General features: G+C 58.3%; 55 protein-coding genes (2 of these 55 cut by a window edge). 6 read left to right on the top strand and 49 right to left on the bottom strand.

Annotated features, from left to right (window positions below):
- Window positions 1–379, top strand: the 3' portion of a protein-coding gene (mnmA, locus tag ABEV74_RS03325) for a tRNA 2-thiouridine(34) synthase MnmA (protein ID WP_430143422.1). Its footprint begins 773 nt before the window's first position; the window shows 379 of its 1,152 coding nt (coding positions 774–1,152); its start codon lies off the left edge, out of view; the stop codon is at window positions 377–379.
- A gap of 87 nt (window positions 380–466) precedes the next feature.
- Here the strand turns inward: mnmA and ABEV74_RS03330 are convergent, their stop codons facing one another.
- On the bottom strand, window positions 467–1,789 hold the full coding sequence (locus ABEV74_RS03330) for a hemolysin family protein (protein WP_062491988.1): 1,323 nt from the start codon (window positions 1,787–1,789) through the stop codon (window positions 467–469).
- Here ABEV74_RS03330 and ABEV74_RS03335 point away from each other — a divergent pair.
- Window positions 1,752–1,907 carry a hypothetical protein gene (locus ABEV74_RS03335; protein WP_430143487.1) on the top strand — a complete coding sequence of 52 codons (156 nt, stop codon included), beginning with the start codon at window positions 1,752–1,754 and terminating at the stop codon, window positions 1,905–1,907. The genes ABEV74_RS03330 and ABEV74_RS03335 overlap by 38 nt on opposite strands.
- Before the next feature lie 172 nt (window positions 1,908–2,079).
- On the opposite strand, the gene ABEV74_RS03340 is transcribed toward ABEV74_RS03335, so the two are convergent.
- Window positions 2,080–3,393 carry a replication-associated recombination protein A gene (locus ABEV74_RS03340; protein ID WP_430143483.1) on the bottom strand — a complete coding sequence of 438 codons (1,314 nt, stop codon included), beginning with the start codon at window positions 3,391–3,393 and terminating at the stop codon, window positions 2,080–2,082.
- Window positions 3,394–3,846: 453 nt separating this feature from the next.
- Here ABEV74_RS03340 and ABEV74_RS03345 point away from each other — a divergent pair, with 453 nt between their 5' ends.
- Window positions 3,847–4,050: a hypothetical protein gene (locus tag ABEV74_RS03345; RefSeq protein WP_430143423.1), complete on the top strand. Its 204-nt coding sequence runs from the start codon at window positions 3,847–3,849 to the stop codon at window positions 4,048–4,050.
- Between the two features lie 199 nt (window positions 4,051–4,249).
- Here ABEV74_RS03345 and ABEV74_RS03350 read toward each other — a convergent pair whose 3' ends face one another.
- The 13 genes from ABEV74_RS03350 to ABEV74_RS03410 form a co-directional block, all read right to left on the bottom strand.
- Window positions 4,250–5,005, bottom strand: coding sequence for a tRNA threonylcarbamoyladenosine dehydratase (locus ABEV74_RS03350; RefSeq protein WP_430143425.1), 756 nt, complete (start codon window positions 5,003–5,005; stop codon window positions 4,250–4,252).
- Between the two features lie 36 nt (window positions 5,006–5,041).
- The gene (gene aspS / locus ABEV74_RS03355) at window positions 5,042–6,874 is read right to left on the bottom strand and encodes an aspartate--tRNA ligase (RefSeq protein WP_430143426.1); all 1,833 of its coding nucleotides are present in this window, start codon (window positions 6,872–6,874) and stop codon (window positions 5,042–5,044) included.
- A 20-nt stretch (window positions 6,875–6,894) separates the two neighbouring features.
- The gene (hisS, locus tag ABEV74_RS03360) at window positions 6,895–8,148 is read right to left on the bottom strand and encodes a histidine--tRNA ligase (protein WP_430143427.1); all 1,254 of its coding nucleotides are present in this window, start codon (window positions 8,146–8,148) and stop codon (window positions 6,895–6,897) included.
- An 819-nt stretch (window positions 8,149–8,967) separates the two neighbouring features.
- Complete coding sequence (locus tag ABEV74_RS03365; protein WP_430143429.1) at window positions 8,968–10,482, bottom strand: coproporphyrinogen III oxidase; 1,515 nt, start codon at window positions 10,480–10,482, stop codon at window positions 8,968–8,970.
- 13 nt (window positions 10,483–10,495) lie between these two features.
- On the bottom strand, window positions 10,496–10,666 hold the full coding sequence (locus tag ABEV74_RS03370) for a hypothetical protein (protein WP_213528973.1): 171 nt from the start codon (window positions 10,664–10,666) through the stop codon (window positions 10,496–10,498).
- Window positions 10,667–10,773: 107 nt separating this feature from the next.
- On the bottom strand, window positions 10,774–11,217 hold the full coding sequence (gene dtd, locus ABEV74_RS03375) for a D-aminoacyl-tRNA deacylase (protein ID WP_430143431.1): 444 nt from the start codon (window positions 11,215–11,217) through the stop codon (window positions 10,774–10,776).
- Between the two features lie 24 nt (window positions 11,218–11,241).
- Entirely contained in the window at window positions 11,242–13,425 is a 2,184-nt protein-coding gene (locus ABEV74_RS03380) for a RelA/SpoT family protein (RefSeq protein ID WP_213528975.1), read from the bottom strand.
- Between the two features lie 257 nt (window positions 13,426–13,682).
- Window positions 13,683–14,195: an adenine phosphoribosyltransferase gene (locus ABEV74_RS03385; RefSeq protein WP_062491973.1), complete on the bottom strand. Its 513-nt coding sequence runs from the start codon at window positions 14,193–14,195 to the stop codon at window positions 13,683–13,685.
- Between the two features lie 3 nt (window positions 14,196–14,198).
- On the bottom strand, window positions 14,199–16,652 hold the full coding sequence (gene recJ, locus ABEV74_RS03390) for a single-stranded-DNA-specific exonuclease RecJ (RefSeq protein WP_430143433.1): 2,454 nt from the start codon (window positions 16,650–16,652) through the stop codon (window positions 14,199–14,201).
- A 40-nt stretch (window positions 16,653–16,692) separates the two neighbouring features.
- Window positions 16,693–17,595, bottom strand: coding sequence for a cation diffusion facilitator family transporter (locus ABEV74_RS03395; RefSeq protein WP_062491971.1), 903 nt, complete (start codon window positions 17,593–17,595; stop codon window positions 16,693–16,695).
- A 51-nt stretch (window positions 17,596–17,646) separates the two neighbouring features.
- Window positions 17,647–18,585, bottom strand: coding sequence for a protein translocase subunit SecF (gene secF / locus ABEV74_RS03400; RefSeq protein ID WP_430143434.1), 939 nt, complete (start codon window positions 18,583–18,585; stop codon window positions 17,647–17,649).
- Complete coding sequence (secD, locus tag ABEV74_RS03405) at window positions 18,575–19,807, bottom strand: protein translocase subunit SecD (protein WP_082655136.1); 1,233 nt, start codon at window positions 19,805–19,807, stop codon at window positions 18,575–18,577. Before secD ends, secF begins: the two co-directional genes overlap by 11 nt.
- Before the next feature lie 82 nt (window positions 19,808–19,889).
- Window positions 19,890–20,129: a post-transcriptional regulator gene (locus ABEV74_RS03410; protein ID WP_062496641.1), complete on the bottom strand. Its 240-nt coding sequence runs from the start codon at window positions 20,127–20,129 to the stop codon at window positions 19,890–19,892.
- Between the two features lie 260 nt (window positions 20,130–20,389).
- On the opposite strand from ABEV74_RS03410, the gene spoVB reads away from it, so the two are divergent.
- Window positions 20,390–21,946: a stage V sporulation protein B gene (gene spoVB / locus ABEV74_RS03415; protein ID WP_430143436.1), complete on the top strand. Its 1,557-nt coding sequence runs from the start codon at window positions 20,390–20,392 to the stop codon at window positions 21,944–21,946.
- Here spoVB and ABEV74_RS03420 read toward each other — a convergent pair.
- A complete protein-coding gene (locus ABEV74_RS03420) occupies window positions 21,943–22,695 on the bottom strand; it encodes a YetF domain-containing protein (RefSeq protein ID WP_430143438.1) in 753 nt (250 codons plus the stop codon). The two genes, spoVB and ABEV74_RS03420, sit on opposite strands and share 4 nt — an antisense overlap.
- A 238-nt stretch (window positions 22,696–22,933) precedes the next feature.
- Here ABEV74_RS03420 and ABEV74_RS03425 point away from each other — a divergent pair, with 238 nt between their 5' ends.
- The gene (locus tag ABEV74_RS03425) at window positions 22,934–23,320 is read left to right on the top strand and encodes a TIGR04086 family membrane protein (protein WP_430143439.1); all 387 of its coding nucleotides are present in this window, start codon (window positions 22,934–22,936) and stop codon (window positions 23,318–23,320) included.
- Between the two features lie 113 nt (window positions 23,321–23,433).
- A complete protein-coding gene (locus ABEV74_RS03430) occupies window positions 23,434–24,285 on the top strand; it encodes a phosphatase PAP2 family protein (RefSeq protein WP_430143441.1) in 852 nt (283 codons plus the stop codon).
- A gap of 200 nt (window positions 24,286–24,485) precedes the next feature.
- Here the strand turns inward: ABEV74_RS03430 and yajC are convergent, their stop codons facing one another.
- The 33 genes from yajC to mreD all read right to left on the bottom strand — a co-directional run.
- Window positions 24,486–24,800, bottom strand: coding sequence for a preprotein translocase subunit YajC (gene yajC, locus ABEV74_RS03435; protein ID WP_062491960.1), 315 nt, complete (start codon window positions 24,798–24,800; stop codon window positions 24,486–24,488).
- Window positions 24,801–24,813: 13 nt separating this feature from the next.
- The gene (gene tgt, locus ABEV74_RS03440; protein ID WP_062491958.1) at window positions 24,814–25,947 is read right to left on the bottom strand and encodes a tRNA guanosine(34) transglycosylase Tgt; all 1,134 of its coding nucleotides are present in this window, start codon (window positions 25,945–25,947) and stop codon (window positions 24,814–24,816) included.
- A gap of 30 nt (window positions 25,948–25,977) precedes the next feature.
- Window positions 25,978–27,021: a tRNA preQ1(34) S-adenosylmethionine ribosyltransferase-isomerase QueA gene (gene queA, locus ABEV74_RS03445; protein WP_430143442.1), complete on the bottom strand. Its 1,044-nt coding sequence runs from the start codon at window positions 27,019–27,021 to the stop codon at window positions 25,978–25,980.
- Window positions 27,022–27,034: 13 nt separating this feature from the next.
- Window positions 27,035–29,128: a SpoIID/LytB domain-containing protein gene (locus tag ABEV74_RS03450; protein ID WP_430143444.1), complete on the bottom strand. Its 2,094-nt coding sequence runs from the start codon at window positions 29,126–29,128 to the stop codon at window positions 27,035–27,037.
- A 150-nt stretch (window positions 29,129–29,278) separates the two neighbouring features.
- Window positions 29,279–30,307 (bottom strand): Holliday junction branch migration DNA helicase RuvB, encoded by a 1,029-nt coding sequence (gene ruvB / locus ABEV74_RS03455; protein ID WP_062491955.1) that lies wholly within the window; start codon window positions 30,305–30,307, stop codon window positions 29,279–29,281.
- 19 nt (window positions 30,308–30,326) lie between these two features.
- The gene (gene ruvA, locus ABEV74_RS03460) at window positions 30,327–30,950 is read right to left on the bottom strand and encodes a Holliday junction branch migration protein RuvA (protein WP_062491954.1); all 624 of its coding nucleotides are present in this window, start codon (window positions 30,948–30,950) and stop codon (window positions 30,327–30,329) included.
- Window positions 30,947–31,450, bottom strand: a complete 504-nt coding sequence (gene ruvC / locus ABEV74_RS03465) for a crossover junction endodeoxyribonuclease RuvC (protein WP_062491953.1) — start codon at window positions 31,448–31,450, stop codon at window positions 30,947–30,949. Before ruvC ends, ruvA begins: the two co-directional genes overlap by 4 nt.
- 190 nt (window positions 31,451–31,640) lie before the next feature.
- Window positions 31,641–32,279: a BofC C-terminal domain-containing protein gene (locus ABEV74_RS03470; RefSeq protein WP_430143446.1), complete on the bottom strand. Its 639-nt coding sequence runs from the start codon at window positions 32,277–32,279 to the stop codon at window positions 31,641–31,643.
- Window positions 32,280–32,425: 146 nt separating this feature from the next.
- On the bottom strand, window positions 32,426–34,243 hold the full coding sequence (locus ABEV74_RS03475) for a LysM peptidoglycan-binding domain-containing protein (protein WP_430143448.1): 1,818 nt from the start codon (window positions 34,241–34,243) through the stop codon (window positions 32,426–32,428).
- 158 nt (window positions 34,244–34,401) lie between these two features.
- Window positions 34,402–35,280 (bottom strand): branched-chain-amino-acid transaminase, encoded by an 879-nt coding sequence (gene ilvE / locus ABEV74_RS03480; protein WP_062491945.1) that lies wholly within the window; start codon window positions 35,278–35,280, stop codon window positions 34,402–34,404.
- Between the two features lie 57 nt (window positions 35,281–35,337).
- The gene (pheA, locus tag ABEV74_RS03485; RefSeq protein ID WP_430143449.1) at window positions 35,338–36,204 is read right to left on the bottom strand and encodes a prephenate dehydratase; all 867 of its coding nucleotides are present in this window, start codon (window positions 36,202–36,204) and stop codon (window positions 35,338–35,340) included.
- Window positions 36,201–37,175: a homoserine kinase gene (thrB, locus tag ABEV74_RS03490; RefSeq protein WP_430143451.1), complete on the bottom strand. Its 975-nt coding sequence runs from the start codon at window positions 37,173–37,175 to the stop codon at window positions 36,201–36,203. The genes pheA and thrB overlap by 4 nt, the downstream gene beginning before the upstream one ends.
- Window positions 37,175–38,242: a threonine synthase gene (gene thrC / locus ABEV74_RS03495; RefSeq protein WP_062496639.1), complete on the bottom strand. Its 1,068-nt coding sequence runs from the start codon at window positions 38,240–38,242 to the stop codon at window positions 37,175–37,177. The genes thrB and thrC overlap by 1 nt, the downstream gene beginning before the upstream one ends.
- Window positions 38,243–38,302: 60 nt before the next feature.
- The gene (locus tag ABEV74_RS03500; protein WP_430143453.1) at window positions 38,303–39,589 is read right to left on the bottom strand and encodes a homoserine dehydrogenase; all 1,287 of its coding nucleotides are present in this window, start codon (window positions 39,587–39,589) and stop codon (window positions 38,303–38,305) included.
- 25 nt (window positions 39,590–39,614) lie between these two features.
- Window positions 39,615–40,052 carry an ACT domain-containing protein gene (locus ABEV74_RS03505; RefSeq protein WP_430143454.1) on the bottom strand — a complete coding sequence of 146 codons (438 nt, stop codon included), beginning with the start codon at window positions 40,050–40,052 and terminating at the stop codon, window positions 39,615–39,617.
- A gap of 171 nt (window positions 40,053–40,223) precedes the next feature.
- Complete coding sequence (obgE, locus tag ABEV74_RS03510; RefSeq protein ID WP_430143455.1) at window positions 40,224–41,552, bottom strand: GTPase ObgE; 1,329 nt, start codon at window positions 41,550–41,552, stop codon at window positions 40,224–40,226.
- Between the two features lie 44 nt (window positions 41,553–41,596).
- A complete protein-coding gene (locus ABEV74_RS03515; protein ID WP_430143456.1) occupies window positions 41,597–42,334 on the bottom strand; it encodes a Spo0B domain-containing protein in 738 nt (245 codons plus the stop codon).
- A gap of 189 nt (window positions 42,335–42,523) precedes the next feature.
- A complete protein-coding gene (gene rpmA, locus ABEV74_RS03520; protein ID WP_062491935.1) occupies window positions 42,524–42,835 on the bottom strand; it encodes a 50S ribosomal protein L27 in 312 nt (103 codons plus the stop codon).
- A 15-nt stretch (window positions 42,836–42,850) separates the two neighbouring features.
- The gene (locus ABEV74_RS03525) at window positions 42,851–43,189 is read right to left on the bottom strand and encodes a ribosomal-processing cysteine protease Prp (RefSeq protein WP_430143458.1); all 339 of its coding nucleotides are present in this window, start codon (window positions 43,187–43,189) and stop codon (window positions 42,851–42,853) included.
- 10 nt (window positions 43,190–43,199) lie between these two features.
- A complete protein-coding gene (gene rplU / locus ABEV74_RS03530; RefSeq protein ID WP_062491932.1) occupies window positions 43,200–43,511 on the bottom strand; it encodes a 50S ribosomal protein L21 in 312 nt (103 codons plus the stop codon).
- 213 nt (window positions 43,512–43,724) lie between these two features.
- Entirely contained in the window at window positions 43,725–44,777 is a 1,053-nt protein-coding gene (locus ABEV74_RS03535) for an NAD(P)/FAD-dependent oxidoreductase (protein ID WP_430143459.1), read from the bottom strand.
- A 39-nt stretch (window positions 44,778–44,816) separates the two neighbouring features.
- The gene (locus ABEV74_RS03540; RefSeq protein WP_430143460.1) at window positions 44,817–45,809 is read right to left on the bottom strand and encodes an iron-hydroxamate ABC transporter substrate-binding protein; all 993 of its coding nucleotides are present in this window, start codon (window positions 45,807–45,809) and stop codon (window positions 44,817–44,819) included.
- Window positions 45,810–46,502: 693 nt separating this feature from the next.
- Window positions 46,503–47,378, bottom strand: a complete 876-nt coding sequence (hflC, locus tag ABEV74_RS03545; protein ID WP_062491926.1) for a protease modulator HflC — start codon at window positions 47,376–47,378, stop codon at window positions 46,503–46,505.
- Complete coding sequence (hflK, locus tag ABEV74_RS03550; RefSeq protein WP_430143462.1) at window positions 47,375–48,409, bottom strand: FtsH protease activity modulator HflK; 1,035 nt, start codon at window positions 48,407–48,409, stop codon at window positions 47,375–47,377. The genes hflC and hflK overlap by 4 nt, the downstream gene beginning before the upstream one ends.
- Window positions 48,410–48,726: 317 nt before the next feature.
- On the bottom strand, window positions 48,727–49,977 hold the full coding sequence (locus ABEV74_RS03555; protein WP_062491924.1) for an Rne/Rng family ribonuclease: 1,251 nt from the start codon (window positions 49,975–49,977) through the stop codon (window positions 48,727–48,729).
- A gap of 351 nt (window positions 49,978–50,328) precedes the next feature.
- The gene (locus ABEV74_RS03560; protein WP_430143464.1) at window positions 50,329–51,252 is read right to left on the bottom strand and encodes a nucleoside hydrolase; all 924 of its coding nucleotides are present in this window, start codon (window positions 51,250–51,252) and stop codon (window positions 50,329–50,331) included.
- Window positions 51,253–51,540: 288 nt separating this feature from the next.
- Entirely contained in the window at window positions 51,541–52,437 is an 897-nt protein-coding gene (locus tag ABEV74_RS03565; RefSeq protein WP_213529213.1) for a site-2 protease family protein, read from the bottom strand.
- Window positions 52,430–53,398 (bottom strand): peptidoglycan DD-metalloendopeptidase family protein, encoded by a 969-nt coding sequence (locus ABEV74_RS03570; RefSeq protein ID WP_430143466.1) that lies wholly within the window; start codon window positions 53,396–53,398, stop codon window positions 52,430–52,432. The genes ABEV74_RS03565 and ABEV74_RS03570 overlap by 8 nt, the downstream gene beginning before the upstream one ends.
- Before the next feature lie 205 nt (window positions 53,399–53,603).
- Window positions 53,604–54,560: a D-2-hydroxyacid dehydrogenase gene (locus ABEV74_RS03575; protein ID WP_213529211.1), complete on the bottom strand. Its 957-nt coding sequence runs from the start codon at window positions 54,558–54,560 to the stop codon at window positions 53,604–53,606.
- A gap of 92 nt (window positions 54,561–54,652) precedes the next feature.
- Window positions 54,653–55,801 (bottom strand): FtsW/RodA/SpoVE family cell cycle protein, encoded by a 1,149-nt coding sequence (locus ABEV74_RS03580; protein ID WP_430143468.1) that lies wholly within the window; start codon window positions 55,799–55,801, stop codon window positions 54,653–54,655.
- A 7-nt stretch (window positions 55,802–55,808) separates the two neighbouring features.
- Entirely contained in the window at window positions 55,809–56,600 is a 792-nt protein-coding gene (minD, locus tag ABEV74_RS03585) for a septum site-determining protein MinD (protein WP_062491913.1), read from the bottom strand.
- Window positions 56,601–56,603: 3 nt separating this feature from the next.
- Entirely contained in the window at window positions 56,604–57,263 is a 660-nt protein-coding gene (gene minC / locus ABEV74_RS03590; RefSeq protein WP_062491911.1) for a septum site-determining protein MinC, read from the bottom strand.
- 63 nt (window positions 57,264–57,326) lie between these two features.
- Window positions 57,327–57,671: the 3' portion of a rod shape-determining protein MreD gene (gene mreD, locus ABEV74_RS03595; RefSeq protein ID WP_062491908.1), read on the bottom strand. The gene runs 180 nt beyond the window's last position; 345 of the gene's 525 nt are visible here — the last part of the coding sequence; the start codon falls outside the window, past its right edge; the stop codon is at window positions 57,327–57,329.

Genomic DNA, 57,671 nt, shown 5'->3' on the forward strand with positions numbered 1-57,671 from the left:
GGGAACCGGCGAGCCATGGTTCGTCGCCGACAAAGATCTGGAGCGCAACATTCTGTACGTGGTGCAAGGCGACCGTCATCCCCGCCTTTATTCGGACGGGTTGACCGCTTCCGGCGTCAACTGGATTTCGCCGGCGCGGCCGGACAAGCCGCTGACATGCACGGCCAAGTTCCGCTACCGCCAGCCTGACCAGAAGGTCACCGTCACGCTGCGCGAGGACGGCACGGCCGATGTCGAATTTGCCGAGCCGCAAAAAGCCGTCACGCCCGGCCAGGCTGTCGTCTTCTACGACGGCGACGTCTGTCTCGGCGGCGGCACGATCGAGCGCGTACGGCATACCGATCCCGCCGCTTTCGAAGCGGCCCTGGCCGGCCGCTGATTGCCGGCGCCGATCGGCAAGCGAAAGGGCAGGGGCCCGGTGCATGTGCGCCGGGTCCCCGCCCTTTTTCAAGCCTTGAGACAAGGGCTAGCCGAGCCCCGTCTGTGCGACGCCGTCCTCCTCCTGCCGTTCCGTCAAACGGCGGACCATAATGCGCGAGATGCGCAGATGATCCGTTTCTTCGATCGTGAATTCGAAGCCGCCGTCGATCGAAATTTTCTGATCTTTCCTTGGCGGAATTTCGATCTGCGAATAGATCCATCCGCCGATCGTATCGTAATCGTCGGTATCGATATCGAGTCCGAAAAAGCTGTTGACCTCCTCGATCAACATGAGGCCGCTGATCGAATAGGTATGTTCGTCCTTGCGTTCGATATCCGGACGTTCCTCATCGAATTCGTCCTGAATCTCCCCGACGATCTCCTCCATAATATCTTCCAGCGTCACAAGGCCGGAGGTGCCGCCGTATTCGTCGATCAGAATGGCAATCTGCGTCTTCTTCTTCTGCATCAGCTTGAGCAGCGTGCTGATCTGCATCGATTCCGGCACCGTCGTAATGGGCCGGATAATCTGTCGGATATCGGTAATCGATTCCGCACCCTCCTGAAGCAAATCTTTAATATGGACGAACCCGATCATATTGTCCTTGTCGCCTTCGCAGACAGGATAGCGGGTCCGCATTTCCCGCAGCGCCGTCAATCTGTTTTCCGCATAAGGCAAATTCGCATCGAGGCAAATAATATCGGTCCGGGGAATCATAATTTCCCTGGCGCTCGTTTCCGTAAACTCGAAAATGTTGTCGACCAGTGTCAATTCGGTGTTGTCGATCAAGCCGCTTTTGTGGCTCTCCTTCATCATTGTGCGAATTTCTTCTTCCGTATGCGCCGAACCGGCTCTCGATGCGGAATCGAAGCCGAGCAGCTTCACGATTCGTCCGGCGCACAGGTGAAGCAGCCAGACGAACGGATAGACGATGCAGCGGAATGCCATGACCGGCACTGCCGCCAGCAGGGCGACAGACTCCGGCTTGCGGCTCGCCAATGTTTTGGGCGCCACATTCCCGATAATGATATGAAGCAGCGCAACGAGCGCGAAGGCGATGACCAAAGCGATCGCCGCGACGGCCTCGCCGCTGAGCTGCAGCCGCTCGAGCCAAGGAGACAACATGCTGGATATGGCTGGCGCGCCGAACAGCCCGAGCCCGAGCGAAGCGAGCGTAATGCCGAGCTGGCAAGCCAGCAAATATGCATCCAGATTGTTCGTCAGATGAGTCGCAAAGCGGGCTTTCATCTTTCCTTCGGACGTCAGCGAGCCTATTCGGCTGCCTCTGATCTTCCCCATCGCAAGCTCAGCCGCAACGAAGAAGCCGTTCATGAATACCAGCGCGAGTATGATCGCCAGGTTCGTCATGATCGCGGGTAGCGGTAAAGGGTCGCTCAATCTTTTTTCCCTGCAGCCGCAGCCGTTCGTAACGGGCGAATGCGGCGGCAGGCGCACCTCCTTTATGGCCGATATTTTATATTATTAAGGGTAGATGATCCCAAGCCTGCCCGTCAAACCTGCAAAACGCCGCATTCGGCGTTATGGAGACGATAGTAATTTTTATTCGCTACAGGTTGGAAGATATACACCTTTTACTTTCGTAATCTTCCGTTTTAGCCTGCGGGAGCCTCCGCGCGGGGTAAGGAAACGATCGGCGGCTACGAGTCGGCCTTTCGTCTCCGCTGCTGATTTTGCCTGATCCGCTCTTCCGTCCCCTGTTCCGTCGCCTCGTAGAACGTCCGCTCTCCGCTCGCGTCGGGCAAATATTGCTGCTTGACATAATGTCCCGGATAATCGTGCGGATATTTGTATCCGACATGTCCGAGCTGTTCCGCACCGCGGTAATGCGTATCGCGCAGATGAAGCGGCACTTCGGCGGCGCCCAGCCTTTCGATCTCGTCCGCGACGCGCCCGATGGCCGTCGCAACGGCATTCGACTTGGGACTTTCCACCGCAAACAGGATCGCCTGCGCGATGTTGTATTTCGCTTCCGGCCACCCGATCTTGTGGTAAGCGTCCATCGCCGTTACCGCCTGCACCATTGCCTGCGGGTTGGCCAGCCCGATATCTTCGCTGCAGGCGACGATCAGGCGGCGGATAAAGACCATCGGGTCCATGCCGAGCTTCTCCACCGCGTACAGAAACCAGAACAGCGCAGCATCGCTGGAACCGCGCACGCTCTTGTGAAACGCCGACAGCACGTCGTACTGGGTCGATTCGTCGGCCTTGACCGTCGGCATGCGGATCGATTCCTGGGCCACCTCCAGCGTAATATGAACCGAGCCGTCGGGCCGGGACGGCGTCGTCACGGCGGCGAGCTCCAGCGCGTTGAGCGCGCGGCGGATGTCTCCGCCGGCCATCGAAGCGATATGGTCAAGCGCTTCCTCGTCCACCTGAAGATTCATAAAGCCGAGCCCTCTATCCTTGTCCGCCAGCGCCCGGCGCATCGCTTCCAGCGCATGACGCTTCGTCAGCTTGTGCAGTTGAAACAGCGTAGATCGCGACAGCAGCGCACCGTTCACATAGTGGAAAGGGTTCTCCGTCGTAGCGCCGATAAAAACGATCAAGCCCTGCTCCACCGCAGGCAAAAGCGCGTCCTGGCGGGACGAGTTGAAGCGGTGCACCTCGTCGAGAAAGAGCGTCGTCTTGCGGCCGTACATCGACTTGTTCATGCGGGCCTGCTCGATCACTTCCCGAACGTCCTTGACCGACGCGTCCACCGCATTCAGCTTGACGAACTCCCCTGCCGTCCGCTTCGATATAATATGCGCCAGCGTCGTCTTGCCGCAGCCCGGCGGCCCGTACAGCACGATCGACGACACCTGGTCGCCTTCGATCGCCCGCCGCAGCAACTTGCCCGGACCGACGATATGCTCCTGTCCGATATATTCGTCCAGCGTCTCGGGACGCATCCGGTCAGCCAGCAGCGTTCGCTGCGGCGTATCGAATTCCCGGTACGTAAACAGGTCCATGGCCAGTTTCAACCCCATCTTCATGCTATGTTGCTTCTATTTTAACACATACGCACAGACGTTCTCCAGCGGGACAGCCGGGCGGAAGCATTCAAGCCCAAAAAGCTGCAAATGTGCAGTTTTTTGGGCTTGAATGCGGTGGTTTTGATAAAATTCCTGCAATTGTGCAGGAATGAATCCCCTTACCTAGCCTGTACGCCCTTTTCCGCCCGAAAATGTTGTACTTTTGCAGGAATTTGGCTTGCAAAGCTGGATTGGGGTCGGAAAAGATGCATTTTTGCAGAATTTTAATTTTCAGCATGACCGCGCGGTGCTCCCCGGGCGATTTTTCGCCCAGGCCACACGCTCGCGGCAGCCTGTTGGCGCGCTGCGCGAATGGATATGCGCAGCACACGCCGGACGGACGTGAAGGACGGAACTGGCGCAACACGCCGAACGGCATTAGAGACGAAATTGGCACATCGTGTCGAACGGACGTTAGAGACGAAATTGACATCGCGCCGAACGGACGTAAAGGACGGCCGCATCGCCCCGTTCCGCATGGAACGGCCGGCGACCGGCCAATCCGACGAGGCCGGCCCGTCCAACGAGGCCGCCCATCCGTCCGGCAAACGGCCATCCTTGCGGCCGACGGCCGCATCGCCCCGTTCCGCATGAAGCGGCCAGCGACCGGCCAATCCGACGAGGCCGGCCCGTCCGACGAGGCCGGCCTTCCGGCCGGCAAACGACCATCCTTGCGGCCGACGGCCGCATCGCCCCGTTCCGCATGAAGCGGCCGGCGACCGGCCAATCCGACGAGGCCGGCCCGTCCGACGAGGCCGGCCTTCCGGCCGCCAGCCCGGCCGCGACGCTTCGATTATGCGTCGATGCCGGCTTTTTTCAGCAGGTCGCGCACGACGACGCTGACCATAATGAGCCCCGCCACCGGAGGCACGAAGGCGTTGCTGGCCGGCGGCTGCTGCGCCTTGCGGATTTCCGGCGCGTTCTCCGGCACGATCCGCTGCGTGACGTCTTCACGCGGCTTGATCGGCTCCTCCGGGGAGAACACTACCTTCACGCCTTTGTGAATCCCGTCCTTGCGCAGCTTCTGGCGGATGACGCGGGCGATCGGATCGGTGTGCGTCTTGGAAATATCGGTCACCCGGAACTGCGTCGGGTCCATCTTGTTGGCCGCGCCCATGCTGGAAATGATCGGAATATTCCGCTTCAGGCATTGCTTGATCAGATGGATTTTATACGAAATCGTATCCGAAGCGTCAATGACGTAGTCGAGCGGATATTCGAACAACTTCTCGTACGTTTCCTCGGTATAGAACATCCGCAACGCCACCGCGTCGCATTCCGGAAATATAAGCTTGATCCGGTCCCGCATCAGTTCCGCTTTCGGCTGGCCGACCGTCGTCGTAAGCGCGTGAATCTGGCGGTTCACATTGGTGATGTCCACGACATCCTTGTCGATCATCACAATGCGTCCGACGCCGGTACGGGCCAGCGCTTCCGCCGCAATCGAGCCGACGCCGCCGATGCCGAGCACCGCGACGGTGCTTCTCTTCATTACGTCCAGCCCTTCGGGGCCGATTGCAAGTTCGGTTCGGGAAAATTGGTGAAGCATACTACGCCGACCTCTCCTTACTGTACAAATATCTTGTCAAGCGCCGTTCGCCGAGCCGGCCGCCGCGGCCGCCTGTCCGCCGGCATTCGGTCCCGGTTTGGCCCCCGGCTTCGGCAGCGTGCGGATGTGCAGTTGCTGCAGCTGTGCCGGATCGACGGCCGACGGGGCGTCCATCAGCAGATCCGTTGCGCTCGCCGTCTTCGGGAAGGCGATCGTCTCGCGCAGGTTGGAACGGCCGGCAAGCAGCATGACGAGCCGGTCGAAACCGAAGGCGATTCCGCCGTGCGGCGGCGTGCCGTACTCGAACGCTTCAAGCAGGAAGCCGAATTTCTCGTACGCTTCCTCCATCGTAAAGCCGAGCGCCTTGAACATTTTCTCCTGTACGTCACGTCTGTAAATCCGCATCGAACCGCCGCCGACTTCGTAGCCGTTCAGCACGAGATCGTACGCTTGCGCGAGAATCCGGCCGGGTTCGGTGTCGAACAGATGCAAATCCTCGTCGCGCGGACGGGTGAACGGATGGTGCAGCGCCACGTACCGCTTCGCTTCCTCGTCCCACTCGAGCAGCGGGAAGTCGACGACCCAGGCGAATTTGAACTTGGAATCGTCGATCAGCCCGAGCTCCCGTCCGACTTTCAGCCGCAGGTTGCCGAGCACGTCGGCGACGACTTGCGGTTTGTCGGCGGAGAAAGTCAGCAGGTCGCCGTCCTCCACGCCGAGACGCTCGGTCAACGCCGCGATTTCTTCCGGCTTCAGGAACTTGACGATCGGACCGCGCCATTCGCCGTCCTTGACCGTAATCCAGGCCAACCCTTTGCCGCCGTAACGAGCGGCGAACGGCTGCAGGTCGTCCAGCTCCTTGCGGCTCCAGTTGGCGCAGCCTTTGGCATTAAGCGCCCTGACGACGCCTCCGCTCGCCGCGACGCTGGCGAATACTTTCACATCGCTGCCAGCGGCGATGTCCGTAATATCTTCGATCTCCAGACCGAACCGCAGGTCCGGCTTGTCGGAGCCGTACTTGCTCATCGCGTCGGCATAAGTGATGCGCTGGAACGGCAGTTCCACCTCGACGCCGACCGTTTCGCGGAGCAGCTTCGCGACGAGACGCTCCATCATCTCCAGCAGTTGGTCGCGGGAGAGGAACGACGTCTCGATGTCCACCTGCGTAAACTCCGGCTGGCGGTCCGCACGCAGATCCTCGTCGCGGAAGCAGCGGGCGATCTGATAGTAGCGCTCGAGACCGGACACCATCAGCAGCTGCTTGTAAATTTGCGGCGATTGCGGGAGCGCGAAAAATTCTCCCGGATGGACGCGGCTCGGCACGAGATAATCGCGCGCCCCTTCCGGCGTGCTTTTCGTCAAAATCGGCGTTTCCACCTCGATAAACCCTTCGCCGTCGAGAAAATCGCGGAACACCTTGGCCGCCTTCGAACGGAGCAGCAGCGTATTATACATCTCCGGACGGCGCAGGTCGAGATAACGGTACTTCAGCCGGATGGCCTCGTCGACCTCCACGCCGTCCTCGATCGGAAACGGCGGCGTTTTCGCACCGTTCATCACTTCGATTTCGGTAATGCGGACCTCGATTTCGCCGGTCGCGATGTTCGGATTGAACGTCTCCGGATCGCGCTCGACGACCGTGCCGCGCACGGCCAGCACATATTCGTTGCGGACGCGGTCGGCGATCGCATGGGCTTCGCCCGAAAAGGCCGGGTTAAAGACGATCTGGACGATGCCTGTCCGGTCGCGCAAATCGATGAACAGCACCCCGCCGAGATCGCGTCTGCGCTGCACCCAGCCGTTGAGCGTAACCGTTTGTCCGACTTCGGCCTTGCTTAAGGTGCCGCACGAATGAGTTTTCAACAACATTATGGTTCCATCTCCTTCAGTTATGATTCGATTCCTTTAATTTCCGCAGCAAGCCGCTCCAGCTTGACGAAGCGCTGCTCGCCGGTCGCCATCGTTTTGAGCGCAATCTCGCCCCGCGCCAGCTCGTCGTCGCCGAGAATCGCCGTATACGACGCCCGAAGACGGTCGGCCGATTTCATTTGCGCCTTCAGCTTTCGTCCCTGATAGTCGCGGTCGGCAGACAGCCCGGCTTCGCGCAGCGCATGCAGCAGCTTCACCGTCTCCCGCTCGGCCGCTTCGCCGAGACCGACGAGGTAGACGTCAAGGCCGGGGCCGTCTCCTTCCGCCCTTTGCTGCTCGAGCAGCAGCACGGTCCGCTCCAGTCCGATCGCGAGACCGACGCCCGGACGGTCCTCGGCGCTGATGGAGGACACGAGGCCGTTGTACCGTCCTCCGCCGCCAATCGTATCGATCGCGCCGATGCCTTCGGCCTTATATTCAAACGCGGTGTTCGTATAATAATCGAGCCCGCGGACGAGCCGGTGATTGATTTCGAACGGGATGCCCATGTCGGCGAGATGGCCCTTCACCCGTTCGAAATGCCCGGCGCACGCCTCGTCCAGACTGTCCAAAATCGACGGCGCGTCGGCAAAATGCCGCTGATCGACTTTGCAGTCGAGCACCCGGAGCGGGTTCCGCCCCATTCGCGATTGACAATCTTTGCACAGCAGTTCGCGCTTCGGCTCCAGATAGGCGAGCAGCTTGCCGCGGAACGCCTCGCGAATCGCCGGCGTGCCGACGGAATTCAGCTCGACGCGCACTCCCTTCAGCCCGACCTCCTGGTAAAAGGCGTAGCCAAGCGCGATTACCTCCGCGTCCAGCGCCGGATCGTCCGAGCCGATCGCTTCGACGCCGAACTGGTGAAACTGGCGGTACCGGCCGGCCTGCTGGCGCTCGTAGCGGAACATCGGACCGATATAATAAAGCTTCGACAGATCGGGGTCCCCGTACAGCTTGTTCTCCACATACGCCCGCACGACTCCGGCCGTCCCTTCCGGCCGGAGCGTAATGCTTCTGCCGCCGCGGTCGGTGAAGGTGTACATCTCTTTCTCAACAATGTCGGTCGTTTCGCCGACGCCGCGCTGGAACAGCTCGGTCATCTCAAACATCGGCGTACGAATTTCTTTGAAATTAAAGCGGCGGCAAATATCGCGGGCGACCTGTTCGACATACTGCCACCGCTCGACGGAACCGGGCAATATATCCTGCACGCCCGGCGGCTTCTGGATTGCCATTGCCATAACCTCCTATTTAAAATAAAAAAGCTCCCGCCCCCGGCATTACAAGCCAGGGACGAGAGCTGTTCGCGCTCCCGTGGTGCCACCCATCTTCCGGACCGGCAACATTAACGGTCCGCTCTCATGCGGTTAACGCCCGCCTGCGCATGACGACTACTGATCCGCGCCCGGCCATTCCGGCATATGCCGAAATCAGCCGCTGCGTCGTTCGCCGCCCGTTCTCCGGGATGTCGTTCATCCGTCCACCATAAGGACGCTTGCAGCCGTGGCGCCCCTCTCTGGATACGTGCGAAGGATTACTTCTTCCCCTCATCGAATTTTAAATATGGCATCGTATTTTTAGATTTTACCCGCGCCCGCAGGCAAAGTCAAGCGTCACATCACATCCGGAGGCCCATTGACGCACATTCTTGCCGTGATTGACGACCGGCAGTCTCCCTTTCGGTAGCGCTTGTTCCGTCTCTCCCCCGCTCGTTCTCAGCCTCGCGGCCCATAGCACACCTGCGGGGGGCCTATTCGCTCGTGCCGTCCCCGGGTCCCGCTGCCCATAGCGTACCTGCAGGGCCTTATTCGCTCGCGCAAACTAAGTTCGACTATCAGACCCCTTTCGAGGCGTTGTCAATCTCGTACAGGCTGATGCGCCTTACGCGACCGGGTGCACAAAAACAGAAAAAAACCTGCTATCGCCAGCAGGTTTAAAAATATTATTTAAAAAAGGGGGTCATAACGTATTATAGGCAAGCCATATTAAAGAAACATGTTATTCATGTTACAATTTGATTACAGAAAATAAAACGTTTCCTGTGCGACAGCCTTCTAGTTTCCCGCGAACAACGTTTCAAGCGCCTTGATTTTCGCCTCCGTCGATGTCTGGTAGGCATCGATATACGCCTTCGGCTCCTTCGGGTTGGCCAGCCGCGTAATGTCTCCCGTTTCCGGATGGACGAACTTGCTGGTCGCGCCGCAGCCGAGACCGACGATGGTCTGCATCTCTTCAATGATGAGGATGTTGTACAAGCTTTCGGCGCCCGGCTTCGCATAACCGACATTTTCCAGATTGCCGAGTATATTTTTTTGGCGGTACAAATAGTAAGGCAGATAACCGAACTCGTTCGTCCATTCGACAGCCCGTTCCATCATCCGGTTGATTTCCTCGCGATCCGCCACCTTGTATTTTGCTTCACCCCTGTGCCGCGTCATCTCCGACGCCCGCTTGAACGACAGCGTATGCACCGTGAGCGATTCCGGCAGCAGCTTGGCCGTCTCGGCCAGCGTATGCTCGAATTCGGGCAGCCCTTCGCCGGGGAGGCCGATAATCAGATCCATATTGATATTGTCCATTCCGGCGTGGCGGGCCATCTCGAATTTGTCGATCGTTTCGCGCACCGTATGATGCCGTCCGATCAGATCGAGCGTCTCCTGAATATACGATTGCGGGTTGATGCTGATTCGGTCGATGCCCCATTTTTGCAGAACGGCCAGCTTTTCCGGCGTAATCGTGTCGGGTCTTCCGGCTTCGACCGTCACCTCGCGGACGCGGTCCATACCCGGAAAATATTCGTACATCGCAGCGTACATCGCGTCCATCTCTTCCGCCGTGATGCTGGTAGGCGTACCGCCGCCGTAATAGACCGTCGTGATGCCGACATTGTGGCGCCGGAGCCACTGCCCGATTTCTCGCATTTCATAATGAAGGCCATCCAAAAAACCGTTGACCGACCCTTGGCGGCCGTTGATGTCATAGGCGGGAAACGTGCAGTAGGCGCATTTCGTCGGACAGAACGGCACCCCGATATAAATGCTCACCTCGCGGCGCAAATTGTACAGATCCGGCAACGCCGTCAGCTGGCGTTCGACGATCTGCTCCATCAGCCCGATTTTTCGTTCGCTGATCAAGTAATCCTCGGCCAGCTCGCGGCGGGCCTGCTCCATCGGCACTCCTCTGCGCACCCGTTCGTGCAGCAGCTTCGTCGGCCGCACGCCGGTCAATATTCCCCACGGCTGAATGATGCCGGTATGGCGCTGCAGCACGTCAAGCAGCGCGTGGCTCATCGCCTGCTTCAGCTGGCGGCGGCGAAATTCTTCGCTTGCGCCGGCCGGTACGGGACGCTCATTGCGCGAAGAAAGCCGGCTTCCGTCCCGCCGGTCCGTAAGCTCGGCCGCGGCGGCGGCGCCGGATTCCCGCTCCTCTGCAGACAGCAGTACGAGAAGGTCGGCGCCGTCGTCCGGCCCGGCCGAAAACGTCGTCTTCGCATCTTCGAAAAACAGCGCCACGATATGGCTGAGCGACCGTTCGAACGACGTTTCCGACGCCTGTATATGAACTTGCATTTCTCATTTCCCCTCATGAATGGTCAGGCTGTTCCCGCCGGTGGGCCGGTCCCGGGGACGCCCATTCGGCGGCAGCCTCCATATCGTCTTCCGTATCCGCAAGCGCGAACGCTTCGCGCCGGTCGGCGTGAAGAAGCTGGCCGGCCGCTTTGCGGATTCTCGTTTCCTTCTTCGATTGCCGCATCTGCAAGTGACCTCCGGTTTCGGGCGTTCGCCGCGGCGAACGCCCTTTTACCTTCTAGTGTATCCTTGCGGATGCGCTTTAACCGTCGCCGCGGCCGGCGACGGCCGTCATGCCTTGCTGTCCAGGAGCAGCGTGACCGGTCCGCTATTGACGAGCGAGACGTTCATCATCGCCCCGAACCGCCCGGTTTCAACGGCCAGTCCCAGCCCGCGCAGCCGCTCGTTGAACGCCTCGTACAACCGTTCGGCCTGCTCGGGTCTGGCCGCCGCCATAAAATTCGGCCTGCGCCCTTTGCGGCAGTCGCCGTAAAGCGTAAACTGGGAAACCGACAAAATGCTGCCGCCGACTTCCGATACGGACAAATTCATTTTCCCTTCGGCATCCTCGAAAACGCGCAGGCCCGCCACTTTATCGGCCATCCACCTGACGTCTTCCTCCGTATCGTCATGCGTAAACCCGACAAGCAGCGTCAGGCCGCTCTCAATGCTTCCCACAATATCTCCGTTAATTTCGACCGATGCCGCGCCGCTGCGCTGCACGACCACTCTCATCTGCCGACACCGCCATTCCTGCCTTTATTGCATAATCCGCTGTACGGAATAAACGTCCTTGACCCGCTTGATCTTCTCGACGACCGCCTGCAGATGGTCGACGTTGCGGATCAGAATCGTCATATGAATCATCGCCATCTTGTTTTTGACGGAGCGGCCGGTGACCGCCGAAATGTTCGTTTTGCTCTCGGATACGGCCTGCAGCACCTCGTTCAGCAGTCCGCGCCGGTCATGGCCGGTAATTTCGATATCGACGCTGTAGTTCGCTTCGACCGATTCTTCCCATTCCACTTCGATGACCCGTTCCGCTTCCTCCCCTTCCGCGCCGAGCGGAAGATTCGGGCAGTTGGCACGATGAATGGAAACGCCCCGGCCGCGCGTAATATATCCGATAATGTCGTCGCCGGGCACCGGATTGCAGCAGCGGGAAAATCGGACGAGCAAATTGTCGACGCCTTTCACCTTTACGCCGTGGGTCGGCCGGTTTTTGCGGGAGGAGGCAGGCGCTTTCACTTCCTTCACTTCGCCCGTCAGCTCGATCTGGCTCGCTTCCTCGGCTTCCTTGCGCAGCTTCTCCGTCAGCCGGGTGCAAACCTGGGCGGCGGTAATGCCGCCGAAGCCGATAGCCGACATCATATCTTCGATGTCGTTGAAAGTGAACTTCGCCGCCACTTCCTGCAGCTTGTCTTCCGTCATCCAGGCGGACGGCTCCAGACCGAGCCGCTTCAACTCGCGTTCCAGCAGCTCGCGGCCTTTCGCCACGTTCTCCTCCCGCTTTTCCTTCTTGAACCACTGCTTGATTTTGCTGCGGGCATGCGACGACTGCGCGATTTTGATCCAGTCCTGGCTCGGTCCGTACGAATGCTTCGACGTCAATATTTCGACAATGTCGCCGGTTTTCAACTTATGGTCGAGCGGCACGATGCGGCCGTTCACCTTGGCCCCGATCGTGCGGTTGCCGACCTCGGTATGAATGCGATAAGCGAAGTCGAGCGGCACCGCTCCCGCAGGCAGGTCAAATACTTCCCCTTTCGGCGTAAAGACGAATACGCGGTCGGAGAAAAAGTCCATTTTGAGCGATTCCATAAATTCGGACGCATCCCGCGCTTCGTGCTGGAGCTCCAGAATTTCACGGAACCAGGTCATTTTATCCTCGAAACTGCCGCCGGGCACGAACGCCCCTTCTTTATAAGCCCAGTGAGCCGCGACGCCGTACTCGCTCGTCCGGTGCATGTCCCACGTCCGGATCTGCACTTCCGTCGGCTCTCCGTTCGGTCCGATCACCGTCGTGTGCAGCGACTGGTACATATTCGCCTTCGGCATCGCGATATAGTCCTTGAACCGGCCGGGCATCGGCTTCCATAACGTATGAATAATGCCGAGCGTCGCATAGCAGTCTTTAATGTTGTCGACGATAATGCGAATCGCCAGCAGATCGTATATTTCGTTAAACTGCTTGTTTTTCTCGGTCATCTTCTTGTAGATGCTGTAAATATGCTTCGGCCGGCCCGAAATGTCGCCGTTGATGCCCATCTCCGCCAGCTTCTCGCCGATCCGTTCGATAACACTGGCGATATATTGCTCCCGCTCGGCCCTCTTCTTCTTCATCAGATTGGCGATCCGGTAATACTGCTGGGGATTCAAATAACGGAGGGCGATATCTTCCATTTCCCATTTGATCGCCGATATCCCGAGCCGGTGGGCGATCGGACAGTAGATTTCCAGCGTCTCGTAGGCGATGCGGCGCTGCGCCTCTTCGGACTGGAATTTGAGGGTCCGCATATTGTGCAGCCGGTCGGCCAGCTTGATCAATATTACGCGCAAATCTTGCGCCATCGCGACGAACATTTTGCGGTAATTTTCGTTCTGCTGCTCCTCTTTGGAACGAAAGCGAATCTTCTCCAGCTTGGTCAATCCGTCCACAAGCATGGCGCATGATTCGCCGAAACGGGCGCGTACGTCCTTGAGGTCGACCGTCGTGTCTTCCACCACATCGTGCAGCAGAGCGGCAATGATCGACAGCACGTCCATCTGCATGTCAACCAGAATGCCCGCAACCGCGACAGGATGAAGGATGTACGGCTCGCCCGATTTGCGCACCTGTCCCGCGTGCGCCTTCTCGGCGAAATCATAAGCTTCCTTGATGCGTGTCAAATCCTGTTCTTTCAGATAGGTCGCTGCCTTTTCAAGCAATTGCTCTATGCCCATGAAACGATCCTTTCCAAGAAGAGTCGCCAATAGAAAAAGCGGTTCGCTGCCGGGTGCGCCAGCCGGTGCGAAGCTTCTCCATGTGGTCATAAAACCCCCGATTATATGGATATGTTATTAAGATGTATTATGCCTCTTGCGCCTTCCTGCGTCAACCGTTCCGGATTGGCGCCCGGCAATTCGGCAAAAAAAAACCTGCGCCGGCTGCGGATGGCAGCCGGGCGGCAGGGATCGGAATGGCCGGTAGGAGCGAGCGGCTAATAGGTTACAAGCGAGAACACGTCGATGTCTGTCAGCTTGTCCCGTCCGTTCAGGTAGCCGAGCTCGATCAGAAAAGCGGCGCCAACGACTTCGCCTCCGAGCTGACGAACGAGCTTGATCGTCGTGGAGATCGTTCCTCCCGTCGCCAGCAGGTCGTCGGCAATCAGCACTCGCTGACCGGGCCGGATCGCGTCTTTATGCATCGCGAGCATATCTTTGCCGTATTCGAGGTCATAGCTCGCCTCGACCGTTTCGCCGGGAAGCTTGCCGCTTTTCCGAATCGGCACGAAACCGACGCCGAGCGCCAGCGCGAGAGGCGCGCCGACGACGAAGCCGCGCGCTTCCGGCCCCGCCACCAGATCGATCCGCTTGTCCTCCACCGCCTGTTTCATCGCTTCGATGGCGGCCCGGTACGCTTCGCCGTTCTTCAGCAGCGTCGTAATATCTTTAAACCGGATGCCCGGCTTCGGAAAATCGGGAATGACGCGTATAAATTGTTTGAAATCCATCGTTCAGGTCATCCTTTCAGGACTTGAAATCGTTGCTCCGCCATTTAACGTTCCGGTACGGCGCGCCGAACGTTCGGCGATCCAGCCGGACAGCTCCTTGTACGGCGCATGCAGAATGGAGGCGGATTCCGCCTCGCGAACCGCCGCCCGGTAACGGGCCGACTCGGAGAGCTCCCGTTTTTGCGGCGACGGGTTCACATATATGCTTCCTTCGCGCCGTTCGATAAATGCCAGTTCGGCAAAAACGTCCAGCATCATTTTGACGGTGTCGGCGGGCAATCCCGCCATCGCGGCAAGACGCTCGGACAAGCCTCGCTCGGGCAGCCGCTCCGCTCGTCGGAGCAGCTGATACACTTTGGCAAACTGCTCGCGTCCGGGGAATCGCCGGGTCCGCCCGGGTGAAGCGCGTTCCTGCCGGTATATGGCGTGCACGGCTTCCAGTCCGTTGCATCGCTCCAGCACTGCCGCCAGCCGTTCGCCGGAGGCCGGCTCGCCCAGCAGCACCAGCTCCTCGCAGCATATGCCCTCGTCGGGCATGCTTTCGAAGGTGTAAAACGAAAGCGTCCCGTTCTCCGCGCCTTGCTCCGGCTGCGCGGCGCCGGCCGCCGCCTCGGCCCACGCCTGCGTCGCCGCCAATACGGCCGCCGAACGTTCCCGCGCGGCCGTTCGTTCCAGAACGGCGCGCAGCGCGGCAAGCGGCTCGCGCTCCCCGCGCAGATCGAACAGCTGCACCTGCTCTACCCGCAAATCTTTCATCAGCAGCTGCGGACGGCGGTTGCCGTTCCATTCGTTCATCGCAAGTTCGCCGATTACGCTGACATAGGCGCCCTGGGCCAGCTGTTCGGCATACCCGCCCATACCGAAACCAACCGCGTCAAGCAGCCGGCCGCAGCCCGCGAGCGACAGCTTCAGATGCTTGTCGTCCTTGCCCATCGTTCTCCTGTCCGCAACATTGACGTTCGCGATCAGGACGCGCGGAGACGGATTGTCCGCGCCGAACGGCTGAAGCCTGTCCAACTGCTCGATCGTCTCGACCGAAGCTTCCTCCAAAGCGCATACGAGATCGACGCGCGTTTTCGGAATCCAGTCTTCAGCCGTCAACGTCCGCAGCGCCCACTCGCCAAGCCGGCGTTCGAGCTCCGCCAGCCGGTCGCGATGAAGAGTCATGCCGGCCGCAGCCTGATGGCCGCCGAAATGTTCGAACAGCTCGGCGCATGAAGTAAGCGCAGCATGAAGGTCATAGCCGTCGATGGAACGGGCGGAGCCTTTGCATAAGCCGGTCTCGCCATCGACGGAGAGGATGACCGTCGGCTTGTAGTGCTTCTCCAGCAGCTTGGACGCCACAATGCCGATGACGCCGACGTTCCAGCCTTCCCCGGCGAGAACGATGACCGGCGGCTCCGTCTCTCCTTCGCGCCGCGCGCGGTCGCAGCGCGCTTCCCACATCTCCTCCGCTTCGCGAACGATGGCGTCGACGATTTTCTGCCTTTCCCGATTGAGCCCGTCGAGCAGCGCCGCTTTCTCTTCGGCTTCCTCGGACCGCTCCGTCGTGAGCAGCGTGACGGCATGATCGGCATGGGACAACCGGCCGCTCGCATTAACCCGCGGCGCCATGCCGAATGCGACATCGGCGGCCGTTACGGCGGCCAGGTTCACATTCGCCTTCTCGGCCAGCGCCCGCAAGCCCGGAACGCTGCCGCCCCGCATCTGGGCGAGGCCGCAGCGGACGAGGATACGGTTTTCGCCGGTGAGCGGCATCAGATCGGCGATCGTGCCGAGCGCCGCGACATCGGCGAGTTCAAGCGGCGGCTCGCCCGTCAGCGCATGGGCGAGCTTGAAGGCGACGCCGGCGCCGGCCAGTCCTTTGAACGGATACGGGCATCCCGGCTGCTTCGGATTAATGAGCGCATGCGCTTCCGGAAGCACTTCCGGCGGTTCGTGATGGTCCGTGACGACGACTTCCATGCCGAGCTCGCGCGCATAAGCCACTTCATCGACCGCGCTCACCCCGGTATCGACCGTCAGCAGCAGGCGAACGCCGGCGGCCGCGGCCTGATCGATGGCCGGCCGGTTCAGACCGTATCCTTCTTTCAAGCGGTCCGGTATGTAATAATCGAAGTCATAACCGAGGCGCCGGAACAGCCGGATCAGCAGCGAGGTCGCCGATACGCCGTCGGCGTCGTAATCGCCGTAAATGCGGATTTTCCCACCATCCGCCGTCGTCCTGCGAATCCGCTCGACCACTTCTTCCATCCCCTTCAGCCGATACGGGTCGTGCATATGCTCCGGCCCCGCCTCGAGAAACAACCTTGCCGCCTCCGGCTCGTCCACGCCTCGCGCCACCAGCAGTCTGGCGACGAGCGGCGGCAGCTTCAGCGCGGCGGCGAGCTTCGCGGCCCGCTCATCCTGAACGGGCGTCCACTGGCCGACATCCCACCTTGTTTTCGGTTTGATCATTGGATTAAACCCTTCCTATGCAGCATGAATAACGCTGCTGCTACTGCAGCAGCGTCGGCATATGCTCCTGATTGGGATCATGATTCGATCTGTAAGGATAGCCGGGATCGTACGGCTCCACATGTACCGTCACATCCGCCACATGAATGAATCGGTCGAGCAGCAGCAGTCTGACCCGCTTGGCGATCTCGCTTCCTTCCATCACGCTGATGCGCGGATTGACGCTGATGACGACTTCGACCACCACGTAATGTCCGCGTTCGCGGGCCCGCACCATTTCCACCGTGATGACGCCTTCAACCCGCTGGATCACCTGCATCAGCTCATCGGCGCGTTCGGCTCCGCGCTCGGCGAACGCCCCGCTCCGGGCTGTGCCGACAATGAGCCGGCAGCCTTCCGCCAGCACGAGCGCGGAAATGATGAGCCCGGCGGCAGGATCGAGATAAGACAACTGCGGTACGGACATCAGATTGCCGATCCAGGCGCCGCCGGCGCCGGCCGCGGCGGCAGCCGACACATACAGGGCGGCTCTCCTGTCCCCGGCTCCGCCCGGCGGCAATACCCACTGCCGGACGAGCAGACCGAACAGCGCGGCAGCGGCAGCCGGCCAATGAGGCGCTTCCATATCTCCGGCTATTATAACGCGAATCGACGAGATGCCGATTTCCATCCCGGCAAGCAACATGATCGCTGACAGCACGACGTTTTTGGCGGTCTCCGCCTTCATATCTCCGCCGCGGCCTGCTCGTCCCGCCCGCGCGCGGCGGCTTAATCGAAGATCCGCATACGATTCCGCCGCTTCGGCGGTCGAGCGGAATGCATCGGCCAGCAGCGCCGTGCTCCCGCTCAGCCAGCCGACAATTCCTTTGAACAGCGCCAACGCCGTATTTCCCCACAAGCCGTACCTGATAGCGGCTTCCGATCGAGCGTATCGCTGCTTCATTTTGCACATGCGCCTCCTAATGCCATTGCGATCCGCCGGCAAGCAAGACGGCTACGACGCGGACTGCGCCTTGACCGCCTGCTTGTTCGGCTTCTGCTTGTTCTTCATGACAAGCCAGAGCTGACTGGCTATGCAAATCGTCGAATAAGCCCCGCTCAGCAGACCGATAATTTTCGCCAGCGAGAACAGCCTGATCGATTCGCTGCCGAACAGGAACAGACAGACGGCGACAATGACGACCGTCAGAACGGTGTAGATGTTTCGCGCCATCGTCTGCCATACGCTCGCGTTGACCAGTTCGGCGAGCTGATCGAAATTTTTCACTTTATTGAACCGCATATTTTCCCGAATCCGGTCGAATATGACGATCTTGTCGTTGATCGAGTAACCGATCGTCGTCAGAACGGCGGCGATAAACGGCAAGTCGACCTGCAGCCGGAAGATGGAGAAGATCGCGACCACGACGAACGCATCGTACAATATCGCAATGTTCATCGCGAGCGCCATCCGCCATTCAAAGCGGAGCATGACATACAGCATGATCGCCACAGAGGCGATAATGATCGCAAATATCGTTTTGATGCCGAGCTCCCGGGCCATATCCGGAGAGACGATGTTAATTTCCGACGAGACGTCTTCTCCGTATTTGTCCTTGAACAGCTTCATAATATGATTCGTTTCCGACTGTTCCAGCACCGTTTCGAACCGGACCGTCACCCGCTCGCCGCGATTGCCCCCGACGGTCGGTGTAACGTCCTCGTAGCCGGCTTCCGCCAGCAGCTGCTTCGCTTCATCTTGCGTAATCGACGAGCCGCTGAGCGATATATCCATATTCGTGCCGGCCTTGAAGTCGACGCCGTAATTCAAATTAAAAATAAGAAGCGACAGGATGCCCGCTATCGTCAGCGCGATCGAGAAGGCAAAAAACTTGTTCCGGTTGCGAACAAAGTCAAACCGGATTTTCGTCTGGTATTTCGTATTATAGTTCACGGATTTCCGCCTCCTTCACGCCGTAATAGAACGGCTTGGTGAATACATTGCTTTTGACAAGCAAATGAATCAGGAAGCGGGAGAAAAAGACGTTCGTCAATACGCTGAGCAGGATGCTCAAAATCATCGTCAGCGCGAAGCCGCGGATCGCCCCGTTGCCGATATAATAGAGCACCAGGCTGGAAATGATGCTCGTAACGTTGGCGTCCATAATGGTGCGGAACGAGCTCTTCGATCCGGCTTTCAGCGAAGACAGCAAACTTTTGCCGCTGCGGATCTCTTCCTTGATCCGCTCCGCGGTAATAATGTTGGCGTCGACCGCCATCCCGATGCCGAGCACGAACGCGGCGATGCCGGGAAGCGTTAACGTGGCGTTCATCAGATTGTATACGATAATGAGCAGCCACGTATACGTGATCAGCGAAATGCAGGCGACGACGCCGGGCAGCCGGTACAGAATGACGAGAAACACCAGAATAATCAACGTGCCGATGATGCCGGCCTGCACCGTTTTCTCCAGCGACTGCTGGCCGAGCGTCGCGCCGACGCTCTGCGTATATTTCTCCGTCAGCTTCAGCGGAAGCGCGCCGAGGTTGATCGTATCCCGCAGCTTCCGCGCTTCCTCCAGCGTATAGTCGCCGCTGATCTGGGCGCTGCCGCCGGTGATCGGGTAGTTAACGACCGGGCTGGACAGCAGTTCGTCGTCCAGATAGATGGACAGCGTCTGCCCGGTCAGGCGAGTCGTCACATCCTCAAACTTCTTCGCATCCTTCAGCTTGATCGTCACAAGCGGATTGCCGACCTGATCGTATTCGACTCTCGCCCCGTTTTCCACAAAATCGCTGCCTTTAAGCTCGATCGTTCCGTCGGGCGCGCGAAACGTCAAATTGACCGGTTTTTTGATGATTTCCCGGACTTCCTCTTCATTCGTAACGCCCGCCAGCTTCACCCGAATCCGGTTGCTGCCCTCCGTCGTAATTTCCGGCTCGGCAATGCCCAGGGCATCGACGCGCGATTCCAGGCTTTTCGCCGTCTCGCGCAGCGATTCGGGCGTCACCTGCTGGCCGCCTTCGATCGGCGAAGCCTCGTACAAAATTTCGAAGCCGCCCTTCAGGTCCAGCCCGAGCCGGACTCCCCGGACAAAATCGGGGCTTGTCCATACGATCGCGCCAAACAAGACGACGACGACCCCGAGGAAGGCGATAATTCTCTTCCCGCTCATAACGTCCATGCTCCTCCTTCAGTTCTCAATAGTCCTATTATAGCGATGGATAAAATGGCAGTCAAAAAAAGAACCCCTTTCCTCAGAAACGGGTTCTTCGCAAGGCGTTCAACGTCAAGTAGTTCATAAATTGCGTCGCCTTGAGCGACAAAATATCGTTGACGACCCGGTGAAGCGCCGGCATGCCGCTCTTGGCGTAATTGGCGCTCACGCATTCCCAGATTTCATCCGCGCTGACATGCTCGTAGCCGATCAACCGAAACTCTTCCGCCTTGCTCTCGCACAGCGCCCTGATCGAATCGTCCCATTCCAGTTCCTCCATCATCCGTTTCCCCCTCCAAGTCCGGCTTTGTCGTCCGACAGGCCATGTTCACTAGGACCCTGGATTTTTTCATGTGTAGCGGCGAATCTCCCCGCCAGTTTCGCTTAACAGTTCGCTGCCGCCGATCCGAATTCCTGCATAAGGCTGAAAATGGCTGACATGGAAACGGACGGGCCTTGCATAAAAATGTTATACGGGCCTGTCTCGCGTGCCCCGGACACCGGCCCGTTCAAAAACCGTGACGAGAAGAGGGAGCAAATGTGACGAAGCAAACGTTTATCAAAGGAGCCATGATTCTCCTCGCCGCCGGGGTCATCAACCGGATTCTCGGCTTCGTGCCGCGAATCGCTCTGCCTCGCATTATCGGCGCGGAAGGAGTCGGCTTGTACCAGCTCAGCTATCCATTCTTGTCCGTCATGCTGACTCTGATTGTAGGAGGAATCCCGCTCGCGATCGCCAAATGGGTGGCCGAAGCCGAATCGTCCGGCGATACGGAGCGGGCCAAACATATTTTCCGCACCGCGATGGCGCTCGTCGTAACGCTTTCTCTCCTGTTTACAGCGGCGCTGCTGCTGCTTGCGCCGTGGGTGACGACACATGTCCTGCCCGACAGCCGGGTGTACCGGACGTTTCTATGTATGACGCCGCTGCTTTTGATTATCGGTATTTCGTCGGTATACCGCGGTTACTTTCAGGGCAAGCAAAACATGGTGCCGACAGCGGTATCGCAAGTCGTGGAAACGGTCATCCGCATTATCGCCAGCTTGTCTCTCGCCGCCGTGCTGCTGCCGTACGGCGTGGAGTGGGGAGCGGCCGGCGCCATGATCGGCGTCGTCGCCGGCGAAATCGGCGGCTTGTCCGTCCTGCTCTGGAAATTTTACCGCGGACGCCCCCGTCCGGCACCGGCCGCCGGCTCCGGCACGACCGCGGCGGAACGGGAACCGGCGCTGAAGCGGTTGCTCGGATTGTCCGCACCGGTCACCGCAAGCCAGATGGTCGGCTCTCTGTCGGGATTGCTGGAATCGATCTTCATCACCCGCTCCCTGGCGGCGGCCGGCATCGTCACCAGCGTCGCAACCGCCCAGTACGGCGCGCTGAAAGGAATGATCATGCCGCTCGTCCTGCTTCCGACCGCACTGACCTATTCGCTCGCCGTTTCGCTGGTGCCGTCGCTTTCGGAAGCGGCTGCGCGCGGCGATCGTGCGACGATTCACAAGCGGTTGCATCAGTCTATGCGGCTGGCGCTCGTAACGGGGGCGCCGTTCGTCATCGTCATGTGGCTGTTCGCCGAACCGATATGCCGGCTGCTGTACAATCATGCGGAAATTGCTCCGATGCTTCGCCTGATCGCGCTGGTCGGCCTGTTCATTTATTTGCAGGCTCCGCTTCAGGCTTCCCTTCAGGCGCTGAACAAAGCGGGCACCGCCTTGACGAACACCTTCATCGGAGCGGCCATCAAGCTGACGCTTATTATCCAGCTCGCGTCCAATCCCGATTTCGGCATATACGGAGCGCTTATCGCCATCAGCGTCAATATTATACTCGTCACACTGCTTCATGCCGTCAGCGTGCTTCGTTATATCGGATTCCGGATGAAAGGAACGGATTTCCTTAAAGTCGGAGCCGCCATGACCATTATGGGCGCGGCGACGCAGTGGCTGATGAACCGGCAGCTCCTGCCGGCGGAATGGCTGAATTTGGCCGGCGCCTGCGCGGCCGGTGCCGCCATCTACCTGGTGCTGATGGTCGCCATGGGCATTATCGACCGGCACGATGCCGCGAGAGTCCCGTTCATCGGACGCTGGTTTCGGCCCTAGCGGTTCGGATTGTGCTTGCGGTACGTGTTGATGTATAGCTTCCCTTCGTGGTCGATCGAGCAGAAGAAGACGTCCCGGAAATTGGAAACGCCGTTACGGCGCAGTTCGTTTTTGAGCCAGAAGCGGCTTTTGCCAAGCTGCTGCAGATGTTCGTCCTGCACCTGACCATCCATGATCAGGCTGACCGGCAACGACTCGAAGCGGAACATGTCGGACGGCGCCATCGGCTGAGCCGCCTGCCCGCTGCCGTCCGGTTCTTGACGATGCGGATCCGATGCGTCTTGTTGCGCATTTTCATTCTCGTTTTTTTTCACGATGGACAGTTTGCCGTTCGTCTCCAATATGGCGAATTCGACATCGTCCGGCGACGACAACTGATTTTCCCGCAGCTGCGATGTCAGATCGTCGATGTTGTATCGTTCTTTGCGCATCGCTTCGCGGTTCAATTGTCCCTTCGCAATAATGACGGACGGCTTGCCGTCCAGCAGCCGGCGAACGGTCCGGCTCTTCAAGGCCAGAAAAGCCGTTGCGATCTGGATCGCCACCAGCAGCGCCATCGGCAGCACCCCGTCCCAAATAGGGCGTTTGACATCTTCGATGACGATGACCGCGATTTCGGCAATCATGAACGAAATAATCAGGTCGAATACCGACAGTTTTCCAATCTCCCGTTTGCCCATCAGCCGAACCGTTAAAAACACGACGAAGTAAATGACAAGCGTCCGGAACAATAACAGCAAATATTCCATCGTCAACGGCCTCCCGATTTATCATCGTACGCGATCCGACTGCGGCAGCAGTCTTGCAACTCCTAGTGTCACCCCGCGCCGATGGCGGCATACGGCGACAGCCTTACGAATTTATGGCAGGACGAGTCGGGCTTCGGCCGTACTATTTTGTCCGGCTTGACCATATGGTTGTAATAACGTCCGATGGCATGGCCGAATGAACAGATCGCCATCCATTTTTCAAAAGGAGGAAGGTTCAATGAGTTCGAAGCATGTTACCAAAGCTCCGCTCGGTTCCCCGTTTCTGGCCGGTGTCGTAACCGCCGCGCTATGGCTGGCGGCGGGCGCCTTGCTGTTGTCGTTGCTGCTGCGATACGGCGGGCTGCAGGAAAGCGATCTTCCGGTCTCCGCGATGATTGCCCACGGGGTTGCGGCACTGGCCGGCGGATTTGCCGCAGGCAAGAGTTCCGGGCATAAAGGCTGGTATTACGGCAGCATTCTCGGCTTTTTCTATGCGAGCATCATTCTGCTTATCGGTTTTCTGGCGGCCGACGGCGGTCTGTCCGCACGCAGCGCGCTGCTTGTCGGCGTCACCATTCTGTCCGGCGCGTTCGGCGGCATGGTCGGCGTCAATCTGCACAAGTAACGGCACCGTACTTGGCGGCACAGCTGCCGGCCGAACCTATCCCCTCCGCCCGACATTATGCTATACTAGACGTTATATGCGGAACCGGAGACGATATAGGGGGATACAATACCATGGTGCTATTTCATTCCATGAACGACGTCATATGGTATACGACGCTGACCGTTATCATTTTGCTTGCTTACGGAACCGGCGCCAATCCGTTGCGGGTCGGCGGACGGTTCGTGCGGGAGCTGGCCGTTTCGCGCAGCCATCTGCTCCTGTTTGCCGCTCTGCTCGGCATTTTGCTGCTCAACAAGCTGGAGTTGTCGTTCGAAGGGGAAATGCAGTACGGCGCCGATTTCACGCCGCTGTTTTATGCGATCGAAGGGGATCTGGTCGCGAATATCCAGCAGCTGCTCGTGCGCGATTGGCTGACGCCCGTCATGTCCTTTATGTATATTGTCGTTTTTCAGTCGCTGCTTATCGCATCGCTCGTCATGTACGTCTATCTCGATCCGACGAAACGGCTGTACAGGGCGACCTGCTATGCGATCATGATCAATTACGTCATCGCGATCCCGTTTTTTCTTTATTTTCCGGTTAACGAAGCGTGGTTTTACCACTCGAACGTATCGTTTCCGATGCTTGAGACGTTTCCCGCCTTCGAGTCGGAATACCGCCATTTGTCCGGGCTGGACAATTGCTTTCCGAGTCTCCACACTTCGATCTCGGTCACGCTTTCGATCCTTGCGTTCCGCTCGAAGATTCGGCGCTGGGCCTGGCTCGTCGGAATAAGCGCAGCCGTCATTATTACGAGCATTTTCTATCTGGGGATTCACTGGATGACCGATATGCTGGGAGGGACGGTACTCGGCATCTTTTCCGCAGCGCTCGGGCTCTATTTCAGCCGGTACGACCTGCCTGCAGGCCGCACCTTTCCCGTGCCGGGATCGATGCGCGAGCTGACGAACAAACGGCGCTAAAGGGCGGAAAGCTGCCCATCTCCAGCGCCTGACGATGCTGTCCGGCGCTGTGTTAACGGCGGGCCTGCCGGGCGGGGCGCGAGGGTTCGGGCGGCTTGGCTACCGGGGGCTTCGGTTCTCCAAATATCTTTTAGGCGAACGGCAAAAAACCGGCTAGGCTTACGGCCCGGCCGGTTTTTTACGTTTCGTTTGCCTTTCCGTTACGAATCCGAGGAAGCTGCCGCACTCGAAATAACGGAATTGACAGCGCTCCGCTCGAACGTAATTTTCGTTGCGTCGTTGACGCGCAGCACGACCGTATCGTCGGTCAGCTCGACTATCGTTCCATGCATGCCTCCGATCGTCGTAATTTTGTCGCCCTTCTTCAGCTGGCTCAGCATCAAATTGCGCTGCTTCTGCTTCTTCTGCTGCGGACGAATCAACAGGAAATAAAATACGGCGAACATCAGCACAAACGGAAGAATAAGGCCGAGAAATCCGCCTGAGCCGGCGCCTGCATCTGCCGCTATAAACATGGTACCCCCCCTTTCAAAACCCTTTCTCATTGTCGAACAGTCCGTACCGGGCGAAAAATTCGTCCCGGAAGTCCAGCAGCCGGTCGTCCCGAATCGCCTGGCGCACATCTTCCATAAGCCGCAGCAAAAAGTGCAGGTTATGGTAAGTCGTCAGCCGGATGCCGAACGTTTCATCGGCTTTGATCAGATGACGGATATACGCTCGCGAATAGTTGGCGCAAGTGTAGCACGTGCAGGCGGGATCCAGCGGACCGAAATCCTCCGCATATTTCGCATTGCGGACGACGAGTCTGCCTTCGCTGGTCATCAGGGTGCCGTTGCGGGCAATCCGCGTCGGCAGGACGCAATCGAACATGTCGATTCCGCGGATCGAGCCTTCGATCAGCGCATCCGGCGATCCTACTCCCATCAGATAGCGCGGCTTGTCCGCCGGCAGGAGAGGCGTCGTGTAGTCGAGCACCTCAAACATGGTATGTTTTGGTTCGCCGACGCTTAGTCCACCAATAGCATACCCCGGGAAATCCATGGAAGTCAACTCGGCCGCGCTTTGTTTGCGCAAATCTTCGTACATGCCGCCCTGAACGATGGCAAACAGCGCCTGCTCGTCTTTGCGGGCATGCGATTTCAGGCACCGTTCCGCCCATCGGGTCGTCCGTTCGAGCGATTGCTTGACATAATCGTACGTTGCCGGATACGGCGGGCATTCGTCGAACGCCATCATGATGTCGGAGCCGAGCGCGTTCTGAATTTCCATCGCTTTCTCGGGTGAAATAAACAGCTTGTCCCCGTTCAGATGCGATCGGAACTCCACGCCTTCTTCGGTGATTTTCCGCATATTGCTCAGGCTGAACACCTGAAAACCGCCGCTGTCGGTCAAGATCGGCCGGTCCCAGTTCATAAACCGGTGCAGTCCGCCCGCCCGGCGAATCAGGTCGTGGCCCGGCCGGATGAACAGATGATACGTGTTGCTCAAGATGATGCGGGCATCCATCGCCTTCAGTTCTTCCGGGCTCATCGTCTTTACGGTTGCCTGGGTGCCGACAGGCATGAACGTCGGTGTCTCGATGACGCCGTGCGGCGTATAAATCCGGCCGAGGCGGGCGCCCGACTGCTTGCAAGTTTTGATCAGTTCATATTTAATGGCCACTTTTTCCCTCTTCCGTTCCGTATTTCCGTATTAATAGATAAACATCGCATCGCCGAAGCTGAAGAAGCGGTACTCCCGTTCAATCGCTTCCGCGTACGCTCTCATCACCGCATCCCGTCCCGCCAGCGCGCTGACCAGCATCACGAGTGTCGATTGCGGCAGATGAAAATTCGTCAGCAGCGCGTCGACCATCCGAAATTTGTAGCCGGGATAGATGAAAATGTCCGTCCAGCCGCTGCACGCCTCGATGTTGCCGTCGGGATACCGGCCGCCAAGCGTCTCCAGCGTCCTGGCGGACGTCGTGCCGATCGCGACAATGCGCCGCCCCGCTTGCTTCGCCTCGCGGATCATGCGCGCGTTCGCTTCATCGAGACGATAATATTCCGCATGCATCTCGTGGTCTTCCACATTTTCCGCCGATATCGGCCGGAACGTTCCGAGTCCGACATGCAGCGTTACGTAAGCGATTTGAACGCCCTTGTCCTGCAGCTCCCGCATAAACGACTCGGTAAAATGAAGTCCTGCCGTCGGCGCCGCGGCCGACCCGGTATGACGGGCATATACGGTCTGGTACCGCTCGCGGTCTTCCAGTCTTGTCTTGATGTACGGCGGCAGCGGCATCTCGCCGAGCCGATCGAGAAGTTCGTGGAAAATGCCCTCGTACCTGAAGCGTACGATCCGGCTTCCCATTTCTCCTTCTTCTTCCACGACGGCGCGCAGCAGCGGAGTACCGGCTTGATCGCCAAACGCAATCTCCGTCCCCCGCTTCAAACGCTTCGCCGGCTTGGCCAACGTCTCCCACCGGTCGCCCTCCAGCTGCTTGAGCAGCAGCAGTTCCACCTTCGCGCCGGTATCTGCCTTGACGCCGATCAGCCTCGCCGGCATGACGCGCGTATCGTTAAACACAAACGTATCGCCTTCCCGTACGTATGCCGCCAAGTCACGAAACGTATGGTGGGCGATCCGGCCGGTTGCCTTCTCGAGCGTCAGCAGCCTGGAAGCGGTGCGCTCCGGCAGCGGCGTCTGGGCAATGAGCCGCTCCGGCAGCTCGAAATCGAACCATTCCGCTTTCATATTTTTATTATGGTCAACCTTTCGCAATCGTAGTTTCCGGGTAGTAGTATTTCAATATTCGCTGGTAATCATACCCTTGCCGGGCCAGGCCGAGCGCGCCGTACTGGGACAGGCCGAGCCCGTGTCCGTTGCCCGTGCCGACGAACCGAAAGCCCGGCTCCTTCGTCGTCGCGCGCAGCTTGCCGTTCCCGTCAAGAACGAACACGCCCGGGTCGGGCGCTTGCCGGACGCTCCCCGATGCCCCGAGCACATAGAGGGGATTGCTGTCGGCCGGCAGTTCCCTTCTCGCGCCGGCGCCCGACTCGATCGACAGCCGGGCCGTCTCGTCGACGGTGAACCGGGTGCTCGGCAGCGAACCGAGAGCCGAACGGAATATGTCCGGGTAACGAACGTCAAGCTTCTGTCCGTTCGCGGTCATTTCGGTTACGCGGCCGGAAGGCCCTCTCCCGGTCACCTCCAGCGTACGGATCGGCCCGGTGACGGCGGTCGCCGTTTTCCCTTTGAGCGTCGCGAGCAATTGCTCTGACGTAAACGGCCCGCGCACCCACGACATCGGATTGGATTGGAACGTCGAGCCGAGCGATACGACGCGCGTCCCTCTGTTCAGCGTGCCGACTGGCGCGACGCTATCCTGGACGAGCGGAATCGGCCGGACGTTGACGCCGTCCCCGGTCGCTTCCAGAATCGGCGCTCCCGCCGCGTTGGTCAGGCCGGTATCACGGAGAAAATCTTCCCGGACATAGCCGGTCTCGCCGTTCGGCATGACGATCCGGTACCAGCGGAGCAGCCCTTTCTCAGACACTTCGTCCGGACTCGATACGCTCTTCAAATAAGGTACGGCGTTCCCCCACACTTCCGTTCCGTCCGCTGTGGCTCCGCCGGCGCTGGAAGAGAACAGCGCCTCGATCACTTTACCTCCGTGCATCAACACCTCGCCCGCGGTCGCGTTGACGGCGGCGATCGTCGCCGCCTTCTCGGCGCCGGTGCCGCCGTAAGCCTGGCTGGCCACCGTATCGACCACATGGGCGATCTGGAAGCCGACGCCCTGATACAACGCATAGCTGCGGGCGGCTACGGCTTGCGCCTTGAGCGCTTCCGCCGGCCAGGACGCCGGCATTTCGGCGCCGACGACCGAATACAAATATTGTTCGAACGGCAACTCGTTGACAACCGCCAGTTTGCCGTTAAAACCGCTTGCTTCGAACGCTCCCCTGTACGTACGCCCGTAGCGTTCGGTCAGCTTGATCGGCTCCGCGCCGGACGGCGCAATCCACGCTTTCGTCCCCGTCAGCGGCACGGCGTAATGGCGTATCGCCGCATTCGCTTGCCCGGAGACGGTATGATCGTTCTGCACCAGCAAATACGGAGCCGATGCGTCAGCCTGGCGGAGCGCTTCCCCGCCCGCGCCGGCGACAGCCGACTTGACGGCGTTCAATCCGGCGGCATCGGCAGCGGCCCCGAGCATGACGGTATACGCACCGGCGCCGCGCAGCGCGACGAACGCATCGACGCCGGAAGCGCCGAACGCATCGGCCGCCTGGCGGGCTTCCGCTTCGCTGGCGAAGCCCCCCGTCTCCAGGTGAAAAGGTCCTTGCAGCACCGGCTTGACGGCGCCGGACTGCAGCTTCAGCCCCGCGCCGTTCCAGCGGTCGACCGCCTTCTTTCCTTCGGCGGCGTTCGCGTACCCGCCCTCGATCACCTGATAGACGGTTTTTCCATTCTTGGAGAGCGAGATCAGCTTGCCGGCCCCTTTGGCATCCTGCACCTGCTTGAGCAGCGCCTTTGCGGCGTTGAAATCGGCCGTCTCCGCAAGCTTCACCTTATAGTCGTCCAGCGAGAACCGGATTTGCTCTCCTGTCGGAATGGCGTCCCATGTCTTCGCGCCTGCGGGCTCGCGAAATCCGACGCTCAGCCCTCCCGCGGACGAAAACGTAGCCCAGGACGTATTCTGGGTATATTTGTTCGGCAAGTTCAAAAAGATGGCGACCCGGATCGTATCCAGACCCGGCGCCGCCCCTTGAGACGGGCGTACCGCCCCGACCGACACGGCCAGCAGCAGCGCCAGGCAGACGGCGGCGAGACGTTTCCAAGACGTTATCCCAACCATATGAAAAACTCCCCTCGCTCCCTACTCCATTTACGGATTCGTTCCGGACAGCGCCGGGGCGAAGCCCAGAAACAGCGTCGCGCCGTTCAAGAGCGCGGCCAAATTCGTTCCGGACAGCGCCGGGGCGAAGCCGTTGCTCGCATGCCGCTTCTATTGCGGCGCTTCCCGCTTCTCGTCGCCGCCGTCCGGCAGCGGGATTCCGAGGTGCCGGTATGCGAGCGGCGTCACGACCCGTCCGCGCGGCGTCCGCTGCAGAAAGCCGATCTGCATCAAATATGGCTCGTACACGTCCTCGATCGTCTGGCTTTCCTCCCCGATCGTGGCGGCAATCGTATCGAGCCCGACCGGACCACCGCGGAAAGCCGTAACCATCGACCGCAGCATTTTATGGTCGATGCTGTCGAGGCCGAGCGGATCGACCTGCAGCAGCTCCATCGCCGAACGGGCGATCTCATATGTGATGATGCCATCGCCCCGCACCTGCGCGAAGTCGCGCACCCGTTTCAGCAACCGGTTGGCGATCCGCGGCGTGCCGCGGGAACGCATGGCAATTTCGTTCGCGGCTTCCCCAACGACGGTGACGCCCAAAATTTCCGCCGCCCGGGTAACGATAAAGGCCAGCTCGTCCACCGTATAATATTCCAGCCGGCTGACAACGCCGAACCGGTCGCGCAACGGCGCCGACAGCAAGCCGGCGCGAGTAGTGGCGCCGACAAGGGTGAACGGCGGCAGATCGAGCCGGACGGAGCGGGCGCTCGGTCCTTTGCCGATCATAATATCGAGGGCGAAATCTTCCATTGCCGGATACAGCACTTCCTCCACCGAACGGTGGAGCCGATGGATTTCGTCGATAAAGAGGACATCGCCCTCCTGCAAATTCGTCAGCAGCGCGGCCAGATCGCCCGGCCGCTCGATTGCCGGGCCCGACGTCGTCCGCAGCTGCACGCCGAGCTCGTTGGCGATAATGTTCGAGAGCGTCGTCTTGCCGAGACCCGGCGGCCCGTACAGCAGCACATGGTCGAGCGCTTCCTTGCGCATTTTGGCAGCTTCGATATAAACCTTCAAATTTTCCTTCGCGTTCGTCTGCCCGATGTATTCATCCAGATAGCGGGGACGCAAGCTCAATTCGACAGCATGGTCGTCCATCATCAGATTGGCGGAAACTATTCGCTCTTCCATATGTATCGTCCTCCTTCCGTCAACCCTTGAACAGCTGCTGCAGCGCCCGCTTCATAAGCGAATCGACCGGCTCGTCGGCCGTTACGCTGTCGCGCAGCCGATGCCACGCCCGGTCCAGCTCCGCCGCCGTATAGCCGAGCGCAAGCAGCCCTTCACGCGCTTCGCGCCATGCCGTGCCGGCAGCAGCATCGGCCGGTTCGGCTTCCGGAGCCTCCAGTCCGGCCGCCGAATGCAGATCCGCGCCTTCGGCGCCGAGCTTGTCCTTCAGATCCAGAATCATCCGCTGCGCCGTCTTCTTGCCGATGCCCGGCAGCTTCGTCAGAAAAGCGACATTCTCCTGGCGGATGGCGGCCGCGATCGCATCGGGCCTCCCGCCGGCCAAAATGCCGAGCGCCACGCGCGGCCCGATGCCGGAGACGTCGAGTAGCGTCCGAAACAGCTTCTGTTCCTCCCGCGTCGCGAACCCGAACAGAAGCTCTGCGTCCTCGCGCACATAATGATGGGTGTAGACGACGACCGGCTCTTCCGAACGCGCGAAGCTGTACGGGTTCGGCGTAAAAATCCGATAGCCGACGTCTCTGACGTCGACGACGATATATTCCGCATCCAGATGAACGACGCGTCCTTTCACATAATCGATCATCGGCGCAGCACCTCGTTTATTTTGTGCGCCATGACGGCAGTATGGGCGTGGCAGATTGCCACTGCCAGCGCGTCGGCCACATCGTCCGGCTTCGGCACCGCAGCCAGCTTCAGAAACATGCGCACCATCTCCTGCACTTGCCGCTTTTCGGCTTTGCCGTAGCCGACAACCGCCTGTTTCACCTGCAGCGGCGTATATTCGGCGACCGGCACTCCCCGCTCCGCAGCTGCGAGGATGATGACGCCGCGCGCTTGACCAACGGCAAAAGCCGTCGTCACGTTGCGGTTAAAAAACAGTTTCTCAACCGCCACGGCGTCCGGCTTGTACCGATCCATCAGCGTTCCCGCCGATTCGTATATCTGCAGCAGCCGCTTCTCCTGCGGCGTGCCCGCTTCCGTCTCGATCGAACCGTACTGTACCGGCACGAGCTTGTGCCCGCTCTTGTCAATAAATCCGAATCCGGCAATCGCAATGCCGGGATCAATTCCCATAACCCGCAAACCCGTTCTCCCCTCACGATCTGCAGCGCGTTGAAACTCTGCCCTCTTAGTATAACAAAAGATAACGGCCATGAGAACAAGCGTTTGAGATCCCCCTTTTCATAAAAAACAGGGCTGTTCCCGAAGCAGTGTCCTTCTGCTTGGAATCAGCCCTGTGTGCCCCGGCTTCGCCGGCTTATCCGGCAACGCATCAATCGGCCGGCTTCATAACCTTCTCGCTATGCTCCAGCGCATAGTCGCTGTAAGTGGACAGTACGCTGTTGTATTCGTCGATATCGTTGATCCGGATTCCTTCGATCAGCCGGTCCACCCTGTCTTTCGGCAGACTGCTCTCCATATACTGAATATCGATCTGGAAAAACGTCCGGATCACCTTCTCCCGCTTGGGGGGACCTGCGAACAGCGCCACGTTGCCCTGCTTGTCCAGGCCGATATAAACTTGGCCCCTGCATGTATCGGCCAAATCTTCAATCCGTTCGACTATCCGTACCGCCCCGTCTTGATCGATCTCGGCCGACCATTCGGGATGGCTGCGCAGAAGACCGATCACCTTCCGGGACGTCATCGTTCCGAGCCGCTCCGTCTCCTCGCCGCAAATGTAAATGCGCCGCACGTAAACTTCGTGCGGCACGTTACTGTCGGCAATCGACTCGATGACGGCGGCCGTTCCGCTCGCATCCCGGCCTGCCGGATGCTGCGGCGCCCCGTCGGCAACAGCGGGCACGTTCCATATTGCGGCAGCGAGAGCCGCCCAGCAGCCCAGGGACAAAATCGGCCGCTTAGCTCTGCGAAGCCGCTTTTTGATTTGTTTCCAGAGGCTGAATTGCATAGGTTGGGAACCCCCTTAACTCCGCTTTTGGTATATTGTCTCTCGAATATGGCGGAATATGCATGATCAGGAAACGAAAAAGAAAGCCCCCTTCTCCCGCTAGGCGAATGAGACGGGGACCTTCCCGCAACCGACTCGAATTCGGGTCAACGATTAATCCACGGCGTGCTGCGGCGCCGCACCGGCGGGGACGGCTGCGAAGAGACGCGGACGGTCTTTCTGGCCGATTTGCGCGGCGCGGCCGTCTTCTTCGGCAAGGTCACCGCGTTCGCCGAAAACCCGATCTCGTCATTCGAGCTTCGCGTTTCGCTATCGCTTTCTTCCCGCTTGTCTTTGGAACCGCATTTGCAAGGCTTTTCTTTTCCGCCGCCGTGCACGCCGGCGGTATGCGGCCAGTAGCTGCCATAGACGGGCTGATGCCAGCCGTAGGCTGCCGCGTTATAACCGTACGCCGGGTTGGCGCCATGCAGATAGGCGGGGGCATTCCCGGGCGTATCGCTGCCGTACGAATACGGAGAATAATCGCCTTCATGCCCATAAGCGTAAGGCATGATGTTCGGCGCTGCGCCCCACGGTGCGGCTCCCCAATACGGGAAGTACGGATCGTTGACCGCGGACGGCATTACGCCCTGCGTATAGGGCCAGCTTTCCCCTTTAGCGAATTCCGGGGCCACATTTTCGTCGCCCTTCGCCGGCATGTGGCCGGACAGCGGACCGTAGCCGTAGTCCTTCGCTTCGCCCTTCGCCGGCATGTGGCCGGACAGCGGACCGTAGCCGTAGTCCTTCCCTTCGCCCTTCGCCGGCATGTGGCCGGACAGCGGACCGTAACCGTAGTCCTTCGCTTCACCTTTCGCCTGAATGTTCTCGGACAGCGGGCCGTAGCCGTGGCCCGTCATTCCCGGAACGTTGCCATGCACCGGACCATAATCAAATCCCGTCGTCCCCGGGATGTTGCCGTGCACCGGGCCGTAGCCGAATCCTGTCGTTCCCGGAACGTTGCCATACTCCGGACCGTAGCCGAATCCTGTCGTTCCCGGAACGTTGCCATACTCCGGACCATAGCCGAATCCCGTCGTTCCCGCGCCTGTCATCGGGATGTTGCCATGGATCTGACCGTAGCCGAAATCTTTCATTTCTCCGCCCGTCGCCGGAATGTTGCTGTAAAACGGACTGATGTCGCCCGCTTTCGACGTTTTATCGGGTGATTTCGGGATATTGTACATCGATAAAGCTTCCGTCGCGGGTACGCCGTATTGCTTGAACAAATCGACATACGGCTCGTAGCCTTTACTTACCGATTCCAATTTTTCCAGATTGGGAAACTTGGGGACATTTTCTTTGCCCAGCGTTATATTTTCCGCTTTCGCTTCGGGGGTATACTTTGGTTTGGATTCGGCGGCGGGTTTAGGTTCGGTCGCTTTCTTTTCGATCGGTTTCGTTTCGGCCGCTTTCTGTTCGACCGGTTTCTGTTCGGTCGGCTTTTTTTCGGTCGGTTTCTTTTCGGTCGGCTTCTTGCCCGGAATCGGCAGCGTCGACAATTTCCCGGCCCATTCTTTCACTCCGATAACGGCGGAAAGGGTGTTCGGCTTCACATTTTCGGCATTCGCTTGATCGGGCAATACGGTGTTGTCGGCCGCCGCCTTCGGAATATAAACGATTTCTCCGATCGTCAGCACGTTCGGATTATTAAGCTGCGGGTTAGCCTTGATCAAATCGCCAAGGGGAATGCCCCACGCCTTGGACAGCTTCCACAGCGTATCGCCCTGCTGGACGACATGGTGATGCATAACGCCTATACCGCCGGGCTTTACGGGAGCGGAAGGAATTTTCAACTTCATGCCGACGTCGATCTTGTTCGGGTCGGTAATGGACGGATTCAGCTTGACAATGTCTTCGACCGAGACGTTGTACTTTTGACTGATAAGATAAAGCGATTCGCCCTTCTTGACAATATGAATCTTCACTCGCCTTCGGACCTCCTGTCACGTTCAGTTTCGCAGCGTCGCACGGCCTTTGCCCGCCGCCAATCATTACATCATATGCAGCCCATGGGCAGGTGTCCCCGAGTTGGCGAAAAAAAAACAGCCCGCCGGTTGTCCGGCAGGCTGCTGGCCTGCTGTATTCAATATACTTTAACGCCGTCGACCGTGACGATTTTGCGGAACTCCTGAAGCAGCTGCGTCGTAATCGGGCCCGCTTTTCCTTCGCCGATCACGCGGCCGTCGACTTCGCGAACCGCGATGACTTCGGCGGCCGTGCCTGTGAAAAACACTTCATCGGCAACATAGACGTCGTGCAGCGTGAACGGCTCCTCCTTCAGCGGGAGCCCAAGCTTGCCGCACAGCTCGATAATGGCGTTCCGCGTAATGCCTTCGAGCGCGCCGACATAGCATGGAGGCGTGTAAACGACACCGCGCTTGACGATGAAAATATTGTCGCTCGAGCCTTCCGCCACGTACCCTTGCGAATTGACCATGATCGCTTCGCCGACGCCGGCCAGATTAGCCTGGATTTTGACCAGGATGTTGTTCAGGTAATTGAGCGATTTGATCTTCGGATTAAGCGCATCCGGAATGTTGCGGCGCTGCGACACCGAGACCGAGACAAGCCCGTTGCGGTAAGCTTCTTCGGAATAAATCGCCAGCTGTTCCACGATAATAATGACCCATGCCCGCTCGCACCGTTTCGGGTCGAGCCCCAGGTTGCCCGGTCCGCGGGAAACGACCAGCCGAATGTAACCGTCCCTCAGGCCGTTGCGGCGAATCGTCTCGACAAGCGCCTCCTGCATTTCCTCGTACGTCAGCGGAATGTCGAGCATGATCGACTTGGCCGAGTCGTACAGCCGGTCGAGGTGCTCCTTGCATTTGAAAATGTTGCCGTCATAAATCCGGATGCCTTCGAAAATGCCGTCTCCGTACAGGAAACCATGGTCGAAAACCGAAACTTTGGCGTTTTCTTTCGTGACGAATTCGCCGTTCAAATAAATCCATTGCTGTGCCATGAGCTTGATTGCACCTCCGTATAATAGTGGCCTCGCTGCCGCGTGGCTGCCGCTCGTCTAGCCTTCGAACGTAAACGTCGGATAGCTCCCCAATATCCGGACCTGACTTCCGGTCGCCTCGATTTCCGCGATGGCGGCCGGCAGCAGCACCGAATCGAGCGGCATTTCGATTTCAATGTAGAAATAATAATTGCCGAGCTTCTTCTTCGTCGGGCGCGACTCGATCCGGGACAGATTGATGCGCCTCCACGCGAAGGCGGACAGCACCTGATGGAGCGCTCCGGGATAATCCTCGGGAAGCGTCACCAAAATGCTCGTCTTGAACTTGTCCGACGTCCGGACTTCGAACGGCTTGCGGCCTACGAGAAGGAAGCGGGTATAATTGTTGTTATGGTCGGTGACATTGCTTTGCAGCACGTCGAGCCCGTTATTGACCGCGGCGATCGACGTGCCGATAGCCGCCCACCCTCTGCCCGCGTTTTCGCTGACGATCCGCACCGCTTCCGCCGTGCTGCTCACATGCTCCCATTCGGCATGAGCGAGATTGGCCCGCAAAAATTTCAGGCATTGCGCCATCGCGACCGGATGGCTGATCACCTTCACAATGCGGCCGAAATCGACGCCGTCCTCTTCTCCCTGAAATTCGCCGGCGCGGCCGATCAAATTTTGAATCGAGGGGTATATCCACTCGGCCTGGATCGGCATATCCACCTCATGGACAAGCCAGTCCAGATGCAAGCTGACCGAGCCTTCGATCGTATTTTCGATCGGAATGACGCAGTAGTCGGTTTCCCCTCCCGCCGTTGACAGAAACACGTCCGATATGAGCTTATGATACGAATAATGCACATCTTCGCCGCGAAACAGATAGCGGGCCGCTTCGTCCGACACGCTTCCTTCCGGCAGCAAGGCAACCGAAATCAAACTTCCACCTCTTTCCGGATCCAGTGCTCAAGCGTCGAATAATCGGCGTCGTGCTCCAGCAGCGTGACGCGCGCTCCTTCGGCGCAAGGCTTCAGCCGCATCAGCTCGCATGCCGCCCCTTCCCGCTCCAGCACATCCCGCAAAAATCGTTCCAGCTCCGCAATCCGGGGATCTCCCGCCTGGACGAGCGCCAGCATCGTCGGGCCTGCGCCGCTCAGCGCGACGCCCAAAGCGCCGAAATCGCAGGCCCGCGCCAAAATTTCCGGCATGCCGGGAATAAGCGGCGCCCGATACGGCTGATGCAGCCTGTCGCGCATCGCATGGCGGATCAGTTCGAGCCGACCGGACGCGAGCGCGGCCACAAGCAGCGAGCTGGAGGCGACGTTGAATACCGCGTCGGACATCGCGATTTGCGAAGGGAGCGCGTGCCGCGCCTTCTCGGTCGACAGCCGGTACGAAGGAATGGCGACGACCGCTTCCAGCGAGGAAGGCGCCTCAAGCCGGACCGCTTCGGCGCGGACGCCGTCCCAGGACGCCACGACAATGCCGCCGAAGAGCGAAGCGCCGACATTGTCGGGATGCCCTTCAAGCGCCGTCGCCATCTGAAACAGTTTGTCCTGCGAAAGCGGGCTGCCGATCAGCGCATTGGCGGCGACAAGCGCCCCGACGACGGCCGAAGCGCTGCTGCCGAGACCGCGGGTTAGCGGAATGTCGCTGTACATGGCGATATCCAGTTCCGGTATGTCGACACCCGCTTCGCGAAATACGGATTGCGCTACGTCATAGATCAGGTTCGACTTGTCCGTCGGCACGCCTTCCAGATGATCGCCGTACAGACGTATGACCGTAGATTCCGAAGCGGACATCTCCACCCACGCGTACAGCGAAAGCGCCATGCCGAGCGAGTCGAAGCCCGGCCCCAGGTTGGCGGTGCTCGCCGGAACTTTGACGATGACCCGGCGGCCAGCCATTATTGTTCCCCTTCCAGCTTGCGGATCGCATCCATGACCGCAGCTTCGGAATCCGGCACGACAAGCGGCTCCGCCGCCACGCTCTTGATCGCGATGTTCGGGTCTTTCAAGCCGTGTCCGGTAAGCACGCATACGACCGTCTCGCCGCCGCGGAATTCCCCTTCCCGCTTCAGCTTGAGCACGCCCGCGATCGATGCGGCCGATGCAGGTTCCGCGAAGATACCTTCGCGCGACGCGATCATCCGGTACGCCGCCAGTATTTCATCGTCGGTGACGTAATTGATCTGGCCGCCGGACTCTTCGGCAGCGGCGACAGCTGTCTTCCAGCTGGCCGGATTGCCGATCCGGATCGCCGTCGCGACGGTCTCCGGCTCGGGAATCGGCTCGCCCTTCACGATCGCCATGGCGCCTTCCGCTTCAAAGCCGACCATCTTCGGCAGCGAACCGATGCGCCCCAGCGCGTGGTATTCTTTGAATCCTTTCCAGTAAGCGGAAATATTGCCGGCGTTGCCGACCGGAATCGCCAAATAGTCGGGCGCCTTCCCGAGCTGGTCGGACACTTCGAACGCGGCTGTTTTTTGCCCTTCGATGCGGTACGGGTTTACCGAATTGACGAGCGTGATCGGATGCTTCGCCGTAATTTCGCGGACGATTTCGAGCGCGCGGTCGAAGTTGCCCTCGATGGCGATCACCTTCGCGCCGTAGATGATCGCTTGCGCGAGCTTGCCGAGCGCGATGTTGTTGTTCGGGATCAGCACGATGCAGTTCAGGCCGCCCCGCGCCGCATACGCGGCGGCGGCGGCGGAAGTGTTGCCCGTGGAAGCGCACATGATCGTGCGGCTGCCTTCTTCCATCGCCTTGGCGACAGCCATCACCATCCCTCTGTCCTTGAACGATCCGGTCGGGTTCAGACCTTCGTATTTGAAATACAGATCGAGACCGAGCTCGGCCGACAGATTGTCCGCCCGCACGAGCGGCGTGTTGCCTTCCTGAAGCGTCAGCATCGGCGTCCGGTCCGTAACCGGCAAGTATTGCTTGTATGTCTGCAGCAAACCGGGGTATCTCATGAAAAGCATAACTCCTTTGGTTAATTTGAAAAACGGATGCGCTCTTGCCGCCGCAACCGCTCAACCTTCCACGCGGTAGACGCTTTTGACTTGGCGGATGACCTCCAGCGACTTGAAAGCTTCGACCACTTTCGTCATGGCCGCCTTGTTGGCATCATGCGTAATAATAATGATTTCCGCTTCCGGATTGTGCGGATTCGGCTGCTGAACGACCGACTCCAGGCTGACCTCGTATTCCGCGAACACCTGGGTAATTTGCGCCAGCACGCCCGCGCGATCCTGAACGTGCAGCAGCAGGAAATATTTCGACGCGATCTGCTCGTCGGCTTTCGGCTTCAGCTCCTTATAGGCGGTGATGCCCTGCTGACCGTTGACGCCGAGCCTGAGATTTTTGACGACGGCCACAATGTCGGCCACGACGGATGTCGCGGTCGGCATTTCGCCGGCTCCCGCGCCGTAGAACATCGTCTCGCCGACCGCCTCTCCATGCACGTATACCGCATTGAAGACGCCGTTGACGGCCGCGATCGGATGCGTGCGGCTGACCATCGTCGGCTGCACGCTGACGCAGAACTGGTCGTCCTGACGCTCGGCGATGCCGAGCAGCTTGATCTCGTAGCCGAGCCGCTTGGCGTACTGGATGTCTTCCTTCGTCACCGCCGTAATCCCTTTGACGTCGACATCCTTGAGCGCGACGTTCGTCCGGAAGCCGAGCGTCGCGAGTATCGTCATTTTCCGTGCCGCATCGAGCCCTTCGACGTCGGAGGTCGGATCGGCTTCGGCGTATCCGAGCTGCTGCGCTTCTTTCAGCACTTCTTCGTAAGATGCGCCTTCCTGGCTCATTTTCGTCAAAATGTAGTTTGTCGTGCCGTTGACGATTCCCATTATTTTCGTAATCCGGTCGGAAGAGAAGCCTTCCACCAGCGTGCGGAGAATCGGAATGCCGCCGGCAACGCTCGCCTCGTACAGCACATCGCAGCGGTTCTCGCGGGCCTTCGCCAAAATTTCCGGACCGTACAACGCGATCAGGTCCTTGTTCGCCGTTACGATATGCTTGCCTCTGGAAAGCGACTCAAGTATATATTCCTTCGTATGTTCGAGGCCGCCCATCACCTCGACGACGACATCGATTTCCGGGTTATGAATAATGTCCCACGGGTCGTCCGTCAGCTTCTCGGGATCGATTTGAACCGCGCGCGCTTTTTCTTTGTTCTGCACGAGCACTTTCTCGATGACGATCGGCGATCCGACCTGACTTTGCAAATCGTCCTGATGTCCTTCCAAAATTCGCACGACGCCGGTCCCCACCGTTCCGAGCCCAAGCAATCCAACCTTAACCGGTTTCATTCTCTCTCCTCCATCATCCGTGAATCTAGCCTTGTCCAATAACCGCCACTTTGCGTACGCCCTCATGGCAGCGAATTTTCGCCACAAGCGCCTGCAGATCGCCTTTCAGATGCGAAATATCGACAGAGATGACGACGTTCGCCATACCTTGCAGCGGAATCGTCTGATGAATCGTCAGCACGTTTCCTTCGCTGCCGGCGACAAGCCCGAGCACCTTGGACAAAATGCCGGAGCGATGCTCCAGGTCCATCGAAATGGTGACGATTCTCTCTCTCGTAAGCTCGTTCTGCGCATATACGCCGTCCTTGTACTTGTAGAAGGCGCTGCGGCTCAATCCCGCCCGTTCGGTCGCTTCGTGGACGGTCGCAGCTTCGCCGCGTCTGAGCATCTCCTTCACCTGAACCGTCTTGACGATCGCTTCGGGCAACAAATCTTCGCGGACGACAACATATCGTTCCGTCACCTGACGTCCTCCTACAAAAGACAGTTGTTCGTGTATAGTGGACATTATATCGGATGAGCGGCATTCACGGCAATAGGCAATGCCGAAAAAATTAAGGGAAATGCGCACCCGACCGCCGGCTTCATTCGACACGGCGGCCATGCTGCCGGTCGAGCCGGGCGGATTGCGGCGTTATTCGTACAGGTACTCGTTGTCCGTACCTTCGAAAAATTCGAACGTGTAATTGCCGATGCGGATCGTATCCCCATGCTTGGCGCCCTTCTTCCGGAGGGCTTCGTCGACGCCCATGCGGCGCATAATTGTGGCAAACCGCATCACGGAATCGTACGAATTCAGGTTCGAACGCTTCATCAGCCGTTCGATCGCCTCGCTCTCGACGATAAATTCCTCGTTGTGCCGGCGGATCGTAAAGTCGGCCTTATCCCGCCTTTCCAGCTTGTACACCTTGCGCTCTTCCGTTTCCGGCACTTCATGCACGGCCGGGGTTTGCGGCACGCTTTCCAGCACTTCGGCCGCCTTGTACATCAGCTCTTTCACGCCTTTCTTCGTCAAAGAGGAAATCGGCATAACCGGATACTCCCGATCGCCCGCCGCTGCGGCCAGCCGTTCCCGGAATTCGCGCAGATGTTCTTCCGCGCCCGGCATATCCATCTTGTTCGCCGCGATAATTTGCGGTCGTTCCGCAAGCTTCGCATTGTACAAGGCAAGCTCCTCGTTAATTTTCACCCAATCGTCGAACGGATCGCGCCCTTCCGAAGCCGACATATCAACGACGTGGATAATGACGCGCGTCCGCTCGACATGGCGCAAAAACTCGTGTCCGAGCCCGACGCCTTCGTGCGCGCCTTCAATCAGTCCGGGCAGATCCGCCAGGACGAAGCTGCGGCCTTCGTCGAGGTCGACGACGCCGAGATTCGGCGTCAAGGTCGTAAAATGGTAGGCGCCGATTTTCGGCTTCGCAGCCGAAACGACCGACAGCAGCGTCGATTTGCCGACGCTCGGAAAACCGACCAGACCGACATCGGCCATCACCTTCAGCTCCATGATGACCCACCGCTCTTCGCCTTCCTCGCCCTTCTCGGCAATATCCGGCGCCGGATTGCTCATCGTCGCGAACCTCATGTTTCCGCGTCCTCCGCGCCCCCCGCGGGCCACGATCACCTCCTGGCCATGGCGGGTCATATCCGCGATCGTCTCGCCCGTCTCTTCGTCGATGATGACGGTGCCGGGCGGGATGCGGACGATCAAGTCTTCTGCGTTCGCCCCGTGCATTCCCTTGACTTTGCCCCGTTCGCCGCGCGGGGCTTTGAAATGTTTCTGATAGCGGAAGTCCATCAACGTGCGGAGTCCTTCGTCGACGCGAAAAATGACGTTGCCGCCTTTGCCTCCGTCACCGCCTGCCGGACCGCCCTCGGGAACATATTTTTCGCGGCGGTAGGAAACGATGCCGTCTCCCCCGTCGCCGCCTTTTACAAATACTTTCGCTTTATCGACAAACATGATGTCCTCCTAAAACTTTGCGTAGCAAAGTCGCTTCGTAAGCATTACACCTGGAAACGGGCCGTCAGTTTCGCATACTGCTCCGGATGGTCCAGATTTACCGGCTGCAGCGGCGTCCCCTTCAGCCGCTGTTTCAATTTTCGCTGCAGCTCCCTCGCATCCTGGACTTCGCCCTCCACGTCCAGTTCCACGATCAGCGACTTGTCGTCGCGCGACAGCGCCAAAGTCAGAGCGGCCGCCTCCCCCGATCCCGGCTTTACGGCAAAGCGGTACGCATTCAACACATCGATCAGCGCCGCAGCCGTCCCGGCTCCGTCAAACGGCAGCTCGCCGAAATTCAATTCTCCGTCGATCCGGACGTTCAGACGCAGCGAATGCGTCATGGTGCGAAACGATTGCAAAAAGATAACAAGCGAGGGCTCGCCGAGCTTGGCGATTTTGCTTTCCATCGCCATTCGTTCTCTTATCTTCTCCACGCACTCGGCCATCTTATCCTGCTTCTGCAACCTTATGTATCCGTACAGCACCTGCAGGTCGTTCATCCAGTCATGCCGATGGTGATTGAGCGTTCGTATGGAAGCGATCTGCATCGCCTGAATCGTCCGCTCGAGACGTTCCGCCTGTTCGCGCCTCTCTCTGAAAATCCAGAACGCGGCTGCCAACAGGAGCCATCCGGCAAACACGGCGTTCATCCACCGTGCGGAAGGCCACAACAACACGCCTGCGGCGGGGAGCAGGACGGAACCTGCCGCATAATATTTTGCCGTTTCCCAACGGATCATGTTCCACATCCCACTTTAAAGTTCGTTGCCACTTCCATATTCAGTATACCACGCTGCAGCGCTGCCGGTCATCGGTGTAAAACGGCCGAAAAAAACAATGCGGCTGCTTTCACGGCAACGGTTTGCCGATTGATCCGGATCTTACAGCAAAAGCCCCGGCCTGTATCAGGCCGGGGCGCTAGGAAGCTATTAAACTTCTGCTGCTGCCGCGATCGACGATTGTTCGACCGGGTACACGCTCACTTTTTTGCGGTCGCGTCCCCAACGTTCGAACCGGACTACGCCTTCCACTTTCGCGAACAGCGTGTCGTCTTTACCGATGCCTACGTTGTTACCCGGATGGATCTTCGTGCCGCGCTGGCGCACGAGGATGCTGCCGGCCGTAACGGTTTGGCCGTCGGCGCGCTTCGCGCCAAGCCGTTTCGCACGGCTGTCGCGTCCGTTCTTCGTCGAGCCGACGCCCTTCTTCGAAGCGAACAGTTGAAGATTCAGTTTCAACATGGATGTTCCCCTCCTTTATTCCACATATTTATTTTCGATTACGACATATTTGCCGTATGATTGTGCAATCGTATCGAGCATGACGGCCATTCCTTCGAGCAGGAGCTGCACGCGGTCGTCGACCGCAGTGTCGCCCTGTTCGGGAATGTCGGATTGCAGCCACCCGTTCTTCATCGAAGCGGGCAGCTCGAGCCCCGTCAGCGCCTCGACAGCATTGACGGCGCCGACCGTAACGGCGGAAACGCCGGCACAGACGATGTCTTTGCCGGGTTTGGCATACTGGGCATGCCCTTCCACCGAGAACGATAAAATCCGCCGATCAGCGGCTCGCCGCACGAACGTAACGCAAATCATGGCCCGAACCTTACCCTTGAATCTTCTCGATCGTCACTTTCGTGTAAGGCTGACGATGGCCTTGTTTGCGACGGTAGTTCTTTTTCGGTTTGTATTTGTATACGATAATTTTCTTTCCGCGGCCGTGCTTCTCTACTTTGGCCGTAACCGAAGCTCCCGCCACGACCGGCGTGCCGGTTACGAGACCGTCGCCTTTGGACACAGCCAGAACGCGGTCGAACGTAACGCTCTCCCCTTCGCCTGCCGCCAGCTTTTCGATGTAGAGAACATCGCCTTCTTGCACTTTGTACTGTTTGCCGCCCGTTTCAATAATTGCGTACATGGTCGTTGGTGCACCTCCTTATAATCGAAGACTCGCCTGGCTCAGGTGCCGAACGTAAGATGTCGGACTTGCGAGACCCGGCCTGTGCGGTACCGGTTGTTCGGACGATCGCCTTGCGGCAACCGACAAACATACACCTGAACAGTTTAGCATACCGTTCCCGGAAAAACAAGCACAAGCGCCAATAAAAAAAACGTAAAAAAATGGCATTCCTCACGTCGCAAATAAATGCTTGATCAGTTCGCGATTTTTTTCTTTAAAGATTTCGTTATGGGAAGAAACCATTCCGTACGCGTGCGCGTCGGGCGCGATATATTGTTTCGCTTTATTGACGGCGTTCGCCGCGTCCTGGAATGCGCCGGCAATCAAATGCAGCTTCCCTTCATGATGCAAAATGTCTCCGGCGGCAAACAGCCCCGGTACCGACGTCTCGCTCATCGGCGTGCCGACTATACAATATTCATTCGCCATGGCGATGTTCAATTCGCTGTTTTCCAGCAGGTCCTTGTCGCGTTCGTATCCGTGATTGATAATGACATCGTCCACCGCCAATACGGTTTCGGAGCCGTCTTCAGCGTACTTGAGCACCACTTTTTCAATCGTTTCATGATCCGGCGCGGCGATCAGCTTTTCGATCGTCGTATTCAGCAGGCAATCGACAGCGCTTCTCCGCAGACGGGAGACTTCCGCTTCGTGCCCTTTCAGCGTTTCGTTCCGATAGGTCAAATACACTTTTTTCGCAATCGGCGCCAGCTCGTTGGCCCAGTCGATCGCCGCGTTGCCGCCGCCAGAAATGAGAACGGTTTTTCCTTTAAAACGGGCCAGCGATTTGACGGTGTAATGCAGGTTGGTTACTTCAAACCGTTCAGCGCCGTCAATATTCAGTTTGGTCGGTTTCAGAATGCCGCCGCCCACGGCAAGAATGACGGTTTTGGAGCAATGCGTATCATTGGCGGAAGTTTTCAATATAAAAATCCCGTTGTCGTCCCTGGATATGGAAGTGACTTTCTGTCCCAGCACGACCGTGGGGTCGAACGTCAGTCCCTGCTTCACCAATTGCTCGATCAGCTGCGCCCCGGAGACCGGGGTCAGTCCGCCGACATCCCAAATCATTTTTTCAGGATATACATGAACTTTCCCGCCGAGAAAAGGCTGATATTCGATCACTTTCGTTTTCATTTCGCGCAATCCGCTATAAAAAGCCGCATACAATCCCGCGGGTCCTCCGCCAACAATGGTAACGTCGTAAATTTGCGCTGCATCCATCCTTTTCTCTCCCCGCCATTCGTTATGGAGTTGCCGCCCTTACTTTAAAATGCTGTCCAATACATGGTCGATAATTTGTCCGTTCGCGATTGTACCCGAATAAAGCCAGCTGGAATCGGCTCCGAACTCATAAATATGGCCGTTCCGGACAGCCGGGATCGCCGACCAAATCGGATCGGATACGATCTGATCCTTCGTGATGCCTTCGCTTTTCACAATAAACAGGTAATCGGCATCCAGTTCGGCCAGCTTCTCATTTGGCAGCGGAAGCCAGTTCGCGGTAGCGGAGGCCGAGATTTCCTTCACCACGTCAGGCACCTTCATGCCAAGATCGTGATACAGCACTTCACCGCTGGAACGATTCTCATGAACGATATAGGCGTCCTTGCCCAGCAGCCAGATTGCCGCCGCCGATTTCGAGCCGATCGCTTCGTTCAGTTTTTCGCGGGCTTCGCTCGCCTTGCGTTCATATTCCTCCAGCGCCTTGCGGGCTTCCTCGGACTTGTTCAGCACCTCGCCGATCATCAGCAGCTTTTTACGCCAGTCGTTAACTTCCTCGGTTCCAACGATATAAGTGGGGGCGATTTTCGAATACTGCGCATATTTATCTCCCGATGCCATATCCGCACCGTCCAAAAGGATCAAATCAGGACGGAAACTCATCACCGCTTCGTAGGGAAGCTCGGACGGAATAGTCGGGACGTCTTGCAGCGAGTACTGCAAATAGTCCTGGACGGTCTTGCCGTCTGCGACCGACCATTGGGCCACCGGTTTTACCCCCAGCGCGACAAGATGATCCTCCAGGTAAGAGGCAATAATCCGCTCGGGATGGGCCGGGACTTCCACCTCGTTGCCAATAAAATCCTTTAATACGCGTTCCTCGGGTTGGTTGTTCGTATCGTTATCGGCGGCGGATTCCGCATTTTGTTGCGCTCCGTCCGAACAAGCTGCCGCCAGCAATACCAGAATCAGAAGTATAAATAGGGTAGTCCTTCGAGTCTTGCGCGTTCTGCGTTTCGAGTTTTGGTTCATGGTCTTGCTCCTTCCTTATTTCTCCATGCTTACTAAACCTGCATACTGTACTGCGCCTGATGCAAACGGCTGTATGTGCCGCCGGCCGCCACCAGCTCCTCATGCCGTCCCTGCACCGTAATCCCCTCATCCGTCAACCGATGCGCAATGACAAGCGTCGTTCGTCACAAACCTCATCATATAGCTGATCGATCCGTTTCTGGCAATCAGCTTATAAGAGAGCAGTTTCGTCAGGCGAAAGGGGCTGTTGTTGACCGCAAACCGGGCTTTTTCATGTTTCTCGTTGGCAAAAGCCTGAACGACGCGAATACCGCCTACGCTGTCTTCGATATCGGGGAAGGTTTCTTTTCCATAAATGATTTCACCACCCTGCCGTAGTTATGTCCGAAGGCATAGATTCCTCTATCGTAGGGCTGCAAAATGAAAACCGTCTTGTGCCGAGAGCCGGCAAGTGGCCGACGTAGCTGTCCGTCAAATCCACGATCCGTTGCGGTTTTTCGGAATTTCGACCGCTCCGTTGGCGGCTTGATATGTAAGGCTATTGATATTGATTATCATTATCGTGAACAATATACCAGATGGATGCGAATGAATCAATACCTTTTCTCCGACAAAATGAAAAAGCCCGCATCCCCCTCTCATGCAGGGTTTGCGGGCATTCGTCCGCCGTCCGGAAAAACCCGGAATCCGGCATTATTTTCCTAATAGAATGCGGGCATACGGCGAATCGATCGGCATCAGGATGACCGGCTCGTTCTGCAATGTCGTCACATAGCTTTCAAGCGTCCGGTAGAAGTTGTAGAACTCCGGATCTTTGCCGTAGGCGTCGTTATAAATTTTGGCGGCTTGCCCTTCTCCTTCCGCGATAATCGCCTTGGCCTTCGCTTCGGCTTCCGCGATAAGCTCCATCGCCGTACGGTCCGCTCTGGACATCCTCTTGCGCGATTCCTCGTCGCCTTCGGACAGATAGCGCGCCGCGATCGACTGGCGGTCGGAGATCATCCGGTTGTATACGCTCTGCTTGTTGCCTTCCGGCAAATCGGTGCGCTTGATCCTTACGTCGATGATCTGAATGCCGGAGTTGTCGCGCTTCAGCGCTTCCGCCACATCTTTCGTAATTTGGTCGTTAATGTTGCCGCGTGCGGTATTCTCGCTGATGATTTCGTCGTAATTGATTTCCGACAGCTTGCGTCTGACCGTATTGTAAACCGTCGCGTCGATCCGCTGAATGCCGGCCCCGACCGTCTTCGCCGACCGCAAAAACAATTGCGCGTCCTCGATTCGCCACACGGTGTAGTTGTCGACGATAATCGGCTTCTTGTCTTTCGTCAAAATGGAAGTCGGCGTGCTTTCATACGTCATTTGCCGCTTCGGCAGCGTCATCGTGTTCTCCACGAAAGGAATCTTGAATTGAAGTCCCGGCGTTCCGGCGACGCGGACGGCTTCCCCGAACTTCAGCACGACTTTGTATTGGCCTTCCTGTACGAGAAACACCGAATTGGCCAGCAGGATGACCGCGATCAGCGCGCCAATGCCGAAGTAGATTTTGCGTTTGTTCGATTTGCTCATTTCGACGCTCCCCCTTGCGTTCCCTGTCCGGCAGACGGCGCTTGCGATTGCGCCGGCGGCTTCGAGCCTTGCAGCAGCTCGTTCAGCGGCAAATATTTGACCGTATCCCCGGACGAATCGGCGATGACAATTCGGGCGTTCGGCAATATTTTATCCAGCGTCTCCAGAATGAGACGGCTTTGCGTCGTATTCGGATTGGCCTTGTATTGCTCGTAGACGGCGTTAAACTTGGCCACGTCCCCCTGGGCGTTCAGGATGCGCGATTTTTTCTCGGCTTCCGCTTTTTCCAGCAGCGCCTGGGCTTCGCCTCTTGCCTTCGGTATCCGCTCGTTTTCGTATTTGACCGCATTGTTGATTTTCGTATTTTTCTCCTCGCGGGCGTTCGTCACTTCGCGGAACGCTTCTTCGACCTCGCCGCCCGGCGGCTCGATGTCCTGGAACTTGACGTCAAGCACCTGAATGCCGGTTTGATACGTTTCCTGCAGCTCGATCAGCTTCTCCCGGACTTTCTCCTGAATATCGGTCTTGCCGTCGGTAATGGCGTAATCGAGCTTTTCGGAGCCGATCACGGAACGGATCGAGGAGCTGGCCGCGTTTCGCAGAAAACGCTCCGGATCTTCCACATTGAACAAATAGTCGCGTATGTTGCTGATTCTCCACTGTACGACGGCGTCGGCGGAGACGATATTTTCATCTCCCGTAATCATCAGCGCTTCTTCTTCCACCGGCGTAATCGTATTACCCTCCTCGCGGTAACCGATCGTCATTTGCTGGATCAGCTCAGCCGGCACCTTCACCACCTGCTGAATCGGATAAGGCCACTTGAAATGCAACCCCGCCCGCGCTTCACCGGTATATTTGCCGAATGTCAGAATCGCTGCCCGCTCCTGCTCCTGCACAGTGTAGATGCAGGAAAAGCCGATGATCAGCACGATGACGCCGGCTATGACGTAGCCGATTTTGCGAAAAAATCCGGGCGGCAAACCCTTCACGTTGCTCGGCTTCCTGGTCTTCAAATCGATGACGTCCATATGCCCTCTCCTTTACCTTTTTTCTGTATATCGTTTCATACGGCGCATGTCGGAAAATGTTCCTAAAAAAATAAAAACCGGTCGGAACCGGAACAGGAAATCGGGCGAAATGAAGAAGGGATATGTGAAATGCAAGGGAAACGAACGGTCGTTGCGTTGAGTTAAATATAACGGCTAGGGGCGGGGTGAACAAGACGACAATAAGGAGTCCCGCTGAGCGGCGGGCTTTCGGCAAAAGTAAGGCACGATTGCAGGGCAGAGGACATGACGAAGCGCCCGCATTGCCCGAGAACGCCGCTGCCGGCCGAATTGTGCGGTTAACCAGGCAAGCCGACGAACCGTTTGCCGGCGCCGCCGCAGGACGGGCATGTCTCGTACAGCCGGTTGGCCGTGCTGTCGCGGGATTTTTTGCGCGTCATCTCGAGAAGACCGAGCTTGGTCCAACCGACGACGGTGCACTTCGTCCGGTCCCGTCTAGCCCATTCGTTAAGGCGCGCCTGAATGCGTTCCCGATGTTCCTCCAACTCCATATCGATAAAATCGACGATAATAATGCCGCCCGTATCGCGCAGGCGGAGCAGCCGGGCGATTTCGTCCGCGGCTTCCATATTGGTCTGGAAGAACGTCTCCTCCATATCGCGGTTGCCCGTAAACTTGCCGGTATTGACGTCGATCACAGTCAGCGCCTCGGTCTGATCCCAGATCAGATAACCGCCGCTCGCCAGTTCGATGCGCGAACGATAGGCGGCATCGAGCTGCTCCCGGACGCCGAAGCGGTCCATAATCGGCAATCCGCCGTCCGGATTGTAATGGTGAAGAATCGGGGCGAGCGACGGCGCCATCTCCCGAATGAGCCGTTCCGCATCGGCATAGCGCGCTTCATCGTCGATCCATACCTCGTCGGTGTCGGCCGTCAGCGCGTCCCGGACGATGCGGCGCATCAATCCGGCTTCCCGGTGAAGCTCTGCCGGGGCACTCGCCGTCTTCGCCCGCTCCCGAATGAACCGCCACTGCTCGCGCAAAAGCTGCAGATCGGTGCGAAGCGCCTCTTCGCTCTCCCCTTCCGCCGCCGTCCGCATGATGACGCCTTCCTCGTCCCGCCGCAGCTCCTCGCCGATCGCACGGAGCCGTCCGCGCTCCTGTTCGCCGGAAATTTTTTTGGACACGGCAGTGTAATCCGCATTCGGCATAAAGACGAGCGAACGTCCCGGAAGCGAAATATGCGTCGTGACCCGCGCTCCTTTGCCGCCAATCGGCTCCTTCATCACTTGCACAAGCAGCTCCTGTCCGGGACGAAGCAGCTTCTCGACGGAAGGTTTCTCCTTCGGCTGCCGCTCCAAATTCGGGTGAAGCGCATCGTCGACGTACAGAAACGCGTTTTTGCCAAGTCCGATATCGACGAATGCCGCCTGCATGCCCGGCAGCACGTTGACGATCCGCCCTTTATAAATATTGCCGACAAGTCCGCTCGTCTCCGACGGTTCCCAATAAAATTCCGTCAACACGCCATTTTCCAGAACCGCCGTTTGCAACGATTCGCCGTGACCGTGAACCACTAATTGTTTCATGCTGTCGCCACCCGTTTCAGAAGGCTGATAAAGACTTGTATCGCAACTGCGCATCCCAATTGCCAATCGTACATGGCATTGTATGTATCGGCACCCTATTGCCATCTCTTAGCAACATCATAACATGAATGGACGGCCCACGTTAATAACCTGATTGAAAAGGCGCCGCCGGGGGCGCCAGTACGGGGCGCCAGCCTAGGGCGCTAGGGCGCCGGCACGTGGCGCGAGCATGCAGCGCAAGTATCGGCGCCGGCTCACGCAGCCGCAAAGCTGACGTCCGGCGCAAGCAAATCTTCACACAGCAACTGCCCGTTGCGATACGATTTCTGCGGTCGTATGCGGTCCTATCAGTCACGCATTACGCGCGATTTTGCGGAACAGATCCTTGAAGATCGGATCCCGGTGCGCGAAAAACGCATACCGGATCAAATGCCTTGACGCATCGGTGCTCCATGTCAATTGATCCGTCAGAACCGGGCTGAATGCCAGCGTTGTCGGAACCCAATCCGGCTCGATCAAGTAAGCCACCGTCGAAATATCCCAGATGACCCGCGAATAGCCGAAATGATCTTTGGAGCAGCGCTCGAACGTATCGTGCAGGAAATTTCCGATGGCGCCTCTGCCCTGAACAAACGCCTTGATTTCCGCCAATGTCGTCTGCAAATGGGAAGCTACGCCCATGCACGGCACGAGCACCAGCGGCACGCCGGAATCGAAAACGACTCTTGCGGCATGAACGTCCTGCTGCAAATTGAATTCATTCGTATTCGGCCAGTGCAGCGCGTGTCCGCCGAGCCAGACGACGACGATCTTCTCGATAATTCGCGGTTCGATCAAAATTGCGGATGCCACATTGGTAATGGCGCCGATCGCCGTCACATAGAGCGGGTCGTCGTCGGAAGAAGCCATCGCTCTTTCGACGAGATCAAGGGCGGCCTCGCTATGCGCCGGTTCGAAAGCACCGGGCAAATACGTTCTCGCCCCCTTGTAGACGAATCGTTCCGGCGTTATTCCGAGATGGCCGACAATGCGCAGCAGTTCATCGTAGCTTTTCTCCATCCCGTCTGCGGGTCCGCTGGATAATTCATTGAAGAAGGGCGCCGCATACAGCGCTTCCACCCGCAGACGGTCCGGCGATTTCAAAGCGTATACAACAGCGAACTGATCGTCGATCTCGTTGTAGGTATCCGTGTCCAGCACCATTCTGACCGTCTTGCCTTTAGGCGGCGCAAGCCGCTTTACCCGAAATTCATCCGACAATACCGGAAATTTCACCCGATTTCCCTCCGTTTTGTTTGACTTATGGATTTAAATCGCTTATAAAAACGGAATGATTCATGGTCGTGGGCAACTCAACTCACAGATTCTGGGCGAAGCATGTTTGTAAATAGATCATGACCGTGGCTGAATCATAATGTTGGAATGAATGATGATACCGGAATAAGTCATAATTATGGGTGAAAACGTTTACATATAGAGTTACCCACAATATACCATTTGTTTGTGTGCTTCGTCAATCGTTTTTGACCGCCGCCAAGATCCGAAGACCGCTTCGGCAACAGGTCAACGGGCGTCGGTAAACAGCTCGGATATGGCCCGGTGCGGCCGGCTGTCGTTCAGATACCCGGCGACAAGACGCCGTTCGGGCATCACGTTCATAATGCGTTCGCGCTCGCCCATCACATAAATGAGATGGTATTGCTCCCGCAGCAAAAGCCGAACGACCGACGAAACCGGCTGCCCTTCCGTCACAACGATCGGCCGCGCCAGACTGCCGCCCGCTATCCGGCGGACCGCAACGCGGTCCCGACGCATCAGGAAGCGGATAAATAAATACGGCATATTGCGGCGATACGTCCAATTGGAAAGGAGCAGGAATAAGCCGATCATAAGCAAATTCAGCTGTACGCCGGCCGTTCCTTCCGGATGAAACGGAGGCAGAACAGCGTAAACGACCATCGCCAGACTGAGCATCAATCCGATGCGAAACGTCCATACCATCGTCCGGTGATACGGTATTCCGAGGCTGATCGCCGACTGCAGCAGCCGTCCCCCATCCAGCGGATAGATCGGCAGCAGGTTGAAGGCAACAAGCAGCGCGTTGGCTTGTACGATATAGGCCGACCAATCTTCTTCCCACCAGCCCCAATACCCGAACAGCCAGGCGAGCGCGCCCATCCATATGTTCTGAAGCGGCCCGGCTATCGCGACGGCCGCTTCCTCGGCCGCCGGAGCGCTGCCGGACTCGTCCGCTTCGACAACGCCGCCGAACGGCAGCAGCTTCACTTCCCGTACGGTCCAGCCGAAGCTGCGGGCGGCTAGCAGATGGCCGATTTCATGAACGAGAACGAGCGTAAAGAGCGTCATCAGTTCGGCGAAATAACCGGTGAGCACGGAGGCGAGCATGACGAGAACGAATAACGGGTGGACGGACCAGGCGATGCCGCGAAATTTAATCAAGCGGCATCACGTCCGACGGATCGACGTAACGGCCGTTCTGCTTGACGGCAAAATAGAGCAGCGCCGGCTCCCCATCCGGCGGCGTCGCAAGCTTCCCGATCGTCTGTCCCGCTTCGACCCAATCGTTCTGGGCGACGTTCGACTCGGACAAGGCGCCATATACAGTCACGCGATTGCCGGCATGCTGGATGACGATCGTCGTCCCTTTGCCTCCTTCATCGGCGACATGCGTGACCCGGCCCGTCTCCGCGGCGCGCACGCGAGCGCCGGATTCGCCGGCGATTTCAACGCCGCTTAGCAGCTCGGCGAAGGAGCGGACGACCGCCCCGCCCTGTACGGGAGCGACAAGGGGCAGCTTCACCGTACTGCCCGTCTCCGTCGCCTCGCCGGGATTCGGATTGAATATCGGAATAAAGGTCGGCGCGCCGCCAAAAACCTCGCGGTACCATGCCGCCACAGCCTCGAAATTCATCTCTTGCGTCAACGCCTGCCGCACGAACTGCTGACCGCCACGCGTCCACGGCGGATCGAGCCGAAACATCCCCCACACTGCGGCAAAAATGACTGCCGCGGCAACCGTCTTTTGCAGAAGCTCGCGACCGAACGTATGCCCGCCGTCCCCGCTGTCTCCGGGAAAGCCGCCGCCCTTTCTCGAATGGACCATCTCGTCCTTGTCCCATCCGAGCCAAGGATACGGATTCGCTTTCCAGGCCCGTTCCGGATCGGACTCGTCCGTAGAGTTAGGACGCTGCGTTCGATAACCTTGCGCGCGGCGATCCGGCGCTGCCGGAGCCGACGTATCCCGATAGAGACCGCCTTGCCCGCTTGGCGGCGGTTGCAGCGGCGATGCGCCGCGTATGATTGGAGGCTTATTGTGCGCGCCGTTCTTCCGGTCATGCTCTTCCAAAAGCTGGCGTATTCTCTCCTGCCTGCGCTGCCGGATCGCATTTTTGATATCCATCGTCCGCTCCCTCCGTTCTTCACCCGCCCCGGGCCTTCTGCGGCCAAACGTCCAGGGAGGCTTGTATCACTATATGCATATGAACGGATGCAGACAAGTATGTTTCCGCATATGAGTATGAACGGATGCAGCATTCAGCAAGTATGTTCCGCATATGCGTATGAACGGAGCAGGGTGCAGACAAGGATGTTTCCGCGAGCGGCGTTTAGTTGACCCGGTTCACCGTCTCCCCTGCGATAAAACGTTCCAGATTGAAGGCGGCCATTCCGATCAGTCGTGCGCGCGCCTCCCGGGTCGCCCAGGCGATGTGCGGCGTCACGATGCAGTTGTCGAGCCCTATCAGCGGGTGGTCGGCTGCAGGCGGTTCAACAGAGAGCACATCCAATCCCGCACCTGCAATGCGCCCTTCCCGGAGAGCTTCCGCCAGATCGGCTTCCGCTATATGTCCGCCGCGTGCCGTATTGATGAGCAAGGCGGTCCGCTTCATCATCGCGATCGTCTCGCGATTGATCATCTCTTTCGTCTCCGGCGTCAACGGACAATGCAGAGAAACGATGTCCGACCGGCGCAGCAGTTCTTCCAACGTCACATAGGAGACATGTTCCAGCCCGGCTACCCGTTTCTCCGTTCTCGTATGTACCATGACGTTCATGCCGAACGCGGTCGCCAACCGAGCCGTCTGCCGCCCGATTTCGCCGAATCCGACAATGCCGATCGTCTTGCCGGCCAGTTCGACAAGTGGCGATTTGGAGAACGTGAAGTCGGGGGAAGCCGCCCACTCGCCGGCATTGACCGCATCCGCATGTCGCTGCACGCGGTGGCAGTGCTCCAATATTAAGGCGAATACAAGCTGCGCGACAGACATCGAGCTGTAGTCCGGCACGTTCGTCACGACGATTCCGCGTTTGGCCGCGGCCTCGATGTCGACTATGTTGTAGCCGGTGGCCAGCACGCCGATATAACGCAGCTTCGGCAGCCGGTTCAACGCTTCGGCGTCAATCGGCGTCTTGTTCGTCAGCACCGCTTCCGCTTCGGCGGCCCGTTCCGCAACCTCTTCGGCCTTCGTCCGGTCGTAAACCGTCAAGCGGCCGAGCCGTTCGAGCGGCTGCCAGCTCATGTCTCCCGGATTCGTCGCATATCCGTCCAGCACTACGATCTTCATCCCCATCGCCCTTTCTTTCCCGGTATTGGTTGGTCGGACTATATTTGAACTATATATTGCAACAAGCCATCCGGCATTCCGGACGGCTTGCGTCAATCGTTCAACTGGTATACTTCCTGATGTGCCCGTATGCTGAATACGAGCCCGATACAAAACATATTGATCAGCAGCGAAGTTCCGCCATAACTGACGAACGGCAGCGTAATGCCGGTAATCGGCATCAGCCCGATCGTCATGCCGATATTTTGGAAAATTTGAAAGACGAACATCGACACGATGCCGATGACGATAAACGACGCTCTCAGATCGTGACACTGGAAAGCGGTAATGATCATCCGGTAGATCAACAGGAAGTAGAGCAGCAGCAAAATCGCCGCCCCCTGGAAACCGAATTCCTCGCCGACGACGACGAAGATCGAGTCCGAATACGGGTACGGAATGAAGCCGCGGTTTTTCATGTCCCCCTGCATAAAACCGTCTCCCGTCAAACCGCCCGAACCGATGGCGATTTTGGCGTTTTCGGCCTGATGCCGCTCATCCGATGTCGCCTCCGACGGGTTGACGAACGTATTGATCCGCTGGTACCAGTGAAGCTTCTTCTTGTCTTCCAGGTATTGTTTAATTTCGGCATTGTACGTATTGAACAGCATGACGAACGCGACGAGCCCCGCAACGACGATCGCCGTGCCGGTCAGCACATGCGTATATTTGACGTTGCCGATCCACAGCATGCCGAGCGCGATCACCAGGTAAATGACGGCGTTGCCGAGGTCGGGCTGCGCCATAACAAGGACAAACGGGATGCCGACGAAGACGCCGATCGGCACCAGATCTTGCGCAAACGTCAACGGGGCGCCCTTGCGCCTGCCCATCAGCACCGCGATGCCGATAATGAGAAACAGCTTGACCGCTTCCGCAGGCTGAAAGAGCAAATCGCCAGGCAGCTTGAACCAGCCTTTCGCCCCGTTAATTTCCGGCACGAACAAGAGAACGGCGACAAGCATGACGATGCCGATGCCATACAAGACATGCCATACTTTGAGAAAAACCCGGTAATCGATCATGGATACGAACAGCACCACGATAAACCCGAGACCGTAAAAAATAAGCGTTTTCGTATCGTAGCTGGCATATCGCGGATCGCCGTACGTCGCGCTTCTGACGACGAAAAAGCTGATGATCATAAACAAACCTAGCAGTAGAAGAATGCCCCAGTCGAATTTTTTCAGTTTGTTGATCACCGCGAGCTCATCCTATTCCCAAAAACTTGCGAAACCGGCTAAATACGCCGCTCTTCTCTTCCAGCGGCATTAACGGCACCATATCGCCCAGTATCCGGCGTGCAATGTTGCGGTAAGCGATCGCCGCCCGCGAGGACGGATTCATCACGGTAGGCTCTCCGGCGTTGGCCGACTTGATCACCTTCTCGTCGTCGGGGACGATGCCGAGCAGATCGATGGCAAGAATGTTGCAAATGTCTTCGACATCCAGCATCTCGCCGGATTTGACCATGTTCGCCCGAATGCGGTTGATGATCAGCTTCGAAGGCAGCTGCGATTGCTCCAGCAGGCCGATGACCCGGTCCGCGTCGCGCACGGCCGCATTTTCCGGCGTCGTCACGATAATGGCCCGGTCCGCCCCGGCGACCGCATTGCGGAATCCCTGTTCGATGCCGGCCGGACAATCGATAATGACGTAGTCATGGTCCTTCTTCAGCTCCATGACCATATCCTTCACCTGCTCGGGCGTCACATCGTGCTTGTCTTTCGTCTGTGCGGCCGGCAGCATATACAATTCATCGAACCGCTTGTCCTTGACGAGCGCTTGCTGAAGGCGGCAGCGGCCTTGGGCCACGTCGACGAGATCGTAGATGATCCGGTTTTCGAGTCCCATCACGACATCAAGGTTGCGCAATCCGATATCGGTATCCACCATGCACACCTTCTTGCCGAGCAGGGCGAGAGCCGTCCCCAGATTGGCGGAAGTGGTCGTTTTGCCGACCCCGCCCTTGCCCGACGTTACGACAATCGCTTCTCCCATGATTTACACTCCTTTAAAGAAGACCGATTCTTTGCGCAGGCGGTGAAGCTGCGTCGTCTTGTCGACCTTCATAACTCCGTCCTGCAAAAAGGCGTATTCCATCGCCGCGTCCCCGCTGATCCATTCTTCCGGCGGCCGGCTGATCACCCCGGCGATGCGAAGCTGCGTCGGGCGCAGCAGCGAGGCCGCGATGACCGCCTTCTCGTCGCCGTCGCAGCCGGCATGCGCCATCCCCCGCAGCGCGCCCAGCACATAGATGTTTCCCGTGCAGCGCAGCGCACCGCCGGGGTTCACGTCGCCGAGCAGCAGCAGATCGCCTTCGTGCTCGACCGTCTGGCCGGAGCGGACGATCGCCGTCATGACCTTCAGCGCCAGCCTGCCGGCCGCCATCTCCGCGGGATGCTCGGATTCGATCGACTGAACGAGCAGATTGCCCTGCTGACGAATGACAGCCCGAAGCCGCTCCTTCTCATCTTCGTTGACGCGCCGGTTGCCGAGCTTCACCTGAACGTGAACGAGCGGGCCCGATAACAGCTGCTGGTGGGTATTTTCCAGCTTGTACCGGAGCTCGTCCAGCAGCGCGGAAAACTCGCACCGGTCGTCAAGCAGGAACACGAGACCGTCTTTTACGCCCTTGATCGTAATATACTGTTTATCGGCCACGTCCGTCCCTCCCTGAACTTATACCTTTCGTCCCGGAACCGGCGGATTCCTGCCGGCAGCCCGCTATTCCTCCTCGCCTGACTTTTGTCTGGGAGCGATCCGTTCAAACCATCGTCTTGCCGGTATGTAAAAGACAAGAGCAAAGATCAGCTGGAGAAATAAACTGGGAGCGATATGATCGATAATGGCCCAGTCATAAGTTTCAGTCGAAATGCGAAAGACGCTGTAAATGAAGTATACGCCCGAATCGTAGGCGAATGTGGCCAAACCGATTATGGCAAGCGCCATGACGAGCGTGATCCGTTTGTTCGCCGCCAGCAAACCGGCCGTGTAGCCGAGCAGGCCCATCAGAAACGTATGAACGCCCATCAGATGGCCGTAATAGACGATATCCTGAAGAAGTCCGAA

Origin of the sequence: Paenibacillus cisolokensis, assembly GCF_050481165.1 — a bacterium.
GTDB classification, from domain to species: domain Bacteria; phylum Bacillota; class Bacilli; order Paenibacillales; family Paenibacillaceae; genus Paenibacillus_AH; species Paenibacillus_AH cisolokensis.

What these genes read in the sequence shown, in the direction of transcription:
- obgE (WP_430143455.1), bottom strand. Translation starts at nt 41,552, where the DNA reads ATGTTTGTCGATAAAGCGAAAGTATTTGTAAAAGGCGGCGACGGGGGA.
- ABEV74_RS03515 (WP_430143456.1), bottom strand. Translation starts at nt 42,334, where the DNA reads ATGATCCGTTGGGAAACGGCAAAATATTATGCGGCAGGTTCCGTCCTG.
- ABEV74_RS03500 (WP_430143453.1), bottom strand. Translation starts at nt 39,589, where the DNA reads ATGAAACCGGTTAAGGTTGGATTGCTTGGGCTCGGAACGGTGGGGACC.
- ABEV74_RS03330 (WP_062491988.1), bottom strand. Translation starts at nt 1,789, where the DNA reads ATGACGAACCTGGCGATCATACTCGCGCTGGTATTCATGAACGGCTTC.
- ABEV74_RS03340 (WP_430143483.1), bottom strand. Translation starts at nt 3,393, where the DNA reads ATGGACCTGTTTACGTACCGGGAATTCGATACGCCGCAGCGAACGCTG.
- ABEV74_RS03395 (WP_062491971.1), bottom strand. Translation starts at nt 17,595, where the DNA reads ATGAAGCAGCGATACGCTCGATCGGAAGCCGCTATCAGGTACGGCTTG.
- ABEV74_RS03335 (WP_430143487.1), top strand. Translation starts at nt 1,752, where the DNA reads ATGAATACCAGCGCGAGTATGATCGCCAGGTTCGTCATGATCGCGGGT.
- ilvE (WP_062491945.1), bottom strand. Translation starts at nt 35,280, where the DNA reads ATGGCACAGCAATGGATTTATTTGAACGGCGAATTCGTCACGAAAGAA.
- thrB (WP_430143451.1), bottom strand. Translation starts at nt 37,175, where the DNA reads ATGGCTGGCCGCCGGGTCATCGTCAAAGTTCCGGCGAGCACCGCCAAC.
- ABEV74_RS03525 (WP_430143458.1), bottom strand. Translation starts at nt 43,189, where the DNA reads ATGATTTGCGTTACGTTCGTGCGGCGAGCCGCTGATCGGCGGATTTTA.
- ruvB (WP_062491955.1), bottom strand. Translation starts at nt 30,307, where the DNA reads ATGGAAGAGCGAATAGTTTCCGCCAATCTGATGATGGACGACCATGCT.
- aspS (WP_430143426.1), bottom strand. Translation starts at nt 6,874, where the DNA reads ATGTTGTTGAAAACTCATTCGTGCGGCACCTTAAGCAAGGCCGAAGTC.
- hisS (WP_430143427.1), bottom strand. Translation starts at nt 8,148, where the DNA reads ATGGCAATCCAGAAGCCGCCGGGCGTGCAGGATATATTGCCCGGTTCC.
- ABEV74_RS03430 (WP_430143441.1), top strand. Translation starts at nt 23,434, where the DNA reads ATGGTGCTATTTCATTCCATGAACGACGTCATATGGTATACGACGCTG.
- ABEV74_RS03425 (WP_430143439.1), top strand. Translation starts at nt 22,934, where the DNA reads ATGAGTTCGAAGCATGTTACCAAAGCTCCGCTCGGTTCCCCGTTTCTG.
- minD (WP_062491913.1), bottom strand. Translation starts at nt 56,600, where the DNA reads ATGGGAGAAGCGATTGTCGTAACGTCGGGCAAGGGCGGGGTCGGCAAA.
- ruvA (WP_062491954.1), bottom strand. Translation starts at nt 30,950, where the DNA reads ATGATCGATTATGTGAAAGGACGCGTCGTTCATCTGGATGCGGAATAT.
- hflK (WP_430143462.1), bottom strand. Translation starts at nt 48,409, where the DNA reads ATGGACGTCATCGATTTGAAGACCAGGAAGCCGAGCAACGTGAAGGGT.
- ABEV74_RS03555 (WP_062491924.1), bottom strand. Translation starts at nt 49,977, where the DNA reads ATGAAACAATTAGTGGTTCACGGTCACGGCGAATCGTTGCAAACGGCG.
- ABEV74_RS03380 (WP_213528975.1), bottom strand. Translation starts at nt 13,425, where the DNA reads ATGGGCATAGAGCAATTGCTTGAAAAGGCAGCGACCTATCTGAAAGAA.
- rpmA (WP_062491935.1), bottom strand. Translation starts at nt 42,835, where the DNA reads ATGTTGAAACTGAATCTTCAACTGTTCGCTTCGAAGAAGGGCGTCGGC.
- ABEV74_RS03385 (WP_062491973.1), bottom strand. Translation starts at nt 14,195, where the DNA reads ATGGATTTCAAACAATTTATACGCGTCATTCCCGATTTTCCGAAGCCG.
- recJ (WP_430143433.1), bottom strand. Translation starts at nt 16,652, where the DNA reads ATGATCAAACCGAAAACAAGGTGGGATGTCGGCCAGTGGACGCCCGTT.
- ABEV74_RS03350 (WP_430143425.1), bottom strand. Translation starts at nt 5,005, where the DNA reads ATGCTTCACCAATTTTCCCGAACCGAACTTGCAATCGGCCCCGAAGGG.
- ABEV74_RS03470 (WP_430143446.1), bottom strand. Translation starts at nt 32,279, where the DNA reads ATGCAATTCAGCCTCTGGAAACAAATCAAAAAGCGGCTTCGCAGAGCT.
- ABEV74_RS03570 (WP_430143466.1), bottom strand. Translation starts at nt 53,398, where the DNA reads ATGGATATCAAAAATGCGATCCGGCAGCGCAGGCAGGAGAGAATACGC.
- dtd (WP_430143431.1), bottom strand. Translation starts at nt 11,217, where the DNA reads ATGAGAGTGGTCGTGCAGCGCAGCGGCGCGGCATCGGTCGAAATTAAC.
- ABEV74_RS03540 (WP_430143460.1), bottom strand. Translation starts at nt 45,809, where the DNA reads ATGAACCAAAACTCGAAACGCAGAACGCGCAAGACTCGAAGGACTACC.
- ABEV74_RS03535 (WP_430143459.1), bottom strand. Translation starts at nt 44,777, where the DNA reads ATGGATGCAGCGCAAATTTACGACGTTACCATTGTTGGCGGAGGACCC.
- hflC (WP_062491926.1), bottom strand. Translation starts at nt 47,378, where the DNA reads ATGAGCAAATCGAACAAACGCAAAATCTACTTCGGCATTGGCGCGCTG.
- secD (WP_082655136.1), bottom strand. Translation starts at nt 19,807, where the DNA reads ATGAGCGGGAAGAGAATTATCGCCTTCCTCGGGGTCGTCGTCGTCTTG.
- queA (WP_430143442.1), bottom strand. Translation starts at nt 27,021, where the DNA reads ATGAAAGCGGAATGGTTCGATTTCGAGCTGCCGGAGCGGCTCATTGCC.
- ABEV74_RS03575 (WP_213529211.1), bottom strand. Translation starts at nt 54,560, where the DNA reads ATGAAGATCGTAGTGCTGGACGGATATGCGACGAATCCGGGAGACATG.
- rplU (WP_062491932.1), bottom strand. Translation starts at nt 43,511, where the DNA reads ATGTACGCAATTATTGAAACGGGCGGCAAACAGTACAAAGTGCAAGAA.
- thrC (WP_062496639.1), bottom strand. Translation starts at nt 38,242, where the DNA reads ATGAGATACCCCGGTTTGCTGCAGACATACAAGCAATACTTGCCGGTT.
- yajC (WP_062491960.1), bottom strand. Translation starts at nt 24,800, where the DNA reads ATGTTTATAGCGGCAGATGCAGGCGCCGGCTCAGGCGGATTTCTCGGC.
- ABEV74_RS03410 (WP_062496641.1), bottom strand. Translation starts at nt 20,129, where the DNA reads ATGGAGGAACTGGAATGGGACGATTCGATCAGGGCGCTGTGCGAGAGC.
- ABEV74_RS03365 (WP_430143429.1), bottom strand. Translation starts at nt 10,482, where the DNA reads ATGCAAGTTCATATACAGGCGTCGGAAACGTCGTTCGAACGGTCGCTC.
- ABEV74_RS03370 (WP_213528973.1), bottom strand. Translation starts at nt 10,666, where the DNA reads ATGCGGCAATCGAAGAAGGAAACGAGAATCCGCAAAGCGGCCGGCCAG.
- ABEV74_RS03420 (WP_430143438.1), bottom strand. Translation starts at nt 22,695, where the DNA reads ATGGAATATTTGCTGTTATTGTTCCGGACGCTTGTCATTTACTTCGTC.
- ABEV74_RS03450 (WP_430143444.1), bottom strand. Translation starts at nt 29,128, where the DNA reads ATGGTTGGGATAACGTCTTGGAAACGTCTCGCCGCCGTCTGCCTGGCG.